At 66.7% G+C, this 50,808-nt stretch carries 44 protein-coding genes, 1 tRNA gene and 1 pseudogene; 27 read left to right on the forward strand and 19 right to left on the reverse strand.

Annotation, left to right across the window (positions count from 1 at the left end; all coding sequences use genetic code 11):
- The 7 genes from DS837_RS29135 to DS837_RS29165 form a co-directional block, all read left to right on the forward strand.
- The coding region (locus tag DS837_RS29135) for a sensor histidine kinase (RefSeq protein WP_149167938.1) at positions 1–1,763 on the forward strand (1,763 nt) is incomplete at its 5' end.
- Positions 1,764–1,850: 87 nt separating this feature from the next.
- Positions 1,851–2,156, forward strand: coding sequence for a hypothetical protein (locus DS837_RS29140; RefSeq protein WP_149167939.1), 306 nt, complete (start codon positions 1,851–1,853; stop codon positions 2,154–2,156).
- Between the two features lie 266 nt (positions 2,157–2,422).
- Positions 2,423–3,265, forward strand: coding sequence for a universal stress protein (locus tag DS837_RS29145; RefSeq protein ID WP_149167940.1), 843 nt, complete (start codon positions 2,423–2,425; stop codon positions 3,263–3,265).
- Between the two features lie 47 nt (positions 3,266–3,312).
- Positions 3,313–4,122: a universal stress protein gene (locus DS837_RS29150; RefSeq protein ID WP_170296037.1), complete on the forward strand. Its 810-nt coding sequence runs from the start codon at positions 3,313–3,315 to the stop codon at positions 4,120–4,122.
- A gap of 3 nt (positions 4,123–4,125) precedes the next feature.
- Positions 4,126–5,190, forward strand: a complete 1,065-nt coding sequence (locus DS837_RS29155) for a hypothetical protein (RefSeq protein WP_211102434.1) — start codon at positions 4,126–4,128, stop codon at positions 5,188–5,190.
- Positions 5,191–5,202: 12 nt separating this feature from the next.
- Complete coding sequence (locus DS837_RS29160; protein ID WP_149167942.1) at positions 5,203–5,751, forward strand: hypothetical protein; 549 nt, start codon at positions 5,203–5,205, stop codon at positions 5,749–5,751.
- Between the two features lie 61 nt (positions 5,752–5,812).
- Complete coding sequence (locus tag DS837_RS29165; protein WP_149167943.1) at positions 5,813–7,540, forward strand: long-chain-fatty-acid--CoA ligase; 1,728 nt, start codon at positions 5,813–5,815, stop codon at positions 7,538–7,540.
- Here DS837_RS29165 and DS837_RS29170 read toward each other — a convergent pair.
- From DS837_RS29170 to DS837_RS29190, 5 genes are all read right to left on the reverse strand, one after another.
- Positions 7,518–8,504, reverse strand: coding sequence for a ribose-phosphate diphosphokinase (locus tag DS837_RS29170; RefSeq protein WP_149167944.1), 987 nt, complete (start codon positions 8,502–8,504; stop codon positions 7,518–7,520). The two genes, DS837_RS29165 and DS837_RS29170, sit on opposite strands and share 23 nt — an antisense overlap.
- 26 nt (positions 8,505–8,530) lie before the next feature.
- Positions 8,531–8,764 (reverse strand): hypothetical protein, encoded by a 234-nt coding sequence (locus DS837_RS29175; RefSeq protein ID WP_149167945.1) that lies wholly within the window; start codon positions 8,762–8,764, stop codon positions 8,531–8,533.
- Positions 8,765–8,811: 47 nt separating this feature from the next.
- Complete coding sequence (locus DS837_RS29180; protein ID WP_149167946.1) at positions 8,812–10,173, reverse strand: nicotinate phosphoribosyltransferase; 1,362 nt, start codon at positions 10,171–10,173, stop codon at positions 8,812–8,814.
- Positions 10,174–10,223: 50 nt separating this feature from the next.
- Positions 10,224–10,742, reverse strand: coding sequence for a BCAM0308 family protein (locus DS837_RS29185; RefSeq protein WP_149167947.1), 519 nt, complete (start codon positions 10,740–10,742; stop codon positions 10,224–10,226).
- A 91-nt stretch (positions 10,743–10,833) separates the two neighbouring features.
- Positions 10,834–11,406 carry an Hsp20/alpha crystallin family protein gene (locus DS837_RS29190; protein ID WP_149167948.1) on the reverse strand — a complete coding sequence of 191 codons (573 nt, stop codon included), beginning with the start codon at positions 11,404–11,406 and terminating at the stop codon, positions 10,834–10,836.
- A gap of 357 nt (positions 11,407–11,763) precedes the next feature.
- Here DS837_RS29190 and DS837_RS29195 point away from each other — a divergent pair, with 357 nt between their 5' ends.
- On the forward strand, positions 11,764–15,048 hold the full coding sequence (locus DS837_RS29195) for a DEAD/DEAH box helicase (RefSeq protein ID WP_170296038.1): 3,285 nt from the start codon (positions 11,764–11,766) through the stop codon (positions 15,046–15,048).
- Between the two features lie 146 nt (positions 15,049–15,194).
- Positions 15,195–16,277, forward strand: a complete 1,083-nt coding sequence (locus tag DS837_RS29200; RefSeq protein ID WP_149167950.1) for a potassium channel family protein — start codon at positions 15,195–15,197, stop codon at positions 16,275–16,277.
- Between the two features lie 99 nt (positions 16,278–16,376).
- On the opposite strand, the gene DS837_RS29205 is transcribed toward DS837_RS29200, so the two are convergent.
- The 5 genes from DS837_RS29205 to DS837_RS29225 are packed head-to-tail and all read right to left on the reverse strand — an operon-like array spanning position 16,377 to position 21,607.
- Positions 16,377–18,143 carry a hypothetical protein gene (locus DS837_RS29205; RefSeq protein WP_149167951.1) on the reverse strand — a complete coding sequence of 589 codons (1,767 nt, stop codon included), beginning with the start codon at positions 18,141–18,143 and terminating at the stop codon, positions 16,377–16,379.
- Between the two features lie 41 nt (positions 18,144–18,184).
- A complete protein-coding gene (locus tag DS837_RS29210) occupies positions 18,185–19,111 on the reverse strand; it encodes a beta-xylosidase (protein WP_149167952.1) in 927 nt (308 codons plus the stop codon).
- The gene (locus DS837_RS29215) at positions 19,108–19,923 is read right to left on the reverse strand and encodes a TIGR04290 family methyltransferase (protein ID WP_149167953.1); all 816 of its coding nucleotides are present in this window, start codon (positions 19,921–19,923) and stop codon (positions 19,108–19,110) included. Before DS837_RS29215 ends, DS837_RS29210 begins: the two co-directional genes overlap by 4 nt.
- Entirely contained in the window at positions 19,920–20,516 is a 597-nt protein-coding gene (locus DS837_RS29220; RefSeq protein WP_247890190.1) for a histidine phosphatase family protein, read from the reverse strand. Before DS837_RS29220 ends, DS837_RS29215 begins: the two co-directional genes overlap by 4 nt.
- An 8-nt stretch (positions 20,517–20,524) precedes the next feature.
- Complete coding sequence (locus tag DS837_RS29225) at positions 20,525–21,607, reverse strand: inositol-3-phosphate synthase (protein WP_425599281.1); 1,083 nt, start codon at positions 21,605–21,607, stop codon at positions 20,525–20,527.
- 333 nt (positions 21,608–21,940) lie between these two features.
- Here DS837_RS29225 and DS837_RS29230 point away from each other — a divergent pair, with 333 nt between their 5' ends.
- The 6 genes from DS837_RS29230 to DS837_RS29255 are packed head-to-tail and all read left to right on the forward strand — an operon-like array spanning position 21,941 to position 28,840.
- Positions 21,941–23,053, forward strand: coding sequence for an NAD-dependent epimerase/dehydratase family protein (locus tag DS837_RS29230; protein ID WP_149167956.1), 1,113 nt, complete (start codon positions 21,941–21,943; stop codon positions 23,051–23,053).
- Positions 23,054–23,090: 37 nt separating this feature from the next.
- A complete protein-coding gene (locus DS837_RS29235) occupies positions 23,091–24,398 on the forward strand; it encodes a TIGR04295 family B12-binding domain-containing radical SAM protein (protein WP_149167957.1) in 1,308 nt (435 codons plus the stop codon).
- Between the two features lie 44 nt (positions 24,399–24,442).
- The gene (locus DS837_RS29240; protein ID WP_247890191.1) at positions 24,443–25,534 is read left to right on the forward strand and encodes a glycosyltransferase family 4 protein; all 1,092 of its coding nucleotides are present in this window, start codon (positions 24,443–24,445) and stop codon (positions 25,532–25,534) included.
- Positions 25,531–26,655 carry a CgeB family protein gene (locus tag DS837_RS29245; RefSeq protein ID WP_149167959.1) on the forward strand — a complete coding sequence of 375 codons (1,125 nt, stop codon included), beginning with the start codon at positions 25,531–25,533 and terminating at the stop codon, positions 26,653–26,655. Before DS837_RS29240 ends, DS837_RS29245 begins: the two co-directional genes overlap by 4 nt.
- A complete protein-coding gene (locus DS837_RS29250; RefSeq protein WP_149167960.1) occupies positions 26,652–27,746 on the forward strand; it encodes a CgeB family protein in 1,095 nt (364 codons plus the stop codon). Before DS837_RS29245 ends, DS837_RS29250 begins: the two co-directional genes overlap by 4 nt.
- Positions 27,743–28,840 (forward strand): CgeB family protein, encoded by a 1,098-nt coding sequence (locus tag DS837_RS29255; RefSeq protein WP_149167961.1) that lies wholly within the window; start codon positions 27,743–27,745, stop codon positions 28,838–28,840. The genes DS837_RS29250 and DS837_RS29255 overlap by 4 nt, the downstream gene beginning before the upstream one ends.
- A gap of 18 nt (positions 28,841–28,858) precedes the next feature.
- On the opposite strand, the gene DS837_RS29260 is transcribed toward DS837_RS29255, so the two are convergent.
- Together DS837_RS29260 and DS837_RS29265 are read right to left on the reverse strand one after the other, a co-directional pair.
- Complete coding sequence (locus DS837_RS29260; protein WP_211102436.1) at positions 28,859–29,368, reverse strand: DUF1003 domain-containing protein; 510 nt, start codon at positions 29,366–29,368, stop codon at positions 28,859–28,861.
- Between the two features lie 461 nt (positions 29,369–29,829).
- Positions 29,830–30,051 carry a hypothetical protein gene (locus tag DS837_RS29265; RefSeq protein WP_149167963.1) on the reverse strand — a complete coding sequence of 74 codons (222 nt, stop codon included), beginning with the start codon at positions 30,049–30,051 and terminating at the stop codon, positions 29,830–29,832.
- A 248-nt stretch (positions 30,052–30,299) separates the two neighbouring features.
- On the opposite strand from DS837_RS29265, the gene DS837_RS29270 reads away from it, so the two are divergent.
- Entirely contained in the window at positions 30,300–30,497 is a 198-nt protein-coding gene (locus DS837_RS29270; RefSeq protein ID WP_149167964.1) for a type II toxin-antitoxin system ParD family antitoxin, read from the forward strand.
- Positions 30,487–33,252, forward strand: a complete 2,766-nt coding sequence (locus tag DS837_RS29275) for a PAS domain S-box protein (protein ID WP_247890192.1) — start codon at positions 30,487–30,489, stop codon at positions 33,250–33,252. The genes DS837_RS29270 and DS837_RS29275 overlap by 11 nt, the downstream gene beginning before the upstream one ends.
- Before the next feature lie 226 nt (positions 33,253–33,478).
- Here DS837_RS29275 and DS837_RS29280 read toward each other — a convergent pair whose 3' ends face one another.
- The 6 genes from DS837_RS29280 to DS837_RS29305 all read right to left on the reverse strand — a co-directional run bounded on the left by DS837_RS29280 (position 33,479) and on the right by DS837_RS29305 (position 40,576).
- Positions 33,479–34,543 (reverse strand): Ldh family oxidoreductase, encoded by a 1,065-nt coding sequence (locus tag DS837_RS29280; protein WP_149167965.1) that lies wholly within the window; start codon positions 34,541–34,543, stop codon positions 33,479–33,481.
- Positions 34,544–34,557: 14 nt separating this feature from the next.
- Entirely contained in the window at positions 34,558–36,051 is a 1,494-nt protein-coding gene (locus DS837_RS29285) for a tripartite tricarboxylate transporter permease (RefSeq protein WP_149167966.1), read from the reverse strand.
- On the reverse strand, positions 36,041–36,532 hold the full coding sequence (locus tag DS837_RS29290; protein WP_149167967.1) for a tripartite tricarboxylate transporter TctB family protein: 492 nt from the start codon (positions 36,530–36,532) through the stop codon (positions 36,041–36,043). The genes DS837_RS29285 and DS837_RS29290 overlap by 11 nt, the downstream gene beginning before the upstream one ends.
- A gap of 111 nt (positions 36,533–36,643) precedes the next feature.
- On the reverse strand, positions 36,644–37,633 hold the full coding sequence (locus tag DS837_RS29295; RefSeq protein ID WP_149167968.1) for a Bug family tripartite tricarboxylate transporter substrate binding protein: 990 nt from the start codon (positions 37,631–37,633) through the stop codon (positions 36,644–36,646).
- Between the two features lie 420 nt (positions 37,634–38,053).
- Positions 38,054–39,028 carry a GntR family transcriptional regulator gene (locus tag DS837_RS29300; protein WP_149167969.1) on the reverse strand — a complete coding sequence of 325 codons (975 nt, stop codon included), beginning with the start codon at positions 39,026–39,028 and terminating at the stop codon, positions 38,054–38,056.
- Positions 39,029–39,046: 18 nt separating this feature from the next.
- A complete protein-coding gene (locus DS837_RS29305; RefSeq protein ID WP_149167970.1) occupies positions 39,047–40,576 on the reverse strand; it encodes a UxaA family hydrolase in 1,530 nt (509 codons plus the stop codon).
- Positions 40,577–40,681: 105 nt separating this feature from the next.
- Here DS837_RS29305 and DS837_RS29310 point away from each other — a divergent pair, with 105 nt between their 5' ends.
- From DS837_RS29310 to DS837_RS29355, 10 genes and pseudogenes are all read left to right on the forward strand, one after another.
- A complete protein-coding gene (locus tag DS837_RS29310; RefSeq protein WP_149167971.1) occupies positions 40,682–41,611 on the forward strand; it encodes a dihydrodipicolinate synthase family protein in 930 nt (309 codons plus the stop codon).
- 1 nt (position 41,612) lies between these two features.
- Positions 41,613–42,422: a shikimate dehydrogenase family protein gene (locus tag DS837_RS29315; protein WP_149167972.1), complete on the forward strand. Its 810-nt coding sequence runs from the start codon at positions 41,613–41,615 to the stop codon at positions 42,420–42,422.
- A 65-nt stretch (positions 42,423–42,487) separates the two neighbouring features.
- On the forward strand, positions 42,488–43,735 hold the full coding sequence (locus DS837_RS29320) for a DegT/DnrJ/EryC1/StrS family aminotransferase (protein ID WP_149167973.1): 1,248 nt from the start codon (positions 42,488–42,490) through the stop codon (positions 43,733–43,735).
- 16 nt (positions 43,736–43,751) lie between these two features.
- Positions 43,752–45,179, forward strand: a complete 1,428-nt coding sequence (locus DS837_RS29325; protein ID WP_149167974.1) for an aldehyde dehydrogenase family protein — start codon at positions 43,752–43,754, stop codon at positions 45,177–45,179.
- Between the two features lie 325 nt (positions 45,180–45,504).
- Positions 45,505–46,236: an amino acid ABC transporter ATP-binding protein gene (locus DS837_RS29330; protein WP_149167975.1), complete on the forward strand. Its 732-nt coding sequence runs from the start codon at positions 45,505–45,507 to the stop codon at positions 46,234–46,236.
- 68 nt (positions 46,237–46,304) lie between these two features.
- Positions 46,305–47,009, forward strand: a complete 705-nt coding sequence (locus DS837_RS29335; RefSeq protein ID WP_149167976.1) for an amino acid ABC transporter permease — start codon at positions 46,305–46,307, stop codon at positions 47,007–47,009.
- Positions 47,009–47,650 carry an amino acid ABC transporter permease gene (locus DS837_RS29340; protein WP_149167977.1) on the forward strand — a complete coding sequence of 214 codons (642 nt, stop codon included), beginning with the start codon at positions 47,009–47,011 and terminating at the stop codon, positions 47,648–47,650. The genes DS837_RS29335 and DS837_RS29340 overlap by 1 nt, the downstream gene beginning before the upstream one ends.
- Before the next feature lie 52 nt (positions 47,651–47,702).
- A complete protein-coding gene (locus DS837_RS29345) occupies positions 47,703–48,488 on the forward strand; it encodes a transporter substrate-binding domain-containing protein (protein ID WP_149167978.1) in 786 nt (261 codons plus the stop codon).
- Between the two features lie 80 nt (positions 48,489–48,568).
- A complete protein-coding gene (locus DS837_RS29350) occupies positions 48,569–50,047 on the forward strand; it encodes a M81 family metallopeptidase (RefSeq protein ID WP_170296039.1) in 1,479 nt (492 codons plus the stop codon).
- 61 nt (positions 50,048–50,108) lie between these two features.
- Positions 50,109–50,594: pseudogene (locus DS837_RS29355) on the forward strand (transposase); the annotation flags it as partial.
- 97 nt (positions 50,595–50,691) lie between these two features.
- On the opposite strand, the gene DS837_RS29360 reads toward DS837_RS29355, so the two are convergent.
- Positions 50,692–50,768 (reverse strand) — tRNA-Met (locus DS837_RS29360).
- Positions 50,769–50,808 lie beyond the last annotated feature (40 nt).

Raw genomic sequence — 50,808 nt, forward strand, 5'->3', positions numbered from 1 at the left:
TCAGGTCCGTAGAATACCGCTTCGTCTTCTTCTCGATCCTGGCCATTCGGCTGCGCGTCGCTTCGGTCCACATCCGAAGCTTGAATCACATCATGCCGTTGCCGCCAACCCTTTTCAAACGGGCTCTCAGCGTCGTGGTCACGGCCTTGGCAGCCATGGCTGCCATCGCTGTCAGCTTGGTCGCATGGAATCTGACAACACAGCGACGGTTTGCCGCCGCCGAGATGGCGATCACGGTCCGCGCCATCGCGGCGGCTCTCGATCAGCAACTGCTCGTCACCACCTCCGCCCTGGAGGCGCTTGCCGCGACGATGGTCGTCGATGGCGATCCGCAACGGCTTTATCGCGTCGCTCAGGCGGTCAAGGACAAGCATTCTCACTGGTCGCACGTAACGCTTCGCGATGCCGGTGGAAGCGTGGTGTTCAGCACCAAAGTTCCGTACGGAACGACCGTGCCGACGGTTGCCGACATCAATCCCAAGCTGGGCGAGGCGATGACCACCGGACAGCCGCAGGTTTCCGGCCTGTTGTTCGGCCCCATCGCCAACGAGCATGTCGGTGCAGTCCTGGTGCCCGTTCAGGCAAAGGATGGCAAGCGTTACGCACTCATTGCGGCGGTGACGACCTCGAAATGGGAGACCCTCCTTCGAGAGCAGCCAATCCCCGACGGCTGGGTGGCTGGGATCATCGACCGAAACGGGGTCGTCGTCGCGCGAACGCGCGCTGCCGAACAGTTTGTCGGCAAACCAGCCCCTGGGTGGGTTCAAATGGCGATCCAGACGGCTCCGACCGGGCAGGCGACCGGCCCCGCTTTGGAGGGAGAGCCGTTGTCGCTCGTGTTCTCGCGTTCAAAAGTGTCGGGATGGACAGTCGCGTTCGCCGCGCCGGCCTCCGTGTTCGAGGAGCCTCTGCGCCGATCGCTGTGGTCGGCGGCCGCCGTCAGTATCCTAGCGCTCGGCTGCGCCTCCCTCCTGGTGCTGCGCTACGCCCGTCGGCTGTCCAAGTCGGTGAGCGGGTTGGCGCAAGTCGCGGAAGCGATGCAGACACCCGGAGCGGCGTTGCCGCCGCCGCCGCCGACCAACCTGGAGGAATTGGCCTCGGTCTACGACACGATGCGGAACACCAGCGACCTCCTGCGCCGGGCGGAAGACCAGCGGATCATGTCGATGCGCGAACTTCAGCACCGGGTCAAGAACGACCTCCAGGCGATCTTGAGCCTGCTTGCGTTGGAAAGCGGCCAAGCCAAGAGCGAAGAAACCATCCGCATCCTGGATCAACTCCAGGGGCGGGTCGAGGCGCTTCGCCTCGTCCATGCGCGCCTGTATGAGGCCAGCCAGGTCGGCGTCGTGGAACTGGGAGAGTATCTTCTGGAACTGTGCGCCAACGCCATAGCCCTTCATGGACGCGGCCTTGCCGGTGGAATCGCGCTGCGAACCAGCGTCGACCATGCGTATGTCGACCACAACACCGCCGTCTCACTCGGGCTGATCGCCAACGAGTTCATCACCAACAGCGCCAAGCATGCGTTCCCACAGGGAGGCGGGACGATCACCCTCGCCTTGCTCGTGACAAAGCCCGGGGAGATCCATCTGATGCTGTCCGATAATGGCGTTGGCCTGCCGCCGGAGCGGGTGCGATCCTCCGGCCTCGAATTGATCAGCATGCTGGCCGAGCAGGTTGGCGCGGAGTCGACATGGACAACGTCGCCGCAAACCAGTTTGCGGCTGACCCTTCACACCGGAGACGCAGGACACACCAATTGAAGTCGTGGCTTGCTAACCTGGGTTAAGGTCCGCGCTGCTCGATCCGGCCAGACTGGTGTCACACCCGCGACCAGGGAGGCCATCATAATGATCACGATCGAAGACTGCATCGGGCTGAGTGGGCTGACCCGCGAGGAGATCGACGCCATCGCCGAGCATGAGCATTTGCCGGAGATCGTCGCCGCCGAACTCGGCTCCTACCTCGACCAAACCCCGGAGGGGCAACGCACCATCCGCCGCATGATCGAGGATGACATTGCCCATGCGGTGGCCTGCCGGGACATGAAGCGCACCGGTGTCCTGAAGATCGTTCTGGCGCATTACGTCCGCCATCACGAGAACGAGGAAGCGGTGCGCAAGGGAGAGGGCGATGGTCACCACACAATCGCCTGACAGGGACGACTTGCGGGCCGCCACCCCGGCCTGCGCCCGCCGAAGCCCCGCCTACAGCTTTCTATCTGCCGATCCGCGGCGAGTTGGCGGGGAGTTGGCGGGGAGTTAACTGACCACCTCGTGCACGCTTGGCGGAGCCGGTTCCCGGTGTCTGCGCCGCTCCGGTCTTTATCCAGGTTAATGTCGCGATCCTCATACGAGCCAATGCTGTCTCGCCATGCTCGTCGGGCGAAAACGCCCCATCACACGACCAAGGAGACGCGGCCATGTCCTACCGGGAAATTCTCGTCCAGTTCGATGATTGCCCGGCCGGCGCGGCACGGGTCGAAGCGGCCATGCTCCTGGCGGAGCAGCACACGGCGCATCTGACCGGCCTCGTGCTCGACATTCAGCCGCGCATTCCCATGTCCATCGACGGTGGCGTTCCGCAGTTCGTGACCGATGCGCTGAACCGGTCCGCGGCGGAGGAGACGGAGCGCACGGTTGCCAGGATGGACGCCTTGCTCGACCAGCAGCGGTGCGTGGCGGAACGGCGGATCTGCAAGTGCGATGACACGGCGATCGACAGGGCCCTGGCCCTGAACGCCCGCTACGCGGACCTTCTCGTCCTTGGTCAGGCGTTGCCCGGCCATTCGGCGCTCGTCGGCCGGTTGGAGATCGAAACGGTGGTGATGTCCTGCGGGCGGCCGGTGCTGCTGGTTCCCCAAGCCGGCCTCCGTCCCACCATCGGGAAACGGATCGTGGTGGCCTGGGACGCGGGCCGCGCGGCGGCGCGCGCGGTCGCCGACGCCATGCCCATGCTGGAGAAGGCGACATCGGTCACGGTGCTGGTGGTCGATGCGGCATCCACGCCAAGCGGTCACGGCGCGTTGCCGGGGGCGGACATCGGCACCCTGTTGGCCCGCCACGGCGTGACGGTGGAGGTGGCCTCCCTGTCGTCGGAGGGCAGCGACGTGGCGGATGTGGCGTTGAACTGGATGTTCGACCACGATGCGGATCTGCTGGTCATGGGTGCCTATGGCCACTCCCGCGCCCGTGAATGGGTGCTCGGCGGCGCGACGCGCTCGATCCTCGACCGTATGACCGTCCCGGTGCTGATGTCCCACTGACGCATCGGCGCCGGGCATACCGATGCGAGCAAGACCGGGAGGTCATCATGGACATCAAGACGATCCTCGTGCCGTTCGCCCGGGATCTGCACACGAGCGCCGGCCTTTCGACGGCCATCGCGGTGGCGCGCCTGATGGGCGCGCGCCTCATCGGCCTCCATTGCCCGGCCGAGACCGCTCTGCCCTGGTACGTCGCGGCGCCGGTCGCCATCCCACCGGTGCCCGGCCGACCCTCGGCCGAAGCGGAACAGAGCTTCATCGACCGGTGCAGCGCCGCCTGCCTGACATGCGACTGGATCGCCGATCACGGTTTCCTGCCTGAGCGGCTGGCCTTCCACAGCCGTTACGCCGACCTGATCGTCGCCGGCCGCGGTGACGGAGACCCGCAAGGCGGGGGCGGACTGTCGCCACGCGCGCTCGGCCAACTTGTGCTGAGCGCCAGCGCGCCGCTGCTGATCGTTCCGCCGGGGGCGGAGGAGACGTTCCGGCCGCAACGCGTGCTTGTCGCGTGGAACGAGCGCCGCGAGGCCGGCCGCGCCTTGCACGGCGCGCTGCCGTTCCTGCGTCACGCCAAGGAAACCATCCTGCTCTCCGTGCACCCGCCAGGGTTCGACGACGAGCCCGACCGTCGCGCCTTGGCCTATCTGGAGGCGCACCGCATCCACGCGGACGCGCGGATCAATTTCGCCGCCGAGTTCGAAGCGCCCGGAGCGATTCTCGCCCAGGCCCGCGCGGTGGCGGCGGATCTCCTCGTCATGGGGGCTTACGGCCACGCCCGCGTGTTCGAACAAGCGTTGGGGGGCGCCACCCACCATGTGCTGGAAAACGCCGATCGGCCGGTGCTGATGGTGCATTGAGCCGTGGCGGACCCGCACACCATCGCCGCTCCACAGGAGACGAGGGAAGCCTGCATCCCGCTGGATGCGAAGATCGCCTTTCTGCGCAGGCCCGACGCCTATCCGGATCGTCCAAGCCGGGTCGAGACCATCGAAACACATCTGTCGTGGGTCTTCCTGACCGAGCGGCATGCCTACAAGCTGAAGAAGCCGGCGCGTCTGCCCTGTGTGGATTTCACGTCTCTCACCGCCCGGCGAAGCAATTGCTTGACGGAGACGCGGCTGAACCGCCGCTTGGCGCCCGGTGTCTACCTCGGCGTGGTCGGTCTGCTCGCCCGTCCGGACGGCTCGTTCCGTCTCGGGGGACGCCCCGGTCCGCGGGACTTGGTGGCCGACTGGCTGGTGTGGATGGTGCGACTGCCGCAGGAGCGGCGCTTGGACGAACGCATCAGGGCCGGCGCTCTGGCACCGGCCGACATCGAGCGGCTCGGCCTCGTCTTGACGGAGTTCTACCGCGGCGGCTTGGCGGAACCGATGTCGCCAGCCGACTATCAGCGGCGTTTCGAGGCGGACATCAGCCGCAATCTCGACGTGACGCTTCCCCGGGTGACCGGTCCGCTGGCCGAACGAGCCCGCGCCGCCGCCGAAACGCAGGTCGCTTTTCTGACGGAACACGGCCGATTGCTTGGGGCGCGGGCGGCGGAGGGGCGGATCATCGAGGGGCACGGCGACCTGCGGCCCGAGCATGTCTTCCTCGACGGCACGCCCCGAATCATCGACTGCTTGGAGTTCAGCCGCGACCTGCGGTTGCTCGACCCGGTCGACGAACTGGCCTATCTGGCTCTCGAATGCGAGCGGCTTGGCGCCCGACGGGTCGGCGACGCCATTCTCGACCTCTACCGCGCCTGGAGCGGCGACGCAGCCGATCGGCGGCTGATCGCCTTCTACCGCAGTTTCCGCGCCAGCCTGCGGGCGCGCCTCGCCGCCGAGCGGCTGGACGAGGCGGCGGGCGAGCGGCGCGGCGACTGGCTCGCCCGCATCGACGCCTATCTGCGCTTGGCCACCGCGCGCCCCTTCGGTCAAGGATAGGAGCTTCCGACAATGGAGCGTAGATCCCTATGGCGCACGCTCGCACTGCTGATCGCCACGACCGGCTTTGCTCCGGAACTGGCCTACGGCAAGGACCGGGTGGTGGGCTGGAGACTGGAAAGCGATGGCGCGGGCTACTGCCTGCTCCTTTCGGAATACCGGATCGATGGGCGCCCGGAGATCGATGCCGCCATCGCAATGACGGTCACCGGCGATTTCAGGACGTTCCGGCTGCATGTCTTCCGCGCGGACTTCGACCTGTCCATCGGCGCCGTCTATGACGTCGTCGTCAGCATCGACCGGCGCTGGACCGGGCAAGGCATCGTCGAGGTGCCGGTGCCGGACATCTTCAACCTGGGCCTGCCGTTGACGCGCGACCTGCTCGATGCCCTGATGCGCGGATCGAGCCTGTCCGTCCACGGACGGCGCAGCACGGTGTCCATCATGCTGAGCGGGACGAGCAAAGCCATTCCAGCCTTGCTCGACTGCGTGGCGGGACGGCCGGGACGGCCGGGCATCAACCCCTTCGACGCGGAGACCGGAGCGGGCGACATGATGTGACGGCCGCCGAAACGCACCCACACCGGGTTCCCGATGGTTCCCATCAACGCAGGGGCACGCCATGGACAGCGCGACAACGCCGCCGACAAACGGACGTCAGCCCTGGGAAGCGTCCTATCCGGCCGGGCTCGACTGGCGCACCCCCATCCCGGAGCGGCCGCTGCACCGGCTGGTGGAGGAGGCCTGCGCCGCCTTTCCCAACACCGTCTGCCTCGACTTCTATGGACGACGGATCACCTACCGACAGACCAGCGGCCTGATCGATCGCGCCGCGCGCGGGCTTCAGGAGCTGGGCGTCGGAAAGGGAGGCAAGGTCGCCCTTCTGCTGCCGAACTGTCCCTATTCGGTGATCGCGTTCCACGCCATCCTGAAGGCCGGTGGCGTTGTCGTGAACCTCAACCCGCTCGCCTCCATCGCCGAGTTGGCCGATCAGATCGAGCATTCCGGGACCGAGGTTCTGATCACGCTGGACCTCGTCCCGTTCCACGCCAAGCTCGACGCGCTGGGGTGGCCGGGCCGGCTTCGAACGGTCGTCGTGGCGCGCATGGCCGACGCCCTGCCATTTCCAAGGAACTGGGCCTATCGGCTGCTCAAACGCCGGGACGTGGCCGACATCCCCAGGGACGAGCGGCATGTGTGCTTCCGCCGTTTGCTCGCCGACCATGGCGCGCCTCGCCCGGTGGCGGTGCAGCCCCGCGCCGACCCCGCGGTGCTGCAATACACCGGCGGCACCACCGGCGTTCCCAAGGGCACCGTCCTGACCCATGCGGGCCTGTACGCCAACACCATCCAGTGCCGCCGTTGGTTCACCGGCGCCGAGCCGGGCCGTGAACGGGTGCTGGCGGTGCTGCCCTTCTTCCACGTGTTCGGCATGACCGGCGTGATGAACTTCGCCCTGGCGCTGGGGGCGGAGCTGATCCTGCTGCCGCGGGTGGACGTGCGCGAGATCCTGGAGACCATACAGCGCAAACGCCCGACCATCTTCAGCGGCGTGCCGCGCCTGTTCCAGGCCATTGCCGCCTTTCCCCATCTGAACCGCTACGATCTGTCGTCGCTGCGCCTGTGCGTGTCGGGAGGCGACAGCCTGCCGCCGCTGCTGCTGGAGCGCTTCCAGCAACTCACCGGGGCCTATCTGGCCGAAGGCTACGGCCTGACCGAAGCCTCGCCGGTGGTGACCTGCAACCCGTTCAGCGGCCTGAACAAGCCGGGCTCGGCGGGCCTGCCGCTGCCGGGCACCCTGGTCGAGATCGTCGCGCTGGACGACCGCCGCACGCTGCTGTCCCAAGGCCGCATCGGCGAGGTGTGCGTGAGCGGACCGCAACTGATGGCCGGCTATTGGCAGGACGCGCCGGCGACGGCGCAGGCGATGGACGGCGGCCATCTGCACACGGGGGACATCGGCTTTCTCGACGGCGACGGTTACCTGCACATCGTGGACCGTCTGAAGGACCTGATCGTCACCGGTGGGCAGCACGTCTACCCGCGCACCGTCGAAGCGGTCATCAAGCAGCATCCGCAGGTCGCCGACGCCGCGGCGGTGGGCGAGCCCGACCCGGTGCGCGGGCAGGCGATCCGGGCCTTCGTCGTGCCGCAGCCCGGGTCCGCGCTGTCCGAAGCGGAGTTGCGCGCCTTCCTCGCCCCTCGCCTGTCACGCTTCGAACAACCGCAGCGGATCGAGTTCCGCACGGCCTTGCCGACCTCGACGATCGGCAAGATTCTGAAACGCGACCTCATCCCCGAACGGCCGGGGGGCGACGACCGGGAGGTCAATCGGCCAGCAGATCGCTGACCGACCCGCCACCGTGAATGCGGGCGATGGCCTCCGCAAGCAGCGGGGCCGTGGCCAGCACCGTCACGCGGCGGGACACCAGCTTCTCCGGCAGGCGGAACGGCGGCAGCGTGTCGGTGACGACGACATGGTCGAACAGCGGCGAGGCGACGACCGTCGGGGCGCCGCCGACGAACAGCCCGTGCGTGGCGAGGGCGAAGACCGGGCCACCGCCCGCCGCGCGGCAGGCCGAGGCGGCGCGCATCATCGTGGTGCCGGTGCTGATCAGGTCGTCGAGGATCGCCACCGTCCGCCCCTGGACGTTGCCGACCAGCGTTCCGCCCCGCACCACGCCGCCGCTGCGTGTCTTTTCCATGAAGGCGAGCCCGACGTCGCGGCCCAAGGCGTGCTCCAGGGACTCCCGGAGCCGTTCGGCCCGCTTCACCCCGCCGACGTCCGGAGACACCACGGACAGGCCGCCATGGCCGACCAGCGGTGCCAGATGCGCCGCGAACAGCTTGCGCGCCTCCAGATGCTCCGTCCGGCATCGGAAGGCGTTCTCGAACGCCGCCTCGTTGTGGACATCGACCGCGATCACCCGGTCCACGCCGACCGCCTCCATCATGCCGGCCAGATAGCGCAGGGTCACGGGATCGCGCGGCTTGGTCCGCCGGTCCTTGCGCGCGTAGGCCAGATAGGGCGCAACGACGGTCACGCGCGCGGCGGACGCGTCCTTCACCGCGCCGACGAAGAACAGCAGCCGGCACAGCTTGTCGTGCACGCTGCGCTCCGCATCGCCTTGCAGGGACTGCACCACATAGACGTCCCTGTTGCGCACCCCCACCAGCGGGCGGACTTTGAGTTCCCCGTCCTCGAAGCCCCGCTCCTCGTGAAGGCTCACCGGCACCTCCAGATGCTGGGCGATCCGCTCCCCATGGCCCCAGTCCGGGTCCAGATCGAACAGCAGGATGCCATCGTTTCCCATGGAAGCCTCCTTGGGTCGGACACCACTCATGGCCGGTTGGCGGGGCGCGCCGCAACCCGTCTCAGGCTGCCGTCCAGACGCTGGGCGTACACGTCCACATGGTGCCCGAGATCGCACACCCGCTCCGCGTCACCGAGCGCCGCCTTGAGAGCATGACGCCGGGACGGAAAGAAGCCGGCGCAATCGCCGCCCTGCATGCGCACGGTCCACGCTTCTCGCTGCCGTTCCACGATGTATTCCAGATGCAGATAGGAATCCATGACTCCACCCATCCATTCCGCCCCGACCGCCCGGTCGAGGCTCTGCTTCACACGGTGTCGACCCGCCGGTCCGCCTCCCGGGCAAGGCGTTCCAGAATCGGAGCGATCTCCACCAGGAGAGGAAGCCCGGAGGTCCGATGCGACAGGGCTTCCGGAAGGGATGCCAGTTCCGCCGCCGCATGGGCCCGGATCGCCGGAAGGTCCGGCAGCGGCGCCACCCGCCGGCCGCCGCGCATCACCGGCACCAGCAGGGGCCGCCCCTCTTCGTCGCCGTCCGTGGTCGAAAGCCGGTCGGCCTCGATCCGCCCCTCCGCCCCATAGCGCCGGAAGACCTGCTTGCGTCCGGGCCACGTTGCCTTGCCGGCGGACCGCTTGCGCCGCGGCAGGCCGGCGTATTCCACCAACTTGTAGGCGCAATCCAGCGCCGGCGCGTCGGTGGAGGTCCCCAGGCTGGTGCCGACGCCGAAGCTGTCGATGGGCGCCCCGCCGTCCAGAAGATCGGCGATCCCCGCCTCGTCCAGGCCGCCGCTGGCGATGATGTGCGTCTCGTCCAGGCCGCCCTCGTCCAGGATTCCCCGCACCTTGCGGGAGAGCGCTGCCAGATCACCGCTGTCGAGCCGCACCCCGTCGATCCGGATGCCCTCGCCGGTCAGATCGCGGGCCAGCGCGACCACGGTCCTGGCCGCCGCTTCGGTGTCGTGGGTGTCCAGGAGCAGCACGAGCTGCCGCGGGCGGGAGCGCGCGAAGTTGGCGAAGGCCTCCCTCTCGGTGGCATGGGCCTGGATGAAGGAATGGGCCATGGTGCCGACGGCGGGAATGCCGAAGCGCATGGCGGCCAGCGCCGTCGCGGTTCCGGCGAACCCCGCCAGATAACTCGCCCGCGCGGCCAGCAGCGCTGCCTCCGCCCCATGCGCCCGGCGCAGCCCGAAATCGATGAGCGGGCGGTGCCGCGCCGCCAGCACCAGCCGCGCCGCCTTCGAGGCGATGACGGTCTGCAGATGGATCAGGTTGATCAGGCGGCTTTCGACGAGCTGCGCCTGCGGCAACGGCGCCGTCACCCGCAGGATCGGCTCGTGGGCGAAGAAGACCGTCCCTTCGGGCAGCGCGTCCACGTCCCCGCTGAACCGAAAATTCGCCAACGCCTCGACGGCCGCGCCGGAGAACCGGCCCTCATTCCGAAGCCAGGCGATCTCGTCCGCGCCGAACCGGGCGCTCTCCAGGAATGCCACCGCCTGTTCGAGTCCGGCGGCCATCAGGAAGTTCCGCCCCGGCGGCAGCTTGCGCACGAACAACTCGAACGACGCCACGTCGGTCAGGCCATGCTCGACATAGGCCTGGACCATGGCGAGCTGGTAATAGTCCGTCAGCAGCAGGCTGTTGCCATCCCCGTCTCCGTCCGACTCCGGCATGGCCGTCCCTTTCCCACGCCCTCAGGCGCGAATGCCCGACAGGTCCCGGCTCAGTCGCGCCTCCAGGCGACGCGGACATAATAGGCGTCCTTGTCGTAGTGGAGGTCGAGATCGCCGGCATAGGCGTGGTGCAGGGCCTCGCCGATGCGGCGGGGCAGATGCACGTCGGTGGTCGTCACCACCATGTCGCCGTCGCGATGCTCGATGCCGATGATGCGGTGCAGGGGATGCTCGTCCTTCTCCAGGCGCTCCTGGTGATGGACGGCGGCCAGGATCTCGTCGCGATGCGGGCCGACGAAGCCGCCGGACAGGGTCACGGTGCCGGCGGGGTAGCGGTCGTTGGCGCGGTGGCAGGCCTGACACAGCTCCTTCGCGGCATCGACGGCGGGCAGCCCCCAGCTCCACCGCCCGTGGTGGTAGACGGCGCCGCATTGCGGGCAGACCGTCGGATCGGACAGCTTGGCCGCCCGCTTGTATGGGTCGTGGACATGCTCCTGGATCAGCCGGTCGCGACGGGCCGGCTGCGGACGCTGGTCGTGGGGACGCGGTTCGTGGATGTGCTCGCCCATGGGGAACCTGCCGGTGAAGGAAAGGAAGTGCCGGCGTTGCCCGGCACTCAATGACTCCGTGGCGCGACTCCGGGCCGCGATTCCGGGCCGTTCAGGCCTTCGCGATGTCGATCTTCCGCTTGGACGGTTGGCCCGGTTCGGTCTTGGGAAGGACGACGGTGAGGACGCCATTCTTCATGCTGGCCGCGATGCGGTCGCGGTCCACATTGGCGGGAAGGCGGAACGACCGCGCGCACAGGCCGTAGCGCCGCTCCGAGACGTAACGGCTGGCGTCCTTCTCCTCCTTTTCCTCGCTCTTCTCGGCCTTGATGGACAGGACGTCGTCCTGGACGCTGAGGTCCACGGATTGCTCGTCCATGCCGGGCATTTCCATGGTCACCCGATACTCGCCCGCGCGCTCCTCGACCTCGGCCGGCGGCGCGAAAGCGGCGCCCTCCAACTCCGTGCGCAGCAACGGTTCCAGGTCGAACGGCGAGCGCCGGCTCCAGGGGAAGCGGAACATGGAGGACGCTTCGTCGAACAGCCGGTCGAACTCGTCGCGCAACGCCAGGATCGGGTGCCGGTTGCGGGCGGCGATCTCCTGAGCCGCTGCACCGGTGGAAGCGATCGCCTGCCGGGAGGTCTCCTCCTGTTTGGGCTTTTCCGTCACGTTCGTGTCGGCCATGGGAGTGCCTCCTGTTTGTTGCGGTGGCGCGTGTGCCGCCTTTTCTATCGACCCAAAGCGGCCCGGACACGTTAACCTGGATCAAGCATCTTCCGACCGGGGCCAGGCGATGAGGAGGTAGCTCCACCTCCTGTTGCCGGATGGGGCAGTTCAGTCATGGAGCCGGAGAAGAAGCGATGATTCCCCTCATGGGGCTGAAACGACAGCTTGAACGGAAAAACGCCCGCCGGCCCCTTTCGTACGGAGCGTCCAACGAATTTACCCACCCTGTCGGGAATGAATGGGCGTCCGGCTGTTAAGTGCCAGCTCTCCCCGTTTCCCTTGACGCAGTGTGCCATGCCTGATTCTGCATCTTTGATGCAATTCGACCGCACCGCTTTCCGCTTGGACCGGTCCGCGACCTGCATCGCCCCGGCCGAAGGCGCGCTGGCGATCGAGCTTGCCAGAGGCACCGCCTGTTCGCAGGCGGTGCCGTTGGTCGTGACCCGCAGCGAGACGCGGGCTGTCCGGCTCGCCAGGGCGATCCGGGACGCGGCACCGGACCTCGAAATCCTGCTCATCCCAAGTTGGGACGTCCCCCTTGGCGAGCGCGGGCAGCCGTCGCGGGTCGTGCTTGGGCAACGGGCCGCTGCCATCGCCGCCTTGTCCCGACCGGCCAAAGGCGCCGGGCGGCTGGTTCTGGCGACCGCCGAGGCGGCGCTGCAGCGTCTTCCGCCTCCCGACGCCTGGCCCGACGTCGCGTTGGTCATCGCGACGGACGCACTCTATGAGGAGGAGACTTGGCGGAACCGCCTCGTTGCCGGCGGCTACATCCTCGACGAGCGGATCGACGAACCGGGGGAAGCCGCTTTTCGCGGTTCCGTAGTGGAGATATTTCCAGGCGACGCCGACCGCCCCATCCGCTGCGACATCGTCGATGGCCGGGTCGCACGGATGCGGACCTTTGATCCGGCAAGCCAGCGCTCGACGGGCGACTGCGACCGGATCACCGTTCATCCGGTGACCGAAATCCCGGCGGCACCGGAGATCGTCGCACGGTTGGTCCAAGGGCTGGAGACCCGTAGAGACCCGGTGGCCGCAGGGCTTGCGGAGGAACTCGCCGCCGGGCGGCGCCCCTCCGCTTTCGAGCGCCTGCTGCCCCTGGCCTACGACCGCCTGCCGAGTTTGCTTGAGCTTCTTGCCGACAGTCCGGTCGTCATTGACGAGGGGGTCGGCGACCGGCTTGAGGCGCGGTTCGACGACGTGGAGGAAGCCGATGCATCGGCCATGCACCTCGACCGCAACGCGTGGGAGACGGGGTTGCGAGGGCGCGCGGTTCTGACCCTGGAGCCCGACGGGCAAGCCTCGTCCAGGGAAGCGCCGGCGGTGTCCGAACGCACCCTCCCCCGCCTCGCCGGAGAGAGGATTGCCGCGGGCGAACCCGTGATCATTGCCGCTGCGAACGCCGCCGACGCGGCCAGGATGGCGGAGCGGGTGGCGGCGGCGACCGGCCGACCGGTGCCGGTGCTCGACCGCTGGCCGGTGGACGGGCTTCCCGTGACGCCGGCAGCCCTGGTGCTTCGGGTCGCGGCGGGCTTCACGTTCGACGGCGTGACGGTGCTCGCCCAACGCCCCCGTCCGGAAGGCGGAGCCGGCCCGGTCGCCCCGCTGGCACCCGTCGACCTGTCATGCGACGATCTTGCGGTCCATCTCGACTACGGGATCGGCGCGGTGCGCGGGCTCGAAACGGTTGAAGCCGGAGGCCAGCCGGAAGACGTTTTGGTGATGGAGTATGCCCGCGAGAATCGGCTCCTGGTGCCGGCAGCCGATCTCGACCGCGTGTGGCGCTATGGCAGCAGCGACGCCCGGGTGGCGCTCGATGGGCTCAAAGGTGGAAATTGGATCACCCGCCGTGCGGAGTTGGAGCGCGAGATCGGCCGAATCGCGAAAAGCCTCGTGCGCCAAGCCGAGCGCCGGGCCCGTACGAAAGCCCCCGTGATCGCGTCGCCGGCCGGACCGATGCGGCGCGTGGCCGCCCGCTTCCCCTACGAGGAGACCGCAGGGCAGCGGCGCGCCATCACCGCGGTGATGGCCGAACTCGCTAGCGGGCGCCCCATGGACCATCTGGTCTGCGCCGACGTCGGCTATGGCAAGACCGAAGTGGCGTTGCGCGCCGCGGCGGCGGTCGCTTTCACCGGCCGGCAGGTTGCCGTTCTTGCTCCGACCAGCGTGCTCGCCCGCCAGCACTTGGAGGTGTTCCGACGGCGGCTGGCCGGCTTAGGCCTGCGCATCGAGCCGTTGACCGGTGGCATGGCGGCGTCGGCCGCAAAGGCCGTGCGCGACGGCCTCGCCGACGGATCGGTGGCGATCGCGGTCGGCACCCATGCCCTTTTGTCGAAGACGGTGCGCTTCGCCGACTTGGCGTTGGTCGTCGTCGACGAGGAGCAGCGCTTCGGCACCGTGCAGAAGCGGGCGTTGGCCCGGCTTTCGGCCGGCGTCCACGGTCTGGCGCTCAGCGCCACGCCGGTTCCACGGACGCTGCAGGGAGCGCTGGCGGGACTGCGGGGAGTCAGCGTCATCGATACTCCCCCGGTGCGGCGCCGCCCGGTGCGCACGCGGGTCACCCCCTATGACCCTTCGGTTCTGCGGTCCGCCTTGTTGCGCGAAAAGGCGCGGGGCGGACAGAGTTTCTGCGTCGCCCCGCGGATCGCCGACCTGCCGGCGCTGGAGGCCGAGGTGCGCGCGCTCGCCCCCGGTCTGTCGGTCGCCGTCGCGCACGGCCGTCTCCCCATTGCCGAACTCGATCAGGTCATGGTCGATGTGGCGGAAGGAACGGTCGACGTGCTGGTTTCAACCCCCATCATCGAGACCGGCATCGACATTCCCCGTGCCAACACCATCGCAATCCACCGTCCCGACCTTTTCGGACTCGGCCAGCTCCATCAGCTCCGCGGCCGGGTCGGGCGCGGGGGAGCGCAGGCCTATGCCTATCTGCTGACCGATCCGGACGCTCCGCTCAGCGAGCGAACCGAGCGGCGGCTGGGCTCGCTCGAGGCGATCGAAAGCCTGGGCGGTGGCTTCGCCCTCAGTGTGCTCGATCTCGACCAGCGTGGGGCGGGCGACCTGCTGGGAACCGATCAGAGCGGCCATCTGCGGTTGGTCGGAACCGAGCTGTACCAGCATCTGCTGGCCCGCGCGCTGGCCGGCGCCGAGATGGACGATTCCCCCGAACTGCGCCTGGGCGTGCCGCAGACCATTCCCGCCGCCTACCTTCCGGAGGAGGAGTTGCGCATCGGCCTGCACCGCCGCCTCTCGCGTCTGCGCGACGAAGCGGCGGTCGAGCCGTTGCGCGAAGAGATCGAGGACCGCTTCGGGCCGTTGCCGGAGGAGGTCGAGCTGTTGCTGGCGGCCGCTGCGCTCCGCGCGCGCTGCCGGCGGCTGGGCGTCGCCGCCCTGGCCGCCGGACCCTCGGGTGTCTCGCTGACCCTGAACGACACACCCTGCCGGGCCGTGCGCGAAGCGGCGCTGGAGCGTCTCGGGACCGGACAGGTGCGTCGGACAGACGACCGCCTCGTCTTTGCGCTGAGCGCCGAAGGACCGTTGGAGATCCTGGACAATGCGCGGGCCGTGCTCGATCAACTGCCATCGGTCGGCGCGGCCTGAGCGACATGAGGCGATCCCTGGGTTCCCGGCATGAGAACGGTCCCCGTGCCCTTCATGCCATGGCGGTTCTGAAGGCAGCCTTGTGGAGCCATGCGCGGGAATCCCCCGTTATGATGGCCGGGAGTGTCTGATCCGGTGGATGGCCCATGCCGAAGCTTGGCGAGCAGAATGGCAACGAGACGTGGCGGATCAAGTCTGCGCCCCGACGAGGCCGGGTTCTTCATGTCCGCTCCGGAATGTCGGCGGAACAGACGCTCGCCCTTCGTGTCGGGCTCGTCGTCGTCCTGATCGCCCTGGTCATCGCGGTGTTCTGGTTCGACCGCGATGGGCTGAAGGACCAGATCGACGGCCATGTCAGCTTTTCTGACATTCTCTACTTCGCGATGATCACCGTCACCACCGTCGGTTACGGCGACATCGTTCCGGTCAGCGACACCGCACGGCTGATCGACGCCTTCGCGGTCACGCCCATCCGCATCTTCATCTGGTTCATCTTTCTGGGCACCGCCTACGAATTCGTTGTGCAGCGGATCATCGAGGATTTCCGAATGAGCCGAATTCAGAAGCATCTGCAGGGGCATATCGTGCTGTGCGGCTTCGGGCACAGTGGCTTCATCGCCGCGCAGGAGACGGTCGCCAAGGGACATCCGGGCGAACGGATCGTCGTGATCGACCAATCGGAGGAGCGCATCCGGCTGGCGGCCGAGGCGGGGTTCATCGGGTTGCTCGGCGACGCCACCAGCGAAGAGATATTGACCCTTGCCTGCGTGGGAAGCGCCAAGGCGGTGATCGTCAGTTCGGGCCGGGACGACACCACCATTCTGGTGATCCTGACCGTCCGTCACCTGTCCGCCGGCACCAAAATCGTGGGCAACATCAAGCAGGAGGAGAACATCAAACTGGCCAAGCTGAGCGGCGCCGACTTGGTGGTGTCGCCGCCCAGGATCGGTGGCTATCTCATGGCCGATGCCGTGGAAACCAGCCATGCGACACCCTTCCTGTGCGACCTGATGTCGGTGGGTGGCCAACTGGTGCTGACGGAGCGCCCGGCGGCCCGGGACGAAATCGGCAGGACCATGGCGGAGGCGACCGCCGGCGTGGTCGTGCAGATCCACAGCAATGGCCACGCCATTCCCTTCACGGAACGTCACCGCCACATCATCCAGCCCGGAGACCTGCTGCTTGTGATCAGTCCGGCGCACGGTGACGAGAAGGCAGAAGGCCAATAAACGCTGTCGGTTTTCGAAGGCGCTGCCCGGATCGGCTGTGCACGGCCTCCACGGTTGCCAGGAACGCGCCAGGTCCGAAGGTGATGCTCGAAGCGGCGGTTATGGGGTGCCGGCGGAAGGTGATGAGCGCCCACCACGGCCCGCTTGCCGTTTCCAAGCCTCCTCGTAGAAGCGGCGCATGGACGCCGCTCCCGCATCGGAGGAGGCGAATGACCAATAGCCGATCTGGAAGGCGAGATAGCAGGGAAGATGGAAGGCCACCAGCCGCCTTGAAGCGGCCACTGCGCCGCACAGCCGGTCGGCTTCCGCCGCCGGCAGGCCGAACTCGACGATGGCCCCCGCCACGTCCCAAGCGATGTCCTGGCAGCCGATCAGGTCATGCGCATCGGCGTGATCGAGCGAGTCGGTCTTCAGCACCCGGCCGTCGGTGGTGCGCAGCCACTCCCAGATGTGAAGGCGGTTGTCGGTGACGACACGCCGGACCCCGGCGTCCAGTTCCCTCAGCGTGTCCGCCGTCCAGCGATCCAAGGAGGCCGTTGCCGCGGCGCCCAGCGCCTCGCCGATGTTCACGCGCGCCATCGCCAGGAGATCCGGAAGGCTGGCGCCCGTGTCACGCTCCGCCGGAAAGCGTTGGGCGCGGAACAGGAGATAGTCGGCCAAGCGCTCCAGAGGCATGGAGGAGGGCGGATGCGCGCCGTCCAACCACCTCTCCGCCAGGAAGCCGTGCCGAAGCGCGATGGGTTCGGTCGTGAAACCCGCCTGATGCAACGCGCGGGCCCGGGCCAGCTTGGCCTCGCTCTGGCGTCCGAGGCCGGAGAATTTCAAAAGCCAGGAGCCGGAGACGATGCGCAACAGGAACTTGCGGCGCTCCTGCTGCGCATGGACCGGCGGCCAGTCCGCCACCGCATCCGCCACCAGATCCGCCGCCAAATCCGCCGATGCCGTCCGCCATGCGCCGCCCGACAAATCACGCAACGGTGCGACCGCAGGGCCGAGCGCATCCTCGAACCAGCGCTCCAAGGGCGGCACCGGGCCATGCGCGGCGTGCGCCAATTCATCGAAGCCGATCACCGGACGCACCGCCTCGGCCCAGCGGCGGCGGTGCCGGTCGGATGAGCGCGGCCCCGGAGCGCCGCCATGGCTGGGAAGGAACGCAATCCGCCGGGACGGCACGCCCGCCGCCTCCAGCCAATCGGCGACGGCGCCGAACGAACTGCCGGACAGCCCCGGCCCTTTATCGACGATCACATAGGACGCGCCCGCGTCGGCCAGCAGGGCGGCCCGCTGGCGGGCCGACACGCGGACGGCGCGCTGGAACGGATGACCGATAGGACGCAGAGTGACCGGAGAAGCTGCGTCCAGCGCGACCGCCGCCATTGCCGCCAGCCCGGTTCCGATGCTGCGCAGGCCAATCACGACGACCGGAGCGGGCAGATCCGGCGGAAGCCGGGCCGCAGCCTCCAGATAGGCTTCCGGATAGAGGCCATAGAAGGCATAGCCCTCGGGCCGGCGCATCCGCACGGTTTCGGGCAAGGGTTGCGCCGACAACGTCTCCAGCCCAGCCGTCAGCGCGCAAGCGCCCGGCTGCGGCTCGCCGCGCCAGGACCGGGCGACGGTGCGGGCCAGCTCCATCACGACCGCCATCGCCGCGTCGCGGCATGGGGTGCAATCGTCCTCCTCCAGCGCCGCGAATTCCGCATCGGCGAGGCCCTGCGCAAGCTCCGCCGCCTCGATGAGCAGGGACACCAGCAGGGCATGACGGATCAGCCCGTCGGGCTTGGCGGCGGCTGTACGACGGGCGGCGGCGATCCGCGCCACGACGACGCGTGGGTCCTCGACACGGTCGCGATCGCCGTAAACCAGCATGGCTCGGCCTCTCCGGGTGGCGAGGGAACTCAGCCTTTCCCCTATCCCAGCGCCAAAAGGGAGGCCGGCGCTGCAGGAGCGGTGCTGGCGTAGCGGCGGACCATGGCCGCGCAAAAATCCGCGAACTCCTCGGCGACCTGGGGCGGGCTGGTGTGGTGTGGTTCGATCCCACGATGCTCGGGCGTGAAGCAAAAGGTGATGGTGACATCGAAATCGGCCAGCGCTTCCATCTGACGGTCGAACCAGGCGAGCGCGTTCGGCCGGAAGCTGTCGGCCCAGGACAGGCCGGTGCGCAGATGCCGGACGCCCAACCGCTTCATCCAGGCCACCGCCTCGTCCAGACGGTGATCCTCGAAGTGGAACCATTGGCAAATCCCCATCTCGGCCGCATAGGGCGCGTAGGCGTCGAGCGCCGGCTTGGGCGTGCCGTCCGCCCGCAGCAGCCCCATGTGGAAATGACGGTAGTAGGAGGAGCCCTCCGCCTCCTTGTGGCGCGTCGTCGCCTCCCAGGCGCTGGGAAGATCGTAGAGGCTGTACCAGTGAATGCGTGGAACCCGGCCGATCAGCAGTTCCGCGGTGCGGGCGACGCCCCAGGCCTGCACCTCCTCGGCGCCGAAGGACGAGACGCCGGCCTCCGTCACCCAGATGGGCTTGCCGGTGACGGCGCGGATTTCCTCGATCTTCTCCGGCCATTCCCGGATCTGCCAGAGATTCCAGTCGAGCGGAAAGCCATGCACCGCAACCACATCCACATGGTCCAGCGCGCCGCGCTCGCCCAGGCGGCGGATGAAGGAGGGATCGATGGGCGAGATGCCGCCCAACACACGGGTGAGCGCACCGTTCTCCGCCCGGATCGCCTGTCCGGCCAGGATCGTCATGCGGGAGAACAGATCCCATTCCGGATCGAGATCGGGATTCCAGTGGGACTTGTTGTTGGGCTCGTTCCAGATCTTGGCGGCTTCGATCATCCCTGGCTTTCCGTCTTCGTGTGGTTTTCCAGCGCCTGTCCGGCGGATGGTGCGGCGGCGGATGGCAGGGCGGGATAGACGGCGCCCGCCTCCGTCGGCCGTGCTGCGCGGCGGCAGACATAGACCTCCTGCTCCGGATGCTCGACGATCCGAAAGCCGGCGCTGCGCAGCATGGCCTCGGCGCAGGCGGCGTTCGGGACCCACCAGTTCGTCCAGTCGCCGGAATACCGGTGTTCGATGAAATGCAGCTTCGGATAGCCGGGCGCGTTGAAATGGTCCTGCTGGCGGAAGTCGTAATCGATGCCCACCGGTTCGACCGTCTCGGAGCCGCGTTGCATGGATTGGAAGATCATCAGGTCGCGGGCGGCATGCTCGTGGATCAGGTCGAGAGCCAGCAACGGGTGGCGCAGATGGTAAAGCACCCCCATGAACAGGACGACGTCGAACCGCTCCCCCAGCGACGCCAGGTCGTAGACCGACAGCTTGCGGAACTCGATGTCTTGGCGGGTCACTTCGGCGGCGAAGCGCGCCTGTGCGAGATAACGGTCGTCGAAGTCGATTCCCACCACCCGCTCGGCGCCGCGCCGCTTCATCTCGATGGAGTAGAAGCCACCGTTGCAGCCGATGTCGAGCACCGTCAGGCCGCTCAGATCCTGCGGGACCGCATGGGCGAACCGCCGCCACTTCACGTTCGGGTAGTCGTGCAGGAAGTGGTCGGGGGCGGTGCTGACGCCGTTCAGATCGATGTTGTGGAACCAGTCCCCCAGCGCGGCGACCCGGGCGCGGATCTGGTCGGTCGTCAGATTCGTCATTCCGCCGCCTCGTTGATGCTGTGGACCTTCAGGCCCCATTCCCCGGCGATCAGCACGCTGCGGGACGCCGGAGCGATCTCGAACCGGGCGTGGAAATCCACGGAAAGCCCCAGGGCGTGGGACAGCGCCGCCTTGATGACGTCGGCGTGGCTGACCAGCGCCACGGTCCGGCCGGCGTATCGGCGGCGCAGCCGCTCGATGCAGCGCGTCATCCGGGCCTGAGCCTCCAGCATCGTTTCGCCCCCAGGCGGGCGGGCGTGCGACCGCGCGCTGTTCCACACATTCCAGGCCGGGTCGCCGCGCAGTTTCTCGAAGCGCATGCCGGCCCAGGCGCCGAGATCAAGCTCGTTGAGATCCTCCTCCACCTCCACGGCCAAGGCCTGTGACGCGGCGATCGCCGCCGCCGTTTCCACGGCACGCTCCAGCGGGCTGGACAGCACGGCGGCGAACCGGTGACGCGCCAATGCAACGGCCAGCGCGTCGGCCTCGCGCCGGCCGGCCTCGCTGAGCGTCACGCCGGGCATGCGTCCGCACAGCACGGAGCCGAGCCGGTCGTGCGACGCGTGACGCAGCAGGACCAGGATTGTTTCCACGCAGCCGCTCACGCCCGGAAGCGCGGGCCGTCCACCGCCTCGCCGGCGATGAAGCGCAGCGTGCGCTCGCGCGCTTCATGGTCGGTGAATTGCTCGGGCGGCGATTTCATGAAGTAGCTCGACGGCCCGACCAGCGGCCCGGCCATCTTCCGGTCCAGCGCCAGCTTGGCGCACCGCACCGCGTCGATCACGATGCCGGCGGAGTTCGGGCTGTCCCAGACCTCCAGCTTGAGTTCCACGCTCAGGGGCACGCCCCCGAAGGCGGTGCCCTCCAACCGGATGTGCGCCCATTTCCGGTCGGCCAGCCAGGGGACGTGATCGCTGGGACCGATATGGACGTCGTCCGCGTCGAGCGGCACGTCCAGTTGGCTGGTGACGGCGCGGGTCTTCGAAATCTTCTTCGATTCCAGGCGTTCGCGTTCCAGCATGTTCTTGAAGTCGGTGTTGCCGCCGAAGTTCAGCTGATAGGTATGGTCGAGCCGGACGCCGCGCTCGCGGAACAGGTTCGCCAGCGTGCGGTGGATGATGGTGGCACCCATCTGGCTCTTGATGTCGTCGCCGATGACCGGCAGGCCGTGCCGCTCGAACCGCTTCGCCCAACCTGGATCGGAGGCGATGAAGACCGGGATGCAGTTGACGAAGGCGCAGCCGGCCTCCAGCGCCTGCTCGGCATAGAACTCCGTGGCCTTCTGCGAACCGACCGGCAGATAAGACACCAGGATATCGGTGCCTGAGCGGCGCAGAGACTCGGCGATGGCAACCGGCGCCTCCCCCGACTCCTCGATGTCGCCGGCCAGATAGCGGCCGATGCCATCCAGTGTCGGACCGCGCTCCACCCGTACCCCCGAAGCACGCGGGGTTGCGAAACGGCAGGTGTTGTTCGGAAGGGCAAAGATGGCGTCGGACAAATCCCGCCCGACCTTGGCGGCGTTCACATCAAAGGCGGCGGACATTTCGATGTCGCTGACCCGATAGCCGCCGAGATCGAGGGTCATCAGCCCGGGCGGCGGCTCATTAGCTTGAGCATCGGCATAATAGCTCACACCTTGCACGAAGGACGAAGCGCAATTTCCGACACCGGCAATCGCCACCCGCAGCTTTTTCCCAGTCACGAAATTCTCCTCATCCTGAAAACTTCCTTAATGGACCGGAATGATATTTGTATCCTGGAAAAACAATTGCCGGAAGATCGTCCGATCTGACCACGCCTTTTGGGTAAGGTGTGGAAAGTCCAGCAACGATGTTAATATTGATACGACCGCGCTTCTGTTCATGAAGCGGGCACTGCGGTTTCTCACGCATGCAGGTGAAAAGCTGTAGCCTCTTACAAATGAGGACCGTGGCGGGGTTTGGCAATTTTACACACAATCAACACACCCAATAGTAGTTACCGTAAACGTCACCGTCCATCCGCGGAGGGGCTTGTGGGAGAATCCATTCTTGTCACCGGTGGCGCCGGCTTCATCGGCCGCCACGTCGCCAGGGCACTCCTCGCCCGCGGCGACCGGGTTCGGGTTCTCGACAGTCTGATCGCGCAAGTCCATCCCACCCGGACACGGCCCGACGAATTGGACCCGGACGCCGAACTGCTGATCGGGGATATACGCGACGAGACCATGGTCGGTCGGGCGCTGGAGGGAGTGGATTCGGTGATCCACCTCGCCGCCGAGGTCGGTGTCGGCCAGAGCATGTACGCGGTGGACCGCTACACTTCGGTGAACGACCATGGGACGGCCGTGCTGTTCCAGCGGCTGATCGACCGACCGGTCCGCCGGGTGGTGGTCGCCTCCTCGATGAGCATCTACGGCGAGGGGCTGTACCGGACCGCCGACGGCACGCCGATGGAGGACGTGGTGCGCGGGACGCGCAATCCCGACGGTTCCTGGGACCCGCTGGATTGCGACGGACGGCCGCTGATCCCCGTCCCCACGCCGGAGAGCAAGCGCCCGGCCCTGAGGTCCGTCTACGCCATCGGCAAATACGTGCAGGAGCGGCTGACCCTGACGCTCACCGCCCAATACGGGATGGAAGGGGCGGCGTTGCGGCTGTGGAACGTCTACGGCCCCGGGCAGGCGCTGTCGAACCCCTACACCGGGGTGCTGGCGATCTTCGCCTCGCGCATCGCCAACGGTCAGCGGCCGATGATCTTCGAGGATGGCCAACAGCGGCGCGACTTCGTGCATGTCGGCGACGTGGCACGCGCTGTCCTGCTGGCGCTCGACGAGTTAGCCGCCAATGGCGAGGTCTTCAACATCGGGTCCGGCGAGGACCGCACCGTGGAGGAGGTGGCGCGGCTCCAGGCCGCCTCGATGGGCCGGCCCGACCTGACGCCGGAGATCACCGGCCAAGCCCGCGCCGGCGACATCCGCCATAACATCCCCGACCTGGGCAAGGCGCGGGCTGTCCTGAACTACGAACCGCGGCAGGATTTCGCCGAGGGGCTGGCCGAACTCGCCGAATGGGTTGCCCGGCAGGAGGCGCAGGACCGCGTCGCCGAAGCCCGGGGCGAACTCGAAGCGCGGGGGCTGGTGGCATGAACCGCCGGTCCGGACCGGCCTTGGTGGAGGCGACGTGATGCGTGTGGCGTTGGTCAACCCAGCCTGGACCTTCGCGCACAGCATCTATTTCGGCTGCCGCGAGGCGCATCTGCCCCTTGAACTGGGCTACGGCAAGGCGCTGCTGGAGCAGGCCGGACACGAGGTCCTGCTGCTCGACGGGCCGTTGACGGGATTGTCGAACGCCGAACTGGCGGATCGGGTGGCCGGCTTCGCTCCCGGCATGACCGTGGTGACGACCGCGCCGACCTACCTGTTCTGGCGTTGCGCCCCGCCGGAGCTGCGAATCCCCCGTGATTTCCTGCTGGCGCTGGATCGACGCGGCGGCCGGACCGTCGCGGTGGGGCCGCATGGATCGACCACCCCCCGAGCAGCCCTGGACAAGCTGGGCGTGGACGTGGTCGTGCGGGGCGAATGCGAGGAGATCGTGAAACGGCTTGCCGACCGGTTGGATTCCGGCCAGCCGGGGTTGGACGGCGTTCCGGCGCTGGCCTCCCGCAGCGGCGGCGGAACCGTCGTCAGCGGCGGCCCGCACGCCGGCCGCTTCGTCGATCTGCCGGCGCTGTCCTGGCCCGCCGAATGGCTGAAGCGCCACCCCCACCATCACCACCGCTACGGCACCGAACCGCTCGGCGCGGGGGCCGAGGTCGAGGCGTCGCGTGGCTGCCCCTACACCTGTTCCTTCTGCGCCAAGATCGATTTCCGCGACCAGTACCGCCGCCGCGACACCGCCATCGTGTTGGAGGAGATCGACCGGCTGACCGCCGTCGGCGTGCGCTACGTCTATTTCATCGACGAGATCTTCCTGCCCCGCCGCGACCTGTTGGAAGCGCTGGTGGAGCGTCCGGTCGAGTTCGGCATCCAGACCCGCATCGACCTGTGGAAGCCCGACCTGCTGGATCTCCTTGGGGCCGCCGGCTGCGTGTCGATCGAGGCCGGGGTGGAAAGCCTGACCGAGGAGGGCCGCGCGGCGCTCGACAAGAACTGCCGCATGAGCACCGACGCGCTGGCCGACCGCCTGATCCACGCCCGGCGCAGCGTGCCCTTCGTCCAGGCCAACCTGATCGCCATGGCCGGCGACGACGCCGGGCTCGTCGCGCGATGGCGGGAGAGGCTGCACGGTGCCGGCGTCTGGGCCAACGATCCGGTGCCGCTCTACCCCTACCCAGCCTCGCCCGATTACCGCCGCCTGTGGGGCGAACCGGACGACCGGGCATGGGAAAGGGCGCACGAGCACTATCTGCGCCAATTCGCACGACTGAGCGACATTCAGGAGGAGAAGCCCCTGCCCTTGCATGAGTTGGAGGCCGCATGCGGTTGCCGGTGACGCCCCCGGCAGCCCCCGCGCATCCAGCCCCCGCGCATCTGTTGATGACGGCGGACAGCGTGGGCGGAGTGTGGACCTACGCGCTCGACCTCGCGCAGGAACTGGCGGCAGGCGGCCTGCGCGTTACGTTGGCGGTGCTTGGGCCGTCACCGCAGGATGACCAGACCGCGGCGGCGCGCGCCATCCCCGGCCTGGAACTGATCGACACCGGCCTCCCGCTGGACTGGATGGCGGAGGACCCGGCCGCGATCCGGCGCGGTGCCGAAGCGCTGGGAGCGCTCGCTCGGCGGTTGGAGGTGGATCTCGTCCACCTCAACAGCCCGGCCCTGGCGGCGGACGCCGGATTCACGGTTCCGGTCGTGGGAGTCTGCCATTCCTGTCTGGCGACGTGGTGGGCCACCCTGCGCGGCGGCCCCCTGCCGGGCGACTTTCTCTGGCGGATCGAGGTTCTGGCGCGGGGCTACCGGGCCTGCGACGCGCTGGCGGCGCCGAGCGCCGCCTTCGCGCAGGCCACCGCCGCCGCCTACGGTTTGCCGCAACCGGTCGTGGTGCGCAACGGACGCCGTCCTCCGGGCGGTGAGCCGTGCGGACGGGAGCGTTTCGTCTTCACCGCCGGACGCTTGTGGGACGATGGAAAGAACATCGCAACGCTGGACGCGGCGGCGGCGCTGCTGAAAGTGCCGGTGGTCGCCGCCGGCTCGCTGGAAGGTCCGGGCGGGAATCGCCGGACCCTGCGTCACGCCGCGGCGCTCGGACGCCTGGATACGGCTTCGGTCGCGGCCTGGCTGGCGCGGGCACCGGTCTTCGCTTCCGCCGCGCTCTACGAGCCGTTCGGCCTGACGGTGCTTGAAGCCGCGCAGGCCGGCTGTGCGCTGGTGCTGTCGGACATCGCGACCTTCCGCGAGCTGTGGGACGGCGCCGCACTCTTCGTGGAGCCGAGGGACAGCGCAGCCCTCGCCGCCGCGATCCGCCACCTGCTGGACGATCCGCGGAAGGCCGGGCGCCTCGGCGAGGCGGCGCGGCTCAAGGCCGGGCGATACGGCATGGAGTCGATGGCCTCCGGCATGCGCAGTCTCTACCGCAGCGTCCTGGAGCGTCACACCCCCACCCCCTCCCGCAAGGAGGCCGTTGCGTGAAGATCGTCTATTTCACCCATTCTCTGGCGTCCTGCTGGAACCACGGCAACGCCCATTTCCTGCGCGGCGTCCTGCGAGAGCTGATCATCCTCGGCCATGAGGTCCGCGTCTATGAACCCGAGGGCGCATGGAGCCTGCGGAAGCTGCTGGCCGATCATGGCGAAGCGGGGCTGGTGCCCTACCGGACCGCCTATCCGGAGCTGACCTCGCTGACCTTCGCAGCCGACGCCGACGCGGCGGCGCTGTGCGACGGGGCCGATCTGGTCATCGTCCATGAATGGAACGACCCGGCTCTGGTCGCGGCGGTGGGCCGGGCACGGGCGCAGGGCGGTCGCTTTTTCCTGCTGTTCCACGACACGCACCATCGCGCGATCAGTGATCCGGAGGCCATCTCCGCCTTCGATCTCTCCGGCTACGACAGCGTCCTGGCCTTCGGCGAAACTCTGGCCGCCGTGTACCGGCGCTGGGGCTGGGAGGATCGGGTCTTCGTCTGGCACGAAGCGGCCGACATCCGGCTGTTCCACCCGCCACCCGGAGAGGAGCGGCGCAGCGGAGCGGTTTGGATCGGCAATTGGGGTGATGGCGAGCGGACAATGGAACTGGAGCGCTTTCTGTTCGCTCCCGCCCGCGCCGCGGGTCTGCCTTTGGACGTCTATGGCGTGCGCTACCCCGCCGAAGCCCTGGTGACGCTGAAGCGGCACGGCATCGCCTACAAGGGCTGGCTGCCCAACGTCCGCGCCCCCGCGACCTTCGCCCGCCATCGGGTCACCGTCCATGTGCCGCGCCGTTTCTACGTCGAATCCCTGCCAGGCATCCCGACCATCCGCGTGTTCGAGGCGCTGGCCTGCGGCATCCCTCTGGTCAGCGCGCCATGGAACGATTGCGAGGGTCTGTTCCGGCCGGGAACGGATTTCCTGGTCGCCCGCGACGGGGCCTGTATGACCGCCCACCTGCGCGCCGTGGACGGCGACGCCGACCTCCGCGCGGCGCTGGTCCGCAGCGGTCTGGAAACGATCCGCGCCCGCCACACCTGCGCCCACCGCGCCGGTGAGCTGCTCGCCATCGCCGCCGCTCTGGCTGGGACGCCCACCCCCTCTTCGATGCTGGAGCCTGTCCGATGAAGATGGCCTTCTACGGTTCGAGCCTGCTTTCCTCCTACTGGAACGGCGCCGCCACCTACTACCGCGGCATGTTGAGCGAACTCGCCAAGCGGGGTTGGGACGTCACCTTCTACGAACCGGACGCCTTCGACCGCCAGAAGCACCGCGACATCGAGCCGCCCGGCTGGGCCAGCGTCGTCGTGTACGAGGCCACCGCCGACGCCTGCCGCACCGTGATCGCCCGCGCCGCCGAGGCCGACGTGGTGGTGAAGGCGAACGGCGTCGGCGTCTTCGACGACGAGTTGCTCGACGGCGTGATGGACGCCGCCGGTCCCCACGCTCTGCGTGTCTATTGGGATGTCGATGCCCCCGCCACCCTGGCCGAGCTTCGGCGGGCGCCGGACCATCCCCTGCGCCGTCGGCTGCCGCGGATCGACGCCGTGCTGACCTATGGCGGCGGCCCGCCGGTGGTCGCGGCCTACGAGGCGATGGGCGCCCGCCTGTGCCGCCCCATCTACAACGCTCTGGACCCGGCGACGCACCACCCGGCACCGCCCCAACCGCGGTTCGCCGCCGATCTCAGCTTTCTCGGCAACCGGCTGCCCGACCGCGAGGAGCGGGTGGAACGCTTCTTCCTGGAGCCCGCCGCGCGCAACCCGCAGGGGCGCTGCATCATCGGCGGCAGCGGCTGGGAGACGAAGGGGCTGCCGGCCAACGTCACCCACATCGGCCATGTCGGCACCGCCGACCACAACGCCTTCAACAGCTCGGCGCTGGCGGTTCTGAACATCGCCCGCGACAGCATGGCCGAAGTCGGCTTCTCGCCCGCCACGCGGGTGTTCGAGGCTGCCGGAGCGGCGGCCTGCCTGATCACCGATGCTTGGACGGGGGTCGAACGGTTCCTCACCCCGGACGAGGAGATCCTGGTCGCCCGCGACGGCCAGGACGTGACCGATCATCTGCGCGCCCTCACGCCGGCCCGCGCCCGCGCCATCGGTGATGCCGCGCGACGGCGCACCCTTGCGGAACACACCTACGCCCGGCGCGGCGCGGAGGTGGACCTGCTGCTGCGCGAAGCCCTGGCGGCGCTGCGGGAAAGGAGCGCGGCGTGAAGCTCGTCGTCCTGGGGCTGAGCCTGTCCTCTTCCTGGGGCAACGGCCACGCCACCACCTTCCGCGCCCTTCTCAAGGCGTTCGCCGCACGCGGCCACGACATCCTGTTCCTGGAGCGCGACGTTCCCTGGTACGCGCAGAATCGCGATCTCGCCGATCCCGGCTATTGCCGGCTGGCCTTCTACGAGGATCTCGCTGGCCTGCGACGGTGGGCCGGAACGGTCGAGGAGGCCGACGCGGTGCTCGTCGGTTCCTACGTGCCCGACGGTGTCGCCGTCGGTCGCTGGGCGCAGGAAACCGCGCAGGGGATCGTCGCCTTCTACGACATCGACACGCCGGTGACCCTGGCGAAGCTGGATCGCGGCGACGAGGAGTATCTCACCCCTGCCCTCATTCCCGGCTATCACGTGTATTTCTCCTTCACGGGCGGACCGACGCTGGAGCGGCTGGAGTCCCGCTACGGCTCTCCGGCGGCGCGCGCGCTCCATTGCTCCGTGGATGCCGACGCCTACGCGCCCCTGCCCACGCCCAAGCGCTGGGATCTGAGCTATCTCGGCACCTACAGCCCCGACCGGCAACCGACGCTGGAGCGGTTGCTGCTGGAGCCGGCCCGGCGTGCGCCGTCGCTGCGCTTCGTCGTCGCCGGTCCGCAATACCCCGACGGGATCGCCTGGCCCGGAAATGTCGAACGTCGGCATCATGTTCCTCCAGCCGAGCATCCCGCCTTCTACGCGGCCAGCCGCTTCACCTTGAACGTGACGCGCGAGGACATGATCCGCGCCGGCCACAGCCCCAGCGTCCGGCTGTTCGAGGCCGCCGCCTGCGCCACTCCGATCATCTCCGACTGTTGGGACGGCCTCGACGCTCTGCTTGAGCCGGACCGCGATATCATCCTCGCCCGCACCTCAGGTGACGTTCTGCACGCCCTTCACCAACTGGACGAAAATGCCCGCCAAGCGATGGGCGCAAGGGCCAGACGGCGAATCCTGGAACACCACACCGCCGCGCATCGCGCGGAAACGTTGGAACGGGAACTGGAAGGCGCGATGCGAAGGACCGGCTGCGGCACCAGTACGGCCCTGCCCTTCCACTAAGGCGGCGCAAACAGTCCATCACGGCTCCCGGTCCGCGGGCTTCTTCGAAGACTTCTTAGCCTCGATCCGGTCGAGGACCGCTTCGGGGGCGACATCCTGCTTGATGACGTCCAGATCGGAGTCAACGTCCGTCTTCACCCCCATGTGATCGGCGATGGACGACACCAGGGCCGTCAGCTTGGTGATTTCGTGCTCCGCCAACAGGCTGATTTGCAGATCGAGATCGGCCCGCTTGCTGGCGACCTCGGACATCCGATTCTGGCTGATGAGCACGAAGGTGGACAGAAAGATGGCTTCCACGGACGCGATCATCGCCAGAACGACGAAGGAGGGATCCCAGCGCGGAACGCCGGGCACCCACCCCAGGTTGGCGATGATCCAGAAGCCGAAGAATGCCAAATGCAGATAAACGAACGTCATGCTGCCGGTGAAGCGGGTGATCGCATCGGCAATCCGCTCCTCCACGGTCGCCTCGACCTCCTCCCGTTCCCTGCGCTGGTGCAGCGCCTGGATGTTCCGTTCGAGCACGGCGCTCAAGCCGGGGGATGGTGGCGGGTAGGTTGGTGGGCTTGCGGACGTCTCCGCGCGATCTCCACCATGCTGGGACGGTTGTGTGTTCATGGCGTCTGCCTTGCTTAGGTGAACCGTCTTCGCCTCGTTGCTCTTTCAGGACTGGGGTTGCGGTCGACCCACAGGCTGCGCTCAATGGCGCTTTCGATGTCGCCCCCTGTTGCCGGGGAGCGATGGAGGCTTTGGCCTGGGGCAGTTTCAGATCCCCTGAGGAAAAGGGATTGTGCAGCGGTAGGTTGCCGATGACCGCAACGCCGACCGACGGACCGCGGCAATGGCTTGCAGCCCGGTCGTCCAACCGGCGAACCGGACCTTGCTCACCACAACATCGGGCGGAGGCTGCCCCTTATTCTCACGAGCGACCGTTTCCACGTCCAAACCCACGCCCCCTTTTCCGGCGTCAACAGCAGGCGGGGCACTTACCGCCACCCCGGCGACACGATATTTTGCGCAGCCTGGGTGGCGGTAAGTGCCCCGCCGAGTGCCTTGGGAGTGCCTTTGGCAAAAACTCGCATGTCCAGCGTTGCCGCGCCCATAGCGGCCTGATGGGCCGACCATTTTCCGGCAATCAAACAACCGACAAGGTATCGGTGCCATTCACGCCACTTCTCAGGTGTGATCACAGCCTGATCTTCAATCAAAGATCAGTATTCCGCGCTTTGAAGTTGTTTCCTTACCGCTCGACGCTCACGGTCCAATGCCTTTGATCCAAGCCCGATCCAGCCCAGCCTGCCACCCAGACGCGCCCGCTGCATTGTCTTCTGCACTGCCGCCGCTCCTCCCCCGTTCGAAAACTATGACCGGAGGTACCATGCCCTTCGGGCGACTTCCGGGCTCCAACCCGGTGTCGTACTCTGTGGCACCGCTTCCCTTCCGTTGCGATGGTCCCATGTCCAGGCGCATCAGCCAGAGCGTCTCCCTCACCCCGGAACTCGACCGCTTCGTCCAGACTCTGGTGGCGTCCGGCCGCTACCAGACGGCCAGCGAGGTGGTGCGCGACGGGTTGCGCCTGCTTCAGGAGCGTGTTGCGCCGTCGCCGCCGTCGCATGCCCACCCCCCTGCCCCAAGCGGCGGCCATGATCCCTGACGCCACCGGTTCGGAGTTGGATTGGCCCAGCGGCGGCGGGAGCATGGGAGCGCTGATCCGGGCCCATGATTGGGCTGCGACGCCCCTCGGACCGAAGGCGAACTGGCCGCTCTCCTTGCGGGTTGTCGTCGACCTGACCCTCGCTTCCCCGCTCGGTATGATCGTCCTCTGGGGTCCTGACCTCATCCAGATCTACAACGATTGCTACGCCGAGATCATCGCCGGCAAGCATCCCCGCGCCCTCGGCCAACCCACCCGCGAGTGTTGGCCCGAGGTTTGGGACTTCAACGGGCCGATCTACGAGGCCGTGCTCCACGGTGAATCCCGCGGGTTCGACGACCAGAAGCTGATCATCGAGCGCAACGGAGCCCCGGAGGAAACCTGGTTCGACCTCACCTACAGTCCGATCCGCAACGATGCCGGAACCATCGCGGGCGTCCTGGTGACGGTGCATGAGGTGACCAGCCGCAAGCGGACCGAACTCGCCTTGCGCGACAGCGAGAGCCGCTTTCGCGCCCTGGTGGAGGCCTCCTCCTACGCCATCTACCGCATGAACATCGACTGGACGGAACTGCGGCAGCTTGACGGGCACGGCTTCCTCACCGACACGACGGACGGCAGCAAGGCGTGGCTCGAGGAGTACATCCATCCGGACGACCAGCCGCAGCTTCTCAACGCCATACGGGAAGCCATCCGGACCAAGAGCCCCTTCGATCTGGAGCATCGGGTCCGGCAGGCCGACGGATCACTGGGATGGACGCATTCGCGGGCGGTGCCGATCCTGGACGCGGACGGCGAGGTCTGCGAGTGGTTCGGGACCGCCAGCAACATCACCTCCCGCCGGAACACCGACGAGGCGCTGCGGCGCAGCGAGGCGCGGCTGTCCGCCCTCTTCGCCCGCGCGGCGGTCGGTCTGTCGGAGATCACGCTGGATGGCCGCTTTCTCCGCGTGAACGACGAACTCTGCCGAATCCTGGGACGTCCGCGGGAGGAGGTCGTGGGCTTGTCCGTCGCCGACGTCACCCACCCCGATGATCTGGCGGCGAGCCGCAACGCCATCGAACAGGCTTTGCGGACGGGTGAGACCGTGGCGCTCGACAAGCGCTACCGGCGGCCCGATGGGACGTATGTCTGGGCGAACAGCGGCATCACGATCGTGCCCGGCAACAACGGGGACGAGCGCCATTTCCTGGCGGTCACGGCCGATCTGACCGCCCGGCGGGAGACCGAAGCGGCCCTGCGCGAGAGCGAGGCTCGGTTCCGTCTGATGGCGGACGCCGTGCCGCAGATCGTCTGGATCACCGACGCCGAGGGACGGGTCGAGTTCTTCAACCGGCGATGGACCGACTACACCGGTGTCGCTTACGACCCTCGGACGGCGCCGACCTCGGTGTCGGACGTCATCGCCGACTTCATCCATCCGGACGATGCGGCGCTGACGGCCGAGCGCTTCCAAGAGGCGCAGCGCACGGGCAACCTTTACCTCGTCGAGCATCGTCTCCGTTCGAAAGCGGGAGACTACCGCTGGTTCCTGGTCCGCGGCCTGCCCTACCGCGATCCGCGCAGCGGTGCGATCGCCCGCTGGTTCGGCACCTCGACCGACATCCACGACCACAAGCACGCCGAAGCCCTGCTGCAGCAGGCACGCGACGCGGCCGAGGCGGCGAGCCGGGAGAAATCGAATTTCCTCGCTTCGGTCAGTCATGACCTGCGCCAGCCGGTGCAGGCGGCCAACCTGTTTCTCGAGCTTTTGCGGCGGCAGCCGCTCGACCCAAAGGCGCGCGAGCTCCTGAAGCCGCTGTCGGACAGCATGACCAGCCTGACGGGCATGCTGAGCGGGCTGCTGGAGGTGGCGCGGCTCGACGCCGGCCTGCTCACGGCGCAGGCGCGGGTCTTCGACCTCGACGAGTTGCTGAAGCGTCTTTACGGCGAGTTCCAGGGACCGGCGCGCGAGGCGAAGCTGTGGTTGCACGTGCCGCCGGCTGCCAGATCGGTCCGGTCCGACCCGCTGCTGGTGGAGTTGGTGCTGCGCAACCTGATCTCCAACGCCGTCAAATACACCGAACAGGGCGGCGTCACGGTGGAGACGCGCGTCGAGGAGGACCGGCTGGCGATCGACGTGACCGATACCGGGCGGGGCATCGCCCCGGAGGAGATGGAGCGCATCTTCGATCCCTATTACCAGATCGGGAACGCGACCCGTGAGCATGCGCGCGGCTTCGGCATCGGCCTCGCCACCGTGCAGCGGGTCGCCGATCTGCTGGCGACCCGGGTGACGGTCCGCTCCGAACCCGGTAAAGGGTCCACCTTCAGCCTGACGCTTCCGTTGGCCGAAGACGAAGCGCAGGTGTCAGCCGCTGGAAGGGAAGCGCTCTGCGGGACGTTGCGGGGCCGGACCGCCCTGGTGGTGGACGATGAACCAATGGTGCTGAAAGCGTTGGAGGTCACACTGGGGAGCTGGGGCGTGTCCGTGCATACGGCCCGCACGTTGGCGCAGGCCCGGACCATGCTGAAGGAGTTTGAGGCTGCACCGGACATCCTGATCGCCGATCATTCCCTGGGTGCGGGAGAAACCGGCGTGGCCATCATCAGCGAAGCCCGCCGACGCGGCACGCCGGTCACGGTTCTGGTGACCGGCGACACCTCGGCTGAACGGCTGGCCGAAGCCGGGCGAACCGGCATTCGCATGCTGCACAAGCCAATCGATCCCGCCAGACTGGAGGCATTGCTCGCGAAGGGGCTACAGGGGCGATAAGAACGCTTTTTGTGATCGGGCCGGTTCGGTCGAGCCTCTTCCCACCGTGATCTCGTCGTGTGGATCGGCATGGAGTAAGGGGCTCTCCCAAGTTTCGTGCGGCCAAGCAGAGGTCGAGCGGGCGACGCTGAACAGCCGGCGGGAGGCACAATCCCTTGCAGATCAGGGGGCACGATCGTCAGGCGTTGACCATCGCCTGACCACGCCTTTGCGGATCCGCAGGACCTCATGTCGGCAGGGTGGCTGGCATCGGGACGCCTAGGCGATCGGCCCATGGCGTTAAAGCATCCACGATGCCGGGAGCCAGAACCAGCCCGTTCGCGATTGCGGTCCGCTTGCGCCGCAGACCTGCGGAGCCCGGCATCCGCACCGGATTCGCTTCCTGCCGGGACGGCCCTGCAACGCATTCTCCGACCGTGAAGCTGGTTTCCCGGATGAAGGCCTCCCGGCCTCCGAAGGCTTCCGGATCGAGCACCTGGACGAACACGGACGCGCCCCAGTTTTCAGGCCTGTCGGCTCGGCCGTGACCGCCCAGTCCGCTCGTGAGGGCTTCCACCATGAGAGCGAGGGCGAACCCCTTGTGGCCGGACTCAAGGCCTCCGAGCAGCATCAGGCTGCCCCTCGGATTATCGTCGAGCACGTTCGGATCGTCGGTTGCTTCGCCCTTCCCGTCGACAAGCCAAGGGAAAGGGGCCTTTTCCCCGGATGCGATAAGCCGCCTCGCCATTCCAACCGTCGCGATCGACATCGAGACGTCGATGAGGATCGGATCGCCGTCCGTCGGGATGCCCACCGCGATGGGGTTCGGTGTCAGGACAGGCCTGCTTCCGCCATGCGGGGCGACGGCCCTGACGGCAGGATCCGAGCTCTGAATGATGCACACCAAGCCGGCCGAAGTGATCGGCTCGAGATATGCGGCAAGGCACGCGATATGGTGAGCACGGCGGATGACGACCGTACCCGTCCCGAAGGTTCTGGCACGCCTGCTCGCTTCGTCGCACGCCAACTTCGTCAGCCACGGGCCGGGCAGCCAAAGCCCGTCCCACGTCGTGGCTGCCGGAAAGTCGCTGACGACGTCATACGTACCCGATGCTCTCATAGTCCCCTTCTCCAAGCTGCCAAGGTAACTGGAGAGCTGCGCGAGACCGTGGGTGCTGTGGCCGAGAAGGTCGCCTTCGACGAGCACGTCAGCGACGGTTTCCGCGATGACGGCATCTACGGCCTTGGCGGCAAGGAGACCTTTCGCAAAGGTCCTGAGGACGGCGGGATCATAGTGATGCTTGATGTTCATTTGAATGTTCCGGTTCAGCTCGTCACGACGGGAACCGACTGCCTCGAGCGGAACAGCCGGAGCAGCGGGATGGCCCAGACGCACACGACGAGGAGCGCGATCGTGCCGGCGATGGGGCGCGACAGGAACGCGGTGAGGTCGCCGCCCGAACTCGTCATCGTGGTCACGAAGTAGTTTTCGAGCATCGGCCCCAGAACCACTCCGAGGATCGCCGGGGCGATCGGGAAGCCCGCTTCCTCCAGGAAGAACGCGAAGACGCCGAAGAAGAGCATGATCGCGATGTCGAAGCTGCTGTTGTTGATGGCAAAGCTTCCGAGGATGCAGAAGATCAGGATGCACGGCATGATCACGCGCCTGGGAAGCCGCGTTATGGCACTGCCCCCGTGTATGGCCGCCCAGCCGACGGGGATCATGACAAGGTTGGCGATGACGAAGATCGCGAACAGCGAGTAGAGCTGCACGGCGTTCGTCGTGAAGAGTTCCATCCCGGGATTGAGGTTCTTCATGTAAAGCACGCCAATGACGATGGCGGTGATGGAATCTCCGGGGATGCCGAAGACGAGCGCCGGGATCCAGGCGCTGGCCAGTGACGAGTTGTTCGCCGCGCCCGCCTCGACCAAGCCCTCGGGGTGCCCGGTGCCGAACCTCTCAGGCGTTTTCGAACGCGCCTTGCTCACGCCCATCGACATCCAGGCGGCTATGTCCGCCCCCGCGCCCGGCAGCGCTCCGACGACGGTCCCGAAGGCGCTGCCGCGCAGGAGCTGCACGGGGTACTTCGTGATGATCGCGGCCGACGCCCGGATCGCGCTTCCCGTGGACTTGATGGGTTCGCTGAAATCCCGCCTGCTGTTGGTCGCATACCGGAGGATTTCCGAGATCGCGAACATGCCGACCATCATCGGGATGAGGGCCACTCCGTCCAGGAGGCCCGCCTCCCCGAAGGTGAACCTCGGGATTCCGGCGTTGTTGTTCATGCCGACCGTGGCGATCGCCAGGCCGAGCATCAGCATCGCGAGTCCTTTCAGCGGATTGTTCGCCCCGATCCCGGCTGCGCAGCTCAGCCCGAGGACCACGAGCCAGAAATATTCGGCGGAGCTGAAACGTATCGCGAATTCGGCGAGGGACGGAGCGACCATGACCAGGACGGCCGTGCCGAAGAGACCGCCGAACGCCGAAGACAGAAGACCGATGCCGAGCGCCTTCTTGGCGCCGCCCTGCCGGGCCATCAGATAAGATTCGTCGGTGTATGCCGCCGAGGCGGGGGTGCCCGGCATCCTGAGCAGGCAGCCCGGAATGTCACCGGCGAAGATCGCGACCGCCACGGCCGTGATCATCGTCGCAACGGCAGGAACCGGGTCCAGGAAGAAGGTGATCGGCACGAGGAGCGCAGTCGCCATGGTCGCCGTCAGGCCCGGTATCGCGCCCATGAAGAGGCCGAATATCGCCGATCCGATGATCGCAACGATCGTCTGCGTCGTGAGGATGTTGGCAAGGACGTCAGACAGCATGGAACACCTCCATGAGCAGCCGCTCGACGGCGCCCTCCGGCAGCGGGACCATGAGGACGCTGCGGAACAGCAGGAAGCAGCCTGTCGAAACGAGGACCGACACCGACGCCGCAACTCCGACCTTCGTTCTGAAGACCATCATCAGACCGAAGAGGATGCCTGAGGAGACGGCGAGAAAGCCTACAACGTCAGCGAAGGCCATGTAGGCGATGACGGATGCGGGAACGGCGAACACGGAGGCAAGCGTCCGCGGGGAGAAAAGGCCGTCGTTGAGGACGACCCATGGCTCCATCCGGCCTGAAGACACAGCGTTCAGCAGAATGGCCACGGACGTCAGCACAAGCGCGACCGCGATGGTCATCGGAAAGAGAGCGGGACCGACCGACTGCCCCGGCAAAGAGGGCAAGGTCCTGGCGCCCAGGAACAGGGCAACCGCCAGGACGAGCAGCAGAACCGCTATGATGGCGTCGTTGAATTTCATCGGAAGGCTTTCCTTCGATGCGCACGAACCGACTGGGGATGAAGAGACGCGCCCTCATAGCGGAACAGGGCAGTGACGCCCCGCGCCGCCGGTCCGGGCAGGCGGTCGCGGCTACTTCGCGAGACCGATCTCTTTCAGGCCCGTGGCCATCTCTTCTTCGCTGGTCACAAGGAACGACTTGAGATCCTCGCCCTCGATCCAGGCGACGCCGAAGCCCCTGTTGCCCATGAACTCCTTGAACTCCTTGGACGCAGTTCCCTGCTTGACCACGGCACGGAGCCTGTCGGCAACCTCCCGGGGCAGTCCGGCAGGCGCCATCACCCCTCGCCAGGAGCTGAATTTCAGCTCGGTCGCACCGACCGCTTCCGCGGTGGAAGGCACGTCGGGATAGCCGGGATTGCGCTTGTCGCCGATGACTGCGAGCGGGCGGACCTTGCCGGCCTGGATGAGCGAGGCAGCCTCCGCGAGCGTCGTGAGGGTCACGTCAACGCCGCCGGCGACCATTTCCTGGAGGCCGGGGGCCGAGCCCTGTGAACTGACGTAGGTGGGCTTCATGGGGTCCACCCCACGGTCCTTCAGAAGAAGGCCGAAGGCGATCTGGTAGGAGCCGCCGAACGCGCCGCCCGTTGAAACACGGACCTGCTCGCCGCTCTTGATGGCCTCGAGCAGTTCGGCGAGCGACTTGTACTTGGAATCGGTCGTGACGACGACGGAGGTCGCATCGGTGTTGTAGACGGCGATCGCGCTGAAGTCCGTCGTCGGCCGGAACTGCGAGAGGCCCGTCGGTTTGTAGGACATGGATTCCGTCGTGGCGACGCCGATGGTGTATCCGTCCGGCGCGGCGGCGGCGATCGCCGAATGCCCGACCAGGCCGTTGCCGCCCGGCCGGTTCACCACATTGACGGGCGTGCCGAGTTCTTTCTCCATCAGGGCGGCGAGCATGCGCCCGGTCGCGTCCGTGCCGCCGCCCGCCGAAAACGGAATGATCATCGTAATTGGCTTTTCGGGCCACGCGAATGCGGGCTGGCTCATGCCGGAGACCGCAGCAAGAACGGCTCCTGCCAGCAGGTTGAAAATCATCGGCTTGCGTGCCTTGTGCATTTTTCCCTCCCGTTGCGTACCCCTCGTAGTGACATAATTGAGCAATGCATGCAATAATCATTTATGTTTTTGGCCCTTGCCGCTCTTATCCTCCCATGCAACGCTGATCCCTGCCCATGCCCGGCAGCTTTCTGCGGAGTCTCGCAGCCCGAAGCATGAGGTCCGACGAGCGCCTTCCCCTTCACGGCCTTCCGCCTCGGCGAGCACCGACGTGGGTTTGGGCGGCGAGGGTTCAGGTTCCTCCCTGTCTTCGGTCTCCGGCGGGCGGCTGTCACGACTCGCCCCCTCCGCCCTGGCAACGAGCCGCGTCCATTCCTGAGGCCTGCGTCGAGCACGCAGGAATCCGGTCGAGGCCTTGCGAAAGAACACTCTCCGGAATCCACTGGGATGCGGCTTTTGTGAGGTCAGCGCGCCAAACGGCTACTGGCCGACCAGGTAACTGACCGCCTTCATTTCGCTCACGTTGCGGAAAGCCTCAATACGCTCCGCCGCTTTCCGGCTGGAGGCGAGCAGATGCGCCGACAGGCGGGCCATTGCGAGCTGAGGATCACGCTGGAGGACCGCATCCACGATCTCCAGGTGTTCGCCCATGAAGGCGTCGATGCCCGCCATGCCCCGGATCGCCTGCTGGATATGCTTGCCGGCCACCAGCACGCAGTGGGTGCGCCTCAGAGCCTCCATGATCTCGACGTTGCGCGTCCAGCCGAGGAGATCGATGTGAAGGTCCTTTTCCAGCTCGTCCAGTCGCGCGCCTTCGATTTCCGGAAAATCCTTGCCTGCGGCGAGGATGCGGGACCGCAGTCCCTCCACGAACTCGGTGGGGACCTCGTCCACGGCGGTCTGCAGCGCCGCGGGCTCGAGCAGCACGCGGACCTCATAAAGGTCCCGGAAGCGCCGCTCGTCCAGTGGATTGACGAACCACCTGGACTTCTCGTCCCGGCTGACGATGCCCATTTCGGCGCCGCGGTTCAGGATGTCTCCCGCGACCGTCCTGCTCACGCGGTAATGGCGGGAAAGGGCCAGTTCGTTGATGTGCGCGGTTCCGTAGACCGCATGCAGAATCACCGTTTTCTCGAAGTCGTAGTAGAACTTCTCCCAGGCGAACGTCTTCGGGTACTCGCGCCCCTCCGGGCTGAGATTGAGCATTTCGGGAGTGAGCCTGACCCGGATCGGCTCTCCCTCCGTGCCCGCCAGCAGGCCGCGACCGCTGAAGCGCCGGACGAGCCCTTCGGCCTCCAGCGCGGCGAGCGCCTGCTTGACGGGGGTCCGGCTGGAATTGAACAGCGTCGCGATCGGTCCCTCCAAAAGGACAGCGCCTCCAGGCAGCGACTTCTCGAGCACGGCCGTTCTCAAGATGTCCGCGATCGCCTCCTTGGCGAGCGTTCTATGCGACATGCCTGCCCCTTTCACGCGTCATGTAACCGCCCCTAGCTGCCAAGGCACGAATTCATTGTCACCATAGTCAAACGTCTCGCTCAAGCTCTTCTGTCCGGATGCGACGGCGATGATCAGCTCGAATATGCGCTCCCCGGCTTCGGAAATGCTGTCGCTCCCGTCGATGATGCCACCGCAGTTGAGGTCCATGTCCTCGCTCATTCTCTCGTAGAGCGCGTTGTTGGTCGCCACCTTGATGCACGGCGCAGGCTTGAATCCCGATACGGATCCGCGACCGGTGGTGAACACGATCATGTTGCACCCGCCTGCCACCTGGCCGGTCACCGCGACCGGGTCGTAGCCGGGCGTGTCCATGAAGACGAATCCCGGCGTGTCGATGATCTCGGCATATTCATAGACCGCCTGCAGCGGCATCGAGCCGCCTTTCGCGACCGCGCCCAGCGACTTCTCGAGGATGGTGGTCAGCCCTCCCTCCTTGTTCCCATGGGAGGGATTGTTGTTCAGTTCGGCGCCGTTCCTGGCCGTGTAGTCGCGCCACCAGTCGATGCGGTCCATGAGCTTTCCGGCAACCTCGGGCGTCGCGGCGCGGCGGGTGAGAAGGTGCTCGGCGCCATAGATCTCGGGTGTTTCGCTGAGCACCGCCGTGCCGCCGTGCTTAACGACCAGGTCGGAGGCGTAGCCGAGCGCAGGATTTGCGGTGATGCCCGAATAGCCGTCGGACCCGCCGCACTGCAGCGCCAGCTTCAGACCGGAGAGCGGCACGGTCTGGCGCTTGATCGCGTCGATCTCGTCCAGCATGCCGTCGATGATCCGGATGCCTTCCTCGACCGTTTTGCGCGTCCCCCCGACCTGCTGGATCGTCATCGTGCGCAGCCGCGGCACGTCCTGCAGCTCGTACGCGTCGACGAGGTGGCTGATCTGGTTCGTCTCGCATCCGAGGCCGATGAGCAGTACGGCGGCGAAGTTCGGGTTGCGCGCATACCCGTTCAGGACCCGGCGCAGGTAGAGATAGCCTTCCGTATCCGTGGGAATCGCACAGCCCGTCCCGTGGGTCAGCGCCACCACGCCATCGATGTTGGTCCGCCCCCCGAAGCCGACAGCCTTGTAGTGGTTGGCGATGGCGCGCGACACGGTGGCGGAGCAGTTCACGGACGTGATGATGCCGATGCAGTTGCGCGTCCCGACGAGGCCGTTCCCGCGCACGTAACCTTCAAAGGTCCTGCGGCGTTCAACCGGCAGAAGCGGTGTCGGGCCCCCGTCGACCGCGAAATCATGGGAGGCGTTGCTCTCCAGCATCGACACATTCGAGAGGTGGACGTGCTGCCCGGGCGCGATGGAGCGGGAGGCGACGCCGATCACCTGTCCGTACTTGATCACCGGCTCGCCGGGAGCGATGGCTGCCGTCGCGACCTTGTGGCCGCTGGGAACGGGCTCCAGCGTGACGGTTTCGCCGAGATCGGTTCCGCTTTCGAGGCGACGGGTTGCCACGATGACGTTGTCCGCATCGTGCAGACGAATGGCGGCGCGTTGCTGGCTGGTGTCGCTCATCTGAAACCCATATTGCATATTGTGCGCAAAAATCATTTATGATAGCGCTCAGGAAGTCAAGAACGCTCTTTTGCGTCGCCGGCTTTTCGAGGAGGATCCTTCAGTATGAGTGCGAGAACCTATTCGGGGCTGTTTCCAGTCGCGCCGACGCCGTTTCACGAGGACGGCACCCTGGACCTTGAAGGACAGCGCCGCGTGCTCGACTGCATGATCGACCAGCAGGTCGACGGAATCTGCATCCTCGCCAACTATTCGGAACAGTTCCTGGTGTCGGACGGCGAACGCCGGCAGCTGACCGAGCTCTGCCTCGAGCAGGTCGCCGGACGCGTTCCGGTGATGGTCACCTGCAGCCATTTCAGCACCCGGGTGGCTGCGGACCGCGCCCGTCACGCCGCGGACCACGGCGCCGAGCTCATCATGGTGATGCCGCCCTATCACGGGGCGAATTCCGTGGTGACGAAGATCGACGAGACCGCGATTTACGAGCATATCGCGCGCGTGGCCGAAGCCGCAGGCATCCCCGTCATGATCCAGGACGCGCCGATCAGCGGCGTCAACCTTTCGATCGAGTTCCTGGCGCGGTTGGCCCGGACCCTGCCCCTCGTGCGCTACTTCAAGATCGAGGTGCCCGGCACCGCCTCCAAGCTGCGGAAGCTGATCGAGGCCGGAGGGGACACGATCGAAGGCCCCTTCGACGGGGAAGAAGCGATCACGATGATGGCCGACCTGGACGCCGGCGCGACCGGCGTGATGTCGAGCGCCCTGCTGCCCGACCTCCTGCGTCCGGTCTACGACAGGCATCGCGAAGGAAACCGCCAGGGCGCGATGGACGCTTACGAGAAGGTCCTGCCCCTCGTGAACTACGAGAACCGCCAGTGTGGCCTGCGCGCCGCCAAAACCGTCATGAAAGAAGGGGGCGTCATCGCATCCGACGCCGTCCGCCATCCCCTTGCGCCGATCGAACCGCACACGAAGGCAGGCCTGCTGGAACTCGCGCGCGCGGCGGATCCGCTGGCAATCCGGTGGGGCAGATAAGATGTCGGACAACAGCGAAGGCCGGACCATCACCGGCAGGACACGGGTCCTTGGCATCCTGGCCCATCCGACCGAACACGTAAAGGCCCCGCCGGCGATCAACAGGATCGCAGCGGAGCGCGGTCGCGACGCGGTCATGGTGCCGTTCAACGTCGCTCCCGCCGACCTTGCGGCGGTGGTGACGGCGCTGAGGAAGGTAAAGAGCCTCGATGGATCGATCGTCACCGTGCCTCACAAGCAGTCGATCATGGAGTTCTGCGACGAGGTCACGCCGCAGGCCGCCGCGGTGGGCGCCGTCAACATCCTGCGGTTCGAGCCCGACGGCCGGCTGATCGGCGGCCAGCTCGACGGGATCGGATTCGTCGCGGGACTGCGCGCAGCGGCCGTCGATCCTTCGGGACGGCGGGTCTTCCTGGCCGGCGCAGGCGGCGCGGCAAGCGCCGTCGCCTTCGCTCTCGCGGAGGCGGGCGTCTCGCACATCACCCTGTCCAACCGCAGCCGGCCCAAGATCGAGGACCTGCGGGACCGTCTCCAGGCCTTCAGGCCCGGGCTGTCCGTTTCGCTCGGCTCCGGCGACGCGGGCGGCCATGACCTCGTCGTCAACGGCACGACGCTCGGCATGAAGGCCGGCGATCCGCTGCCGATCGATCCCTCGACGCTCCGCGCCGACATGGTCGTCGCCGAAGTCGTTATGGAGCCCGAAATGACCGCGCTGCTCATCGCGGCGCAGGAAGCAGGCTGCCGCGTCCATCTCGGCCGCCACATGCTCGATCACCAGCTTCAGCTCATGGCCGACTTCATGGGGCTTTGAGCGCCCGCCCAGCCTATCGGACCGGATCGGTTTCATCCGGCCAATCAACAACGTCGGGAACTGTCATGAAAGAACTTGCGATCAACAACGGCCCCCGGGCGATCGAAGGCACGCTGCCCAGCTTCCGCGACGCATCCGGCAGGACGTTCGGCGAGGAAGAGACGCGCCATCTGCGGGAGGTGATGGAAACAGGCCGGCTGTCGTTCCTGACCGGACCGAAGACGTCCGAGTTCGAGCGCCGCTGGGCGGAGATGTACGGAGTCGAGACCGCCGTGGCCGTGGCCAATGGAACCGCCGCGCTTCATGTCGCCGTCACCTACCTCAACCCCGATCCCGCCGACGAGATTATTTTGTCGCCGATCACCGACGTCGGCACGGTCATCCCGATCCTGTATCAGCTTGCCATCCCGGTCTTCGCCGACGTCGACCCGAAGACGCAGAACATCGACCCCGCCTCGATCGAGCGGAACATAACCCCGCGCACGAAAGCGATCATCGTCACCCACGTCTACGGCCACCCAGCCGACATGGACGCGATCATGGCGATTGCGCGCAAGCATGGCTTGGCCGTGATCGAGGACTGCGCGCAGGCGCACCTCGCCTACTACAAGGATCGCCTCTGCGGGACGATCGGCGACGTCGGGTGCTTCAGCTTTCAGCAGTCGAAGCACATGACGACCGGCGACGGCGGCATGGTGATCACCAACGGCGACGGTCGCTTCGGACGCAATCTGCGCCACTGCTCCGACAAGGGCTGGCCGCGGGAGCGTGGCGGCCGCGACCACCTGTTCCTCGCGACCAACTACCACATGACCGAACTGCAGGCCGCCGTCGGCCTCGGCCAACTGGGCAAGCTCAAGCGGTTCGTGGACGCGCGCATCACGTCGGCCGACCGCCTGACCGAACGTCTTGCCGGCGTCCCGGTCACGCCCGTGCTTCCGGCGGAGGGGACCGTCGGTGTCTATTTCTTCTACAGCTTCCGCGTCGATCCTGCGGCGCTGACGGTCTCCGTGCCGGAGATGATGAAGGCCCTGGTCGCCGAAGGCATTGACGGGTTCATCGGCTATCCCGGACCGATTCCGCTTTACCGCTACCCGCTCATCCGCGAGCACAGGACATTTGGCAACTCCGGCTGGCCGTTTACCCTCGATGGCGCACGCAGGGACGATTTCGCGTCTGAGCTGTGCCCGGAAGCGGAACGGGCCTGCCGGGAGACGGTGTGCATGTGGTGGACCGACCGGTTCGAAGACCGCCATGTCGAGCAGATCGCGGCCGCGATCGACAAAGTCATGACCGCTTACGCCCGCGCCTGATCCTCGAGGATATCCCATGTTCAAGAACTGCATCGCCGGCGAGTGGATTGGATCGGAAGGACGGGAGAACATCAACCCGTCCGATACGGATGACGTCATCGGCGTGTTTGCGAAGGCAACGCGCGAGGACGTGCTTGACGCGATTTCCGCAGCCAAGGCCGCCTTCCCCGCATGGTCCCGCTCGGGACCGCTCGTCCGCCACGCCGTCCTGCGCAAGGCGGCGGACGAAATATTGGCGCGCAAGGACGAGCTGGGCGCCCTGCTCGCCCGCGAAGAAGGCAAGACGCTGCCGGAAGCCGTCGGCGAGGTCGTGAGGGCGTCGCAGATATTCGACTTCTTCGCGGGTGAGGCGCTCAGGCTCGCCGGCGAAACCGTTCCCTCCGTCCGCCCGGGGATCGCCGTCGAAGTCACCCGCGAGCCTCTCGGCGTGATCGGCATCATAACGCCGTGGAACTTTCCGATCGCGATCCCGGCGTGGAAGATCGCCCCGGCGCTCTGCTATGGGAACACGGTCGTCTTCAAGCCGGCGGACCTGGTCCCGGCCAGTTCCTGGGCGATCGTCGACATCCTGCAGCGCGCCGGCCTCCCGGCAGGCGTCCTCAACCTCGTCATGGGGCGCGGGTCGCTGGTCGGCCAGACGATCATCGACAGTCCCGACATCGCCGCGATCACCTTCACGGGTTCGACCCCAACCGGAAGAAAGATCGCGGCGGCATCCGTCGAGCACAACCGTCGCTTCCAGTTGGAGATGGGCGGCAAGAACCCGATGGTCGTGCTCGACGACGCCGACCTCGGGGTGGCCGTCGAAGCCGCGGTGAATTCCGCGTTCTTCTCGACCGGACAGCGCTGCACCGCATCCTCACGCCTGATCGTCACCGAAGGCATCCACGACCGCTTCGTCGCGGCGATGTCCGAGCGACTGGCTTCTCTCGTCGTGGACAACGCGCTCAAGCAGGGAACCCACATCGGCCCCGTGGTCGACGAGGGGCAGCTCCAGCAGGATCTGGATTACATCGAGATCGGGCGGAGCGAAGGAGCCCGCCTCCACTTCGGCGGCAGGCGCCTGGAACGGGAGACCAAGGGATATTACCTGGAGCCGGCTCTCTTCACCGAAGCGACCAACGACATGCGCATCTCCCGCGAGGAGATCTTCGGACCGGTGGCCGCGGTGATCCGGGTTAAGAATTACGACGAAGCGCTGTCCGTCGCCAACGACACGCCCTTCGGACTTTCGGCCGGCATCGCCACGCAGAGCCTCAAGCATGCGACGCACTTCAAGCGAAACGCTGAGGCCGGCATGGTCATGGTGAACCTTCCCACCGCGGGAGTCGACTTCCACGTGCCGTTCGGCGGCAGGAAGGCCTCGTCCTTCGGTCCAAGGGAACAGGGGCGATACGCGGCAGAGTTTTTCACCACAATCAAGACAGGCTACACTCTCGCCTAGGAGCCTGTTTGAGAAGGCGGCTAGAATACATCATGCAGTGGGGGTGTTGCGGTTTCTCTGCTATATGTTGTTTTCTGCCGGACTTTGCAAACAGCTCCAAGAGCAGCGGCGAAACGGCGGAAGCCTCTAACAGCTTCCGCCACTTTGTAGGCAAAGTTCATTATTTTTGCGCACGCGCGACCATTATCTCGCCGCGCAAGCTCACAGATTTTCTGTGGCTCGATCCATAAAAAAGATTATTGCCGACAAAACTCAAAATGATATGGTGTGTGCGACCGGCTGCCATCAGCCTGCGGCTTCAACAGCATAGAGGATCGAACACTTGATGGCCGCGACAATCGTTGATTTCAAAGGCGTAAGGAAGAGCTTCGGATCGCTCGAAGTCCTCAAGGGCATCGACCTTCATCTGAATGCGGGCGAAGTGATGGCGCTGATCGGACGCAGCGGCTCTGGAAAGAGCACAGCGCTCCGGTGCGTGAATGGTCTCGAGCAGATCAACGCCGGAACGCTCACGGTCTGCGGACACGGCCTCCATGAACCTGAGGTGGATCTCCGTGCGCTGCGCCGCGAGGTCGGCATCGTCTTCCAGGGGTACAACCTCTTCCCCCACCTTACCGTCGCACAGAATGTGATGCTCGCCCCGCGCAAGGTGAAGAAGGTCGGCGCCGCCGAGGCACGCGACCTCGCGGCGGAGGTGCTCTCGCAAGTCGGGCTTTCGGACAAGCTGGACTCCTATCCCAGCCAGCTCTCCGGCGGACAGCAGCAGCGCGTCGCGATCGCGAGGTCCCTCGCGATGCGTCCCCGCCTGATGCTCTTCGACGAGGTCACGTCGGCACTCGATCCCGAACTCACGGGCGAAGTGCTCAAGACCATCGAGAAGCTCGCCTCCGACGGGATGACCATGCTGCTGGTCACGCACGAGATGTCGTTCGCGAGTTCGGTCGCCTCCGAGATCGTCTTCATGCATCTGGGCAAGGTCTGGGAGCGCGGCCCCCGCGACCTCCTTTCCCGGGCCTCCACCCCCGAACTGAGGCAGTTCATCGGAACCGGCCTCTAGCGCGGGCCGACCGACCCGCCCCTACCTGGCTCGGTCAACCGCGCCGCCGGCAAGAAACAGGCTCTTCCATGCAATCATTGCAATTCGGGTGGCTCTCGCAAAACATCGGCATGCTTCTCCATGGTGCGCTCACCACCATCCTCCTGACCGTCGCGGCGTGTGCCGCCGGGAGCCTCATCGGCATCGCGGTCGGCCTGTGCAGGCAGCGCGGAAATCTTGTCCTGCGCACCGTGGGAGCGACGTACGTGGAAGCGATCCGGAACACTCCGCTTCTCGTGCAGGCCTTCATCGTCTATTTCGGCCTCTCGAGCGTAGGCTTCCGCCTCGACCCGCTTTCGGCGGCGCTCCTGGCCCTCGTGGTCAACTGCGGCGCCTATTCGGCCGAGATCTTCCGCGCAGGCTTCCAGTCCATCCAGCCCGCTCAGCACCAGGCGGCGGAAAGCCTGGCCCTCTCGAAGTTCCAGGCATTCGTCTATGTGATCCTGCCGCAGGCGCTGAGGAACATCTGGGTGCCGCTCAGCGGCCAGTTCGTGCTGATCATGCTCGCTTCGAGCATCGTCTCCCAGATTTCGGCCGAGGAACTCACCGCATTCGCCAATCAGATCCAGTCCAGCACGTTCCGCAGCTTCGAGGTCTACATCGTTCTCGCCGTCATGTACCTGGCCCTGTCCATCCTGCTCAAGACCCTCCTCTCGCGCATGGCATACGTGCTTTTCCCCGAGCAGCGGGTCCTTCGCAGATCGCAGCGGCGCGCGCGCAGAGGAGTCCGATAATGCGGGAGTTTTCCTACAACGATCTCTTCTTCCTCCTCGACGCCACCCAGTACACGCTCTGGCTGTCGCTTGTCTCGCTCATCCTCGGCGGCGTGATCGGCATCGGCGTTTGCCTCATGCGGCTGAGCACCTCGCGGCCTGTGGCGGCCCTCGCCTCGGCGATCGTCGCGGTGGGTCAGGGAGTGCCTCCCCTGGTGCTCCTCTTCCTGGCCTACTTCGGCCTGTCCTTCGCGGGAGTCGTCGTCAGCCCCTTCATCGCCGCCTGTGTCGCGCTGAGCTACTTCGCGGCGGTCTATCTCGGCGAAATCTGGCGCAGCGCCATCCAGTCCATACCGACGGCGCAGTGGGAAGCGTCTGAATCCCTTTCGCTGTCGTGGGGCCAGCAGATGGTCTACGTGATCGTCCCCCAGGCCATACGTCTCGCGACGCCTTCAAGCGTGGGCTTCGTCGTCCAACTCGTGAAGAACACGTCGCTGGCCTCGATTGTCGGGCTGGTGGAACTGACCCGCGCCGGGCAGCTGGTCAACAACGCGACCTTCCAGGCGTTCGAGGTCTTCCTGGCCGTCGCCGCGATCTACTTCTGCCTCTGCTATCCGCTGTCATTGCTGAGCCGCTACCTTGAGAAGAGGACGGCCTACTGATTCCGCGCGCCGGAACAGCTGAACCAAACATCAAAACCAAAGGGAACGAACAATGAAACGCATGCTGCTGTCGCTCATGGTCGCCGCCGCGACTCTCGCCGGAAGCGCCTCCCTGGCTGCAGCCCAGACGCTGGAAGCCATCCAGTCCCGCGGAAAGGTCCTTATTGCCGTAGACACCTCGGTTCCCCCATACGGCATGCTCGATGCGAACATGCAACCGGAAGGCTACGACGTCGATATGGCGAAGCTGATCGCCAAGGATCTTGGCGTTACGCTCGAGCTTGTGCCCGTAACCGGTCCGAACCGAATTGCCTTCCTGGAAAGCAAGCGAGCGGACATTGTCATCTCGACCTTCGGCGTCACGCCTGAGCGGGCCAAGACGGTGAACTTCACAATACCTTACGGGGCCAACCAGATCTGGCTCTTCGGCGACAAGGGCCAGGCAGCCGCGTCGGCCGCGGACCTCTCGGGGAAGTCCGTGGCCGTAGTCCGCGGTTCGATCCAGGACAACATGGTGACCCGCGTGCTCCCCCAGGACACCGTGATCCGGCGGTACGAGGACGACGCCACGGCGGCGACGGCCCTGTTGAGCGGGCAGGTTTCCTTCATCGCGACCGGAACGCTGATCGGTGACAAGATCGTCAAGCGCGACGAGAAAAAGTACGGGCGCAAACTCCTGCTCGGACTGAGCCCCTACTCGATTGGCATCCGCAAGGGCGACATGGAGTTCCTGCACATGATGAACACGTTCATCTACACCTACCGCCTCAGCGGCCAGCTGGACGAGATGAGCAAGAAGTGGATCGGCGCCGGCTTGGAAAACCTGCAGTCCTTCTGAAGAACTTTGGAACGCAGCATGCCAGGGGGGAAGGGCGGCATGGCCCTTGCGGTCTCCCGGCCCGCAGATCGGAAATGACGATGACGCAACGCTCCATCCTTGTTGGCCAGATTTGGCACGAAGGACACTCGTTCAACCCCATCCGGACGCGCGAGGAGGACTTCATTTTCCTGCGTGGGCCGCAACTCCTCGACGAGGCCCGGGCGACATCCACGGCCTTGAGCGGCATCGTCAAGACCGCCGAAGCGCTCGGGTACCACTGCGTTCCCGCCATAAGCGCGCGGACAAGGCCGGGCGGAGCAATCGAGCAGACGGCTTTCGAGCGCATCGCCGATCAATTCGTCGACGCTGCAAGGCAGGGAGGCTTCGACGCGATCTGCCTTGACCTTCACGGCGCGACGCTGGCCGAGAAGACCCTCGACCCCGAGGGCTACCTCCTGGGGCGGCTGCGCGAGATCGTCGGCCGTGACATGATGATTTCGGTCGCGCTTGACCTCCATGCCTACCTCACGCCCGAGATGGTCGAGCATGCGACCGTCATGACGAGTTTTCGGACCACGCCGCACGCGGACATCGAAGAGACGGGCGCACGTGCGATGCGCCTGCTCGACGGCTTGCTTGATACGGGCACGGCCCCGCGTGCCGTCTATTCCCTTATCCCCTTTCTTACGCGAGGCAACGACGAGACCTGGTCAGGTCCCCTCCTCGGGATCCACGCGGTCGCGGACGAATGGCGGTCGCGCCCAGATGTCACCGACCTCTCGATCTTCAACGTACACCCGTTCCTCGACGTCCCCGGCTACGGGCAGGTCGTCCTCGCCTACGACATGGGAGCCGGCAGTGCGGTCGCCGCCTGCAAGGACCTGAGCGAGCGGCTCTGGAACGCGCGCGACCAATTCCAGGAACAGCTCATGTCCGTGAATGAGGCGCTGACGATCGCGCAGACCTCTGGACAGCTTCTCGCTTTAGGCGACCAAGGCGACCGTGTCATGGGCGCAGGTCCCGGTGACTCTCCAGAGATCGCGCGGATCGCCCTCCGAGATTTTCCGGACCTGAAGGTCGCCGTTCCGGTCTACGACCCGCAGGCTGTGGCCCGTGCCCGGGAGGCCGGCGAGAACGCGGTCCTGCGGATGCCTGTCGGTGGCGGGTTCACCCTTTCGGTCGATCCGCTCGAGGCGCATTGGACCGTCGTCCGGCTGTGCCGGGCCCGCTTTACCAACATCGGGCCGTACATGGCCGGAACGGAGGCCGACTTCGGTAACGCCGCAGTGCTGAAGAGTGGTGCGGTGACGGTGATCGTCACGGACTTGGCGCCCAACGTGCACGATCCCGCCTTCTACGAGGCCGTTGGCCTTCCGCTGGCAGGTCAGCAGGCTGTCGTCGCAAGAGCCGCCAACCATTACAAGCTCTCATTCGCGGGCATCGCCCGGACGATCACGGTCGACACGCCGGGACTCACCGCGTTCAGGCCGCATCAGTTCCCATTCAGCAAGGCCCGTCCATTCCATCCTCTCGACAAGATCGACTGGAGATTCCGGCCCCGGCTATACAACGGCTGACCTGAGACCGGAAAACTCCTCCAGGAATGGGTAGAGTCCGTCATCGGGGGGAGACGGACAGATGAGACGCAGCCGGTTCAGCGAGGAGCAGATCATCGGCATCCTGAAGGAGCAGGAGGCCGGACAGAAGACGGCGGACTTGTGCCGCCGACACGGGATCAGCGAGGCGACGTTCTACACCTGGAAGGCCAAGTACGGCGGGTTGGAGGTCTCTGAGGCCCGGCGTCTGAAGGCGCTCGAGGATGAGAACGCCCGGTTGAAGAAGTTGCTGGCCGAGGCCATGCTCGACAACGCCATCCTGAAGGACGTCGCCGCAAAAAAAATGGTGACGCCCGCCGCCGTGCGGAGGGCCGTTGCCCATGTCCGTGCCCGCCACGGCGTGAGCGAGCGGCGGGCGTGACTTGTGCTGGGAGTGGATCGCTCGACGGTGCGTTACCGTTCCCGGCGTCCGGATGATGCCGCCGTTCGGGAACGGCTGCGCGAGTTGTCGCGCCAGCGGCGTCGCTTCGGCTATCGCCCGCTGCATCTGCTGCTGGCCCGCGAAGGTCGCCTGCACAGTGCGTTGGCCGGCATCTTGGGTCGGGGTCCAAAAACAGCGAAGGCCGGCTCCGTCTCCGGGGCCGGCCTTGCCGAGCAGATAAAGTTGGTTGCGGGGGCAGGATTTGAACCTGCGACCTTCAGGTTATGAGCCTGACGAGCTACCGGGCTGCTCCACCCCGCGGATGTTCCTTGGGAAGAGAACCGTGTGCGACGATTGTCAA

Source organism: Azospirillum brasilense, assembly GCF_008365405.1.
In the GTDB taxonomy this organism is placed as follows: Bacteria; Pseudomonadota; Alphaproteobacteria; order Azospirillales; family Azospirillaceae; genus Azospirillum; species Azospirillum brasilense_D.

Excerpts from the sequence above, each read along its gene's own strand:
- DS837_RS29270 (WP_149167964.1), top strand. The coding sequence starts at position 30,300 with ATGTCCAGGCGCATCAGCCAGAGCGTCTCCCTCACCCCGGAACTCGAC.
- DS837_RS29165 (WP_149167943.1), top strand. The coding sequence starts at position 5,813 with ATGGACAGCGCGACAACGCCGCCGACAAACGGACGTCAGCCCTGGGAA.
- DS837_RS29340 (WP_149167977.1), top strand. The coding sequence starts at position 47,009 with ATGCGGGAGTTTTCCTACAACGATCTCTTCTTCCTCCTCGACGCCACC.
- DS837_RS29215 (WP_149167953.1), bottom strand. The coding sequence starts at position 19,923 with ATGACGAATCTGACGACCGACCAGATCCGCGCCCGGGTCGCCGCGCTG.
- DS837_RS29175 (WP_149167945.1), bottom strand. The coding sequence starts at position 8,764 with ATGGATTCCTATCTGCATCTGGAATACATCGTGGAACGGCAGCGAGAA.
- DS837_RS29145 (WP_149167940.1), top strand. The coding sequence starts at position 2,423 with ATGTCCTACCGGGAAATTCTCGTCCAGTTCGATGATTGCCCGGCCGGC.
- DS837_RS29250 (WP_149167960.1), top strand. The coding sequence starts at position 26,652 with ATGAAGATGGCCTTCTACGGTTCGAGCCTGCTTTCCTCCTACTGGAAC.
- DS837_RS29150 (WP_170296037.1), top strand. The coding sequence starts at position 3,313 with ATGGACATCAAGACGATCCTCGTGCCGTTCGCCCGGGATCTGCACACG.
- DS837_RS29325 (WP_149167974.1), top strand. The coding sequence starts at position 43,752 with ATGTTCAAGAACTGCATCGCCGGCGAGTGGATTGGATCGGAAGGACGG.
- DS837_RS29170 (WP_149167944.1), bottom strand. The coding sequence starts at position 8,504 with ATGGGAAACGATGGCATCCTGCTGTTCGATCTGGACCCGGACTGGGGC.
- DS837_RS29210 (WP_149167952.1), bottom strand. The coding sequence starts at position 19,111 with ATGATCGAAGCCGCCAAGATCTGGAACGAGCCCAACAACAAGTCCCAC.
- DS837_RS29195 (WP_170296038.1), top strand. The coding sequence starts at position 11,764 with ATGCAATTCGACCGCACCGCTTTCCGCTTGGACCGGTCCGCGACCTGC.
- DS837_RS29280 (WP_149167965.1), bottom strand. The coding sequence starts at position 34,543 with ATGAACATCAAGCATCACTATGATCCCGCCGTCCTCAGGACCTTTGCG.
- DS837_RS29160 (WP_149167942.1), top strand. The coding sequence starts at position 5,203 with ATGGAGCGTAGATCCCTATGGCGCACGCTCGCACTGCTGATCGCCACG.
- DS837_RS29330 (WP_149167975.1), top strand. The coding sequence starts at position 45,505 with ATGGCCGCGACAATCGTTGATTTCAAAGGCGTAAGGAAGAGCTTCGGA.
- DS837_RS29140 (WP_149167939.1), top strand. The coding sequence starts at position 1,851 with ATGATCACGATCGAAGACTGCATCGGGCTGAGTGGGCTGACCCGCGAG.
- DS837_RS29285 (WP_149167966.1), bottom strand. The coding sequence starts at position 36,051 with ATGCTGTCTGACGTCCTTGCCAACATCCTCACGACGCAGACGATCGTT.
- DS837_RS29310 (WP_149167971.1), top strand. The coding sequence starts at position 40,682 with ATGAGTGCGAGAACCTATTCGGGGCTGTTTCCAGTCGCGCCGACGCCG.
- DS837_RS29235 (WP_149167957.1), top strand. The coding sequence starts at position 23,091 with ATGCGTGTGGCGTTGGTCAACCCAGCCTGGACCTTCGCGCACAGCATC.
- DS837_RS29295 (WP_149167968.1), bottom strand. The coding sequence starts at position 37,633 with ATGCACAAGGCACGCAAGCCGATGATTTTCAACCTGCTGGCAGGAGCC.
- DS837_RS29320 (WP_149167973.1), top strand. The coding sequence starts at position 42,488 with ATGAAAGAACTTGCGATCAACAACGGCCCCCGGGCGATCGAAGGCACG.
- DS837_RS29305 (WP_149167970.1), bottom strand. The coding sequence starts at position 40,576 with ATGAGCGACACCAGCCAGCAACGCGCCGCCATTCGTCTGCACGATGCG.
- DS837_RS29185 (WP_149167947.1), bottom strand. The coding sequence starts at position 10,742 with ATGGGCGAGCACATCCACGAACCGCGTCCCCACGACCAGCGTCCGCAG.
- DS837_RS29190 (WP_149167948.1), bottom strand. The coding sequence starts at position 11,406 with ATGGCCGACACGAACGTGACGGAAAAGCCCAAACAGGAGGAGACCTCC.
- DS837_RS29335 (WP_149167976.1), top strand. The coding sequence starts at position 46,305 with ATGCAATCATTGCAATTCGGGTGGCTCTCGCAAAACATCGGCATGCTT.
- DS837_RS29275 (WP_247890192.1), top strand. The coding sequence starts at position 30,487 with ATGATCCCTGACGCCACCGGTTCGGAGTTGGATTGGCCCAGCGGCGGC.
- DS837_RS29205 (WP_149167951.1), bottom strand. The coding sequence starts at position 18,143 with ATGCTGGTTTACGGCGATCGCGACCGTGTCGAGGACCCACGCGTCGTC.
- DS837_RS29345 (WP_149167978.1), top strand. The coding sequence starts at position 47,703 with ATGAAACGCATGCTGCTGTCGCTCATGGTCGCCGCCGCGACTCTCGCC.
- DS837_RS29290 (WP_149167967.1), bottom strand. The coding sequence starts at position 36,532 with ATGAAATTCAACGACGCCATCATAGCGGTTCTGCTGCTCGTCCTGGCG.
- DS837_RS29350 (WP_170296039.1), top strand. The coding sequence starts at position 48,569 with ATGACGCAACGCTCCATCCTTGTTGGCCAGATTTGGCACGAAGGACAC.
- DS837_RS29240 (WP_247890191.1), top strand. The coding sequence starts at position 24,443 with ATGACGGCGGACAGCGTGGGCGGAGTGTGGACCTACGCGCTCGACCTC.
- DS837_RS29180 (WP_149167946.1), bottom strand. The coding sequence starts at position 10,173 with ATGCCGGAGTCGGACGGAGACGGGGATGGCAACAGCCTGCTGCTGACG.
- DS837_RS29300 (WP_149167969.1), bottom strand. The coding sequence starts at position 39,028 with ATGTCGCATAGAACGCTCGCCAAGGAGGCGATCGCGGACATCTTGAGA.
- DS837_RS29315 (WP_149167972.1), top strand. The coding sequence starts at position 41,613 with ATGTCGGACAACAGCGAAGGCCGGACCATCACCGGCAGGACACGGGTC.
- DS837_RS29200 (WP_149167950.1), top strand. The coding sequence starts at position 15,195 with ATGCCGAAGCTTGGCGAGCAGAATGGCAACGAGACGTGGCGGATCAAG.